Origin of the sequence: Nonomuraea soli (assembly GCF_013761175.1) — a bacterium.
Classification (GTDB): domain Bacteria; phylum Actinomycetota; class Actinomycetes; order Streptosporangiales; family Streptosporangiaceae; genus Nonomuraea; species Nonomuraea soli.
In genome coordinates, this window is record NZ_JACDUR010000011.1 from 1 (window position 1) to 53,768 (window position 53,768).

Below are 53,768 nucleotides of genomic sequence, written 5' to 3' on the forward strand. Positions count from 1 at the left end.
GGAGCCCAGAAACAGCGGCAGCTTCGACTGCACGCTCGCGGCGATCAGGCCGTAGGCCAGCGCCTGGTTGCCGGAGATGTTGCGGTACAGGCCCGCGGCCAGCTTGGCCGGCTTGACCTCGTAGGACACCGAGAACGACTCGGTGGTCTCGCCGTAGTTCCAGCCCGCCTGGAAAGCGGTGATGTTGGCCTTGGCGATCTCGGGCTTCTTGGCGAACTTGGTCTCGATGAACTTGACCGTGTGCTCGGTCGGCCGGTGGTAGAGCCAGCTCAGCAACCCGAGCGCGAACATGTTCTTCGAGCGTTCGGCGTCCTTCTTGGAGATGTCCAGCTCTTCCAGCGCCTTGACCGTCAGCGAGGTCAGCGGGACGGCGTGCACGCGCCACTCGGCCAGCGACCCGTCGTCGATCGGGTTGGTGTCGTAGCCGACCTTTTGCAGGTTGCGCTTGGTGAACTCGTCGGTGTTGGCGATGATGTCGGCGCCGCGGGGCAGATCGGCCAGGTTGGCCTTGAGCGCGGCGGGGTTCATCGCGACCAGCACGTTCGGCGCGTCGCCTGGGGTGAGGATGTCGTGGTCGGCGAAGTGCAGCTGGAAGCTGGAGACGCCGGGCAGGGTTCCTGCGGGGGCGCGGATCTCGGCGGGGAAGTTGGGGAAGGTGCTCAGGTCGTTGCCGAACTCGGCGGTGCCGGCGGTGAAGCGGTCGCCGGTGAGCTGCATGCCGTCGCCGGAGTCGCCGGCGAAACGGATGATCACGCGATCGAGTTGCTGGACTTGCTTGGACACAGCTCAGTCCTCCTCGACGCGCCGGGGCGCTGTCGGTCGCTGTGGCGCGTTCTCTATAACCATGCTAGATCCTCGGGAGGTCACACGTTTCCCCACTGCCCAAAGTGGGTAATCGCAGTCGATTTCAGGATGCTTCAGGAATCGCCGAGAGCGTGACACAGCCCAGAGGCTAGCCTGCACAGGTCCACGTGCAGCCGGGCGAAGAGGACGGTAGGGGTCACGAGCGCCAACTATACGTCCCCCTATCTCGTGGCTCGGTCGAGGGGTCCCGCCGTGTAAAGGCGTCCCGCACGCATCTCACTACTGCCGTACAACTCAGGAACGGTCACGAGGGCGTAACCCTTCCCTTGCAGTGCTTTGAGGATGGCCGGAACCGCGTCGACGGTGGACCGATGGATGTCGTGCATCAATATGATCGCCCCTGGACGGGCTCCACCGACAGCTTTCTGTGCGACCTCTGTCGGGTCCCTGTACTGCCCATCCTGCGTGTCGACGCTCCAGTTCACCAAGGCCAGTCCCATTCTCTGAGACACGGTCTGCACCTCCTTGCCGATCGCCCCGTACGGCGGGCGGACCAGCGTCGGGCGCTCGCCGGTCGCGGCGGCGAGCGTGTCCTGGGTGCGGGTCAGGGAATCGGCGACGCGACTGGACGACAGCTTCGACAGGTCGCGGTGCGACCAGCTGTGATTGGCGACCACATGGCCCTCGCGCACCATGCGCCGCACCACCTGGGGGTCGGCGGCGACGTTGAGGCCGACGGTGAAGAAGGTGGCCCTGGCGTGGGCGCGGGCGAGCTGGTCGAGCAGTTCGGGGGTGTAGGGGCCGGGGCCGTCGTCGAAGGTCAGCGCCACGCACTTGGCGATTGAGCAGTCGGTGGTGCTGGTGCCGGTGCCGGTCGCCGCTGTGGCCCCCATGAGTTCCGTCGTCCCGGTGGGCTCCGTGGTCCCCGTCGTCTCCGTGGGCTTCGTGGGGGGCTCCGTGTGCTCCGTGGTCCCCGTCGTCTCCGCGGGCTCCGTCGTCTCCGTGGGCTCGGGCGACAGTGGCGGGCTCTGCCGTACCGGCTGGGCCGCTGCGTCCTGCGCCCGGCGGCCGGTGGCGGTCAGGAGCGGCCTGGCCTGCTCCTTCGGTACGGCGACCGCCACGCGCCCCTGGGAGCAGTCGGCCACCTCGCACTCGTCGAACTCCACCACCAGATCCCCATCGGGATTGAAGGTCAGCGAATCGAAGCCCACATCGTTGGGCAGCGTCGTGATGCCGCGCTCCGTGAATCGCGCCAGCACCGCTCGCCGGACGCCCTGGTCGTCCTGGACCAGGCCGCGCAGGCGCCGGTCCTTCCTGTCGAACCACAGGGTCTTGGTCGAGTCCCCCCAGTTGGCCCCGTAGAACACGCCCGTGCGCAGCCGTACCGCGATGACCGAGTCGGACACGACGGGCAGCTGCCAGTCCATGTTGATCTCGGGCTTGGCGGGGGCGGTGGTCCCCCTGGTTTCCCTTTGGAACTCCCCGACCTGCCTGCGCGCCTCCTTTTCGAGCTCTTGGTTGAACTCGGGGGTATCGGCGAAGGCGGGGTAGGAGGCGTGGATGTATCTGCCGCCGCTCTCTCCCTCGGACAGACTCCGTGTCGTCAGTCCCGGCACCGTGGCGGGGTCGACGAAGCTGATCTTCGTGGGGTCGGCCGGGACGGGGGCATCCTGGTCCGGGGAGGCGGTGGCGACGCCGCATCCTGCGAGGCAGGAGGCGGCCAGCGCGATTCCTCCGAAGAATCGGCTTTTATGCATGGATGTCACCTTAAGACGGGTTATTTGCGATTTACCCGTTCTTGGGACGACCGGGGCGGAGGCTTGATGATGCTCGCCTGCCGGGCCTTTCGCGGCTAGCATCGCGTCATGGACGGCTACTTCGGCTCCTACCTGCTGGTCGCCGTGCTGCTGGCCCTCGGGGTCGGCATCGTGGCCGTCGCCCTCACCGCCAACCGCCTGCTCCGGCCCTCCCGGCCCACGGCCGAGAAGCTGATCGCCTACGAGTGCGGCGTGGACCCGGTGGGCGAGGGGTGGGCGCAGTCGCAGATCCGGTATTACGTGTTCATCTACCTGTACGTCGTGTTCGCGGTGGACGCGGTCTTCCTGTTCCCCTGGGCGACCGTGTTCGCGGCGCCGGGGTTCGGGATGACGACGCTGGTGGAGATGTTCGTGTTCCTCGGGTTCATCGCACTGGGGATCGTCTACTCGTGGCGCAAACGTGTCCTCACGTGGACGTGAGGGTTGATATAACTCCGGCTCGTGTCCTTCGGATTCGCCCGTTTCGCCAGTTATGCGGCTGCCCTCGTCGTCCACCTCGTGACGCTCGCGCTCCTCGGCCTGGGCGGGTGGCTGCTGTCCCTTCTCAACGTCGTGAGCGTCCTGCTGGCCGTGGTGCCCCTGGGACTGGCCTGGGTCATGCTGCCCAGGCCCGCGCGGCTGCCCGAAGGCGTGGTGCTGGCGCGGCCGAAGGCGCCCGAGCTGTACCGGCTGGTGGACGAGGTCGCCGACGCACTCGGTGCGCCGAGGCCGCACGTCATCGTCATCGGTGAGGCCGTGAACGCGTCCTTCGGCTCGTACGGCTGGCGCAGGCGCCGCGTGCTGATGATCGGCTACCCGCACTGGCTGCTGCTGTCCCCGCAGGAACGGGTGGCGGTGCTCGGACACGAGCTCGGGCACTCGGTCAACGGCGACACCCGCCACGGACTGGTCGTCGGCGCCGCACTCAACGCCCTCGGCGAGGTGCGCGCCTCCGCGCGCTCGGGCGGCGACATGGACCTGGACTTCAGCGACGTCCTCGTCCGCGCCGTCACGTGGTTCGTCCGGGGATTCGTCGGCGCCTTCCACCGGATGCTGGAATCGGTGACCAACCGCGCGTCACAGACGGCCGAATACCGCGCCGACGAGCTCGCACTCCGCGTCGCCGGCTCGGCCGCGGCGCTCTCCTCCATGGACAAGGTCATGAGCGCCGGGCCCGCCGCCGTCTCGTTCATGTACGGCCAGGCGCACGTGGTCAGCGGAGATCTCTGGACGGTCTACCGCCAATACCTCGACACGCTCCCGGAGGACGAGCTCGAACGCCGCCGCCACCAGGCCAGGCAGGAAGTCGCCCGAGTGGACTCCACCCACCCGCCCACCCATCAGCGCCACCTCCGCATGGCCGCCCTGCCGTACGCCGAACCCCTGGTCCTGGCGCCGCCCATGGCGCAGATCGACCGGGAACTGGAGCCGGCCGCCGGCGTCATCGCGCGCACCATCGCCGACAACGCCCGCGCGGCCCTCTACTCCTAGTCGCCATCCCGCGCGACAATGGGCCGCATGGCCGATCTTCCGATGCCCACCGTGGGGCCGGTCTCGCGGCTGGCGCCCTCACCCATGCGCTTCGTCCTCAACTGGGGGCGGCGGTACTCCCTGTGGGTGTTCAACTTCGGGCTGGCCTGCTGCGCGATCGAGTTCATCGCGACCTCGATGTCGCGGCACGACTTCATCCGGTTCGGGGTGATCCCGTTCGCCAACGGGCCCCGGCAGGCGGATCTGATGATCGTGTCGGGGACGGTGACCGACAAGATGGCGCCGGCGGTCAAGCGGCTGTACGAGCAGATGCCGGATCCGAAGTACGTGATCTCGTTCGGGGCCTGCTCCAACTCCGGCGGGCCTTACTGGGACTCGTACTGCGTCACCAACGGGGTGGATCAGATCATTCCGGTGGACGTGTACGTGCCGGGCTGCCCGCCTCGGCCCGAGGCGCTGCTGCACGGGATCATGAAGCTGCAGGAGAAGATCGCGGCGGAGCGGCTGTCCGAGCGGTACGTGTGGTCGCGGTCGCACGGGGAGGAGGCATGAGCTCAGCCCCTCCCAGCGGCGGCCCCTCCGACCCCACCCCTCCGCCCCCTGACCCGCCTACCTCGGGCACCGGCACTTCTGAATCCGGCCCGCCTGCCCCCGCCGCAGACGCTCTAGGCCCGTCCACCACGGAGGGTCCAGGCGCGCCCACCGCAGACGCTCTAGGCCCGTCCACCACGGAGGGTTCGGGCGCCCCCACCGCGGACGCCTCGCGGGGCCTCCCCTCCATCCCCTTCGGCGAGCTCTCGGAGACCTTCGGCGAGCGCACCATCGACGTCGAACGCGGCGACTGGCTCCCCCTCCTCCAATCCTGCCGCGACGGCGGCTACGAGTTCTTCGACTGGCTGACCGGCGTAGACGACCCACCCGACGGCTTCTTCGTCGTCGCCCACGTCTACAACCCCAGCACCCAGGAGCGCCTCCTCCTCAGAACCTGGGTCCCCGCCTCCGACCCCCGCCTCCCCACCGCGATCGGCATCTACCGAGGCGCCAACTGGCACGAGCGCGAGACCTTCGAGATGTTCGGCGTCACGTTCGACGACCACCCGTACCTGGTCCCGCTCCTCCTCCCGGACGGCTTCGAAGGCCACCCGCTGCGCAAGGACTTCATCCTGGCCGCCCGCGTCGCCAAGCCATGGCCGGGAGCCAAGGAGCCGGGGGAGTCGGCGCCGTCCCGGCGCAAGGTGCTCCCACCGGGCGTGCCCGCCGACTGGGAGGCGCCCAGTGCTTGACATCCTGCTGCACTTCGCCGCGATCCTGCTGCTCTTCCTGCTGCTGCCGTTGATCGTCGGCCAGACCGAGCACAAGGTGATGGCGCACATGCAGTCGCGCCTGGGCCCCATGTACGCCGGCGGCTTCCACGGATGGGCCCAGCTGATCGCCGACGGCGTGAAGTTCGCCCAGAAGGAAGACATCATCCCCGCCGGAGCCGACCGGCGCGTCTTCATGATCGCCCCAGGCGTGGCGCTGGTGCCGTACCTGGTCGTCCTGATCGTCATCCCGCTCGACGACGGCTTCGTCGGCGTCGACCTCGACGTCGGCCTCTTCTTCGCCCTGGCGGTCATGGGCGTCGGCGTCCTCGGATCGATCATGGCCGGCTGGGCCTCCGCCAACAAATTCTCCGTGCTCGGCGGCATGCGCTCGGCCGCCCAGCTGATGTCCTACGAGCTGCCCCTGGTGCTCGCGGCCTCATCCGTCGCCATGGCAGCGGGCACGCTGTCGATCCCGGGCATCGTCGAGGCGTGGCAGTGGTGGTGGCTGCCGTGGCAGGCCATCGGCGCTGTCGTCTTCTTCGTCGCCGGACTCGCGGAGCTGCGGCGCCCGCCCTTCGACATGCCGATCGCCGAGTCCGAGATCATCATGGGGCCGATGACCGAGTACACCGGCATGCGGTTCGCCCTCTTCATGCTGGCGGAGTACGTCGGCATCGTGGTGCTTTCCCTGCTCACGACGGTGCTCTTCCTGGGCGGGTGGCAGGGGCCGCTGCTCCCGGGGTGGCTGTGGACGTTGGTCAAGGTGGGTGCCCTGTCGTTCGTCGTGATCTGGCTGAGGGTCAGCTATCCGCGACTGCGTGAGGACCAGTTGCAGCGGTTGGCTTGGGTGGGGTTGGTGCCGTTGGCGCTGGTCCAGCTGGCGCTGACGGGCGTGGTGAAGGTGCTGTCGCTGTAGCCCCACCGCCCTCCGCCTCATCCGGGCACCATTCGCGCCGCACCCGCTTCGACGTCGCCGCCTTTCCGCCCGCGCCCCGCGCCCCTCGCGCCCGCGTCCACCGCCCCTCGCGCCCGCGTCCACCGCCCTCGTGCGCCCGCGTCCACCGCCCTCGTGCGCCCGCGTCCACCGCCCTCGTGCGCCCGCGTCCACCGCCCTCGTGCGCCCGCGTCCACCGCCCTCTACTCCTGCCCGCCTGCCATCCCCGGCGCGCCCTCCGCCACTGCCTCCGCCACTGCGCCGCGCCACTGCGCCGCGCCGCGTCTCTCCCGCCGCGCCGCGCATCCTCGTTAGACCGACTGACCCGACCGACCCGACCGGCCCGAGCCCCAGAGGCCCCGCCTCCACTCTCCGCAGCGCCACGCGAAGGGGCCTCGATCGCCAGGAACTTTATCCCCGCTTTATCCGTCCACCAGAACAAAGGGGGCCTCTGCCGCAGAGGGGTGACTTTCCATCATTTCCATGGACGTAAAGCCGGTCGCCGGACCAACCAAGGGCTCCAAATGCCCCAAAACAGTCCTCCAGTGGGACGGCAGCGCGCTGGTCGTCACCGTCCCGGGCGATTCCGTACGGCTCCGCCCAGCCGGCCTGTGCCTCTACTCCCACACTCAGGAGTCAGGCGTGCTCAAAGGCCTGGCCCTCCTGGACGCCGACGGCATGATCATGCTCGACCTCCCCGGCGAATGGCACTACCGCCCCCTCCGGCAGCTCGCCTGGACAGCCGGAGCCACCTTCGACTCCTCCATGCCCGCCCCGATCCCCGTACGCCTGTCCGCCCGAGCCCCAGGCTGGCGTCGTTTGACGGGCCGCAAGGTGGCCCGCATCGGCCGATGGACCCGCACGCTCATCCTCGGCGCCTCGATAGCCGGGCTCTTCCTGATGGCCTACATCGTCACCGTCGGCGGCTTCCTCGCCTGGCGCGGCCTGTCCTCCTTGGGCCGTTTCCTGCTCGACCTGCTCGACTCCAAATGGGCGCTGGCACTCTTCAGCCCCGTGCTCGGCGTACTCCGCCCTGTCCGCGGCTGGTTCCACCGCCGCAAGGTGGAACGCGGCGACGTCCTGGGCTCTTACGGTGGCGTCAACCTGACGGTGGACACGGAAATGCTCCGCGTCTCGCGCGGCAAGGAGAACCTCCCGCCCCTCCGCCTGAGCCGGGGCCTGTGGTTCGTCCTCTACCGCTACGAGGACCTGACCGGCCTCTTTGTCATCGACAGCGCCAACGAAACCCGCCGCCACCTCCCGGGCTTCTGGGCCCCCGAGGACGTCAACCGCTTCGCCTTACGGCACGACCTCCCGCTCCAGGTGGTGCGGCTGACGCGGGAGGAGTATCTGGAGCGCGTGCGCTCGGCCAAGCACGCCACTTTCTAGCGGAGTGCCTCACCGATCGCCTCGCCTGGCGGAGGATCGTCTCACCGATCGCGTCCCGGTGCGCCCTTCGACTCCGCCGCGGCTATTCGTCACCGCCACTGGTCACCGCCACTCGTCACCTTCAGCTGTCGCCCGCCGCCGTCACCTGTCGTCGCCCGCCGTCGCCGGCATCCTCTGCGGCCGCCGCCTCCCCGTCACCCCGCGTCACTCCCGTGGCCACCTCCACAGCCAACCTCATGCCACTCCCACGGTCACACCCACAGCCACCATGGCCGCCGCCCGCGACGTCGCCTGACCCCCAGGCTGGCGTCGCCCGCTCCGCTGGCAGTCGCGCTCGCGACCCCTCAAACCCCGAGCCGGCGAGCGCCGCACTCACAGCCACCCCCGCTGCTCGGCCACCCGCACAGCCTCCGCCCGATTACGTGCCCCCGTCTTGGTGATCGCCGACGACAGGTAGTTCCGCACCGTCCCCTCCGTGAGAAACAACCGCGCAGCGATGTCATGCACCGTCGACCCATCCACCGCCGCCCGCAACACCTCCCCCTCCCTCTGCGTCAACGGACTCGGCCCCAGCGTCAGCGCACTCACCGCCAGCTTGGAGTCGATCACCCGCTCGCCGCCCATCACCCGCCGCACGGCCCCCGCCAGCTCGGCCACCGGCGCGTCCTTTACTACGAACCCCGCAACCCCGGCGTCCAGGGCGCGGTTGAGGTAGCCCGGCCTCCCGAAGGTCGTCACGATGATCACCCGCTCGCCCCGCAACCGTTCGGCCACCTCCAGGCCGGACAACCCCGGCATCTCGATGTCGAGCAGCACCACATCCGGCCGGTGCAGTCTCACCGCTTCGGCCACTTGATCGCCCCTGCCGACCTCGGCGACCACCTCGATGTCGTCCTCCAAGCCCAGCAACGCCGCCAAGCCGCCTCGCACCAGGACTTGATCGTCGGCGATCAGCACTCTGATCGGCGGCGCCGTGTCCCTGGCGCTTGTCTCCTCCTGGCTCATGGCGCCTCCGTTCCGGGGATCCACACTCTCAGCCGGTACCCACCCTCGGGCGGCGCGCCGACCTCGAGCCGCCCACCGGCGCTCGCCACCCGTTCCGCCAGCCCCTGCAACCCGGTTCCGGGTCCTCGCCCAGCCGGCCCTGGCCCGGTTCTCAACGGGTGTCCTGCGCCCGCGTCGTGTCCTGCGCCCAGCTTGTGCCCAGTGCCGAGTCCCTGCGTGAGCCCCAACTCGTGTCCAGTCTCCAGCCCCTGCCCGACCTCCGCTCTATCCCCCTGGCTCCCAGCCGGCCTGCGCCCGCTTCCCGCTGGGTCACCCGCCTTCCCGTTGCCATCGTCACGAATCTCGATGCCGTCCACCCACAACCGCACCCAGCACCTGCGAGCTCCCGCCCCGTGTCGCAGCACGTTGGTGGCCCCCTCCCGGACCACCCAAGCCAGCACCACCTCGGTCTCCGCCGGAATCGGCTTTTCGGCAGGCGTGACCTCCAACCGGATCCCCGCCAGCCCCAGACTCCTCGACGCCTTCTCCAGCTCCTCCGACAACGACGGCGCCCGATAGCCCGCCACCGCCTGCCGTACCTCGTCGAGCGCCTGCCGCGCCGCCCGCTCCACGTCGCCCATCTCGCAGGCGGCACGCTCGGGGTCGCTGCGGACGAGGCGGGCGGCCAGCTGGCTGCGAATGGTGATCGAGCTCAGCGTGTGGCCGAGCGTGTCGTGCAGGTCGCGGGCGAAACGTAGACGCTCGTTGTCGATGGCGAGCTGGGCCACCTCCTCGCGGGCGATGTTGAGCCGGTGGAGCAGTCCGCCCATGTGCTTCATGCTCTGCACCGCCACCGCCTGGACCACGATGATGAGCGGCACCCACCAGATCTGCCCGATCGGCTCGCCGAACGCCAGCAGCGCTCCGACCTCGACGGCGATGGTGGCCGCGAGACCGACGCCGAAGGCGAGCCCGTCGGCGGCGGTGGCGAGGGCGGTGACGACGAAGACGAACGAGACGTACGCCCAGGGCGCGCCGAGCACCGGGAGCAGGGCGAGAACGCTGCCGAGCAGGCCGATCAGCGCCCATGGGCGTGGCGTCATGCTCCCTGGGCCGAACATGCGTCGCACCATCGAGATCCAGCACGTGGCGAAGATCCCGATGCCGGCGACGACCCAGAGCACCGGGCCGAGCTCGGGTCCGGCCGAGAAGAACGACCACAGCGGCCAGGTGAGGATCAGCAGCCAGGCGCTGGACCCCGCCCGGGCGACGGAGCCGCCCCGGGAGAAGTCCAGCTCCATGACGTTGCTCATAGCGCCCGACGGTAACGCCACGCCGCGAGGGCGGCGAAGAGCAGGGTCCAGCCGGCCAGGACCAGCAGGGAGGTGCCCGTCGGCCACTGCCCGGCCAGGGCACGCCAGCCGAGCGAGCCCGCCTGGAAGGCCGGGCTGTATTCGGCCAGGGTCCGCATGCCCGACGGCATCAGTTCGACCGGCAGCCACAGTCCACCCAGCACCGACAGCAGGAAGTAGACGCCCATCATGGCCAGGCTGGCGCTCTGGCCTCTCATCGAATAGCCGAAAGCGATGCCCAGCATCGCGAAGGGGATGACACCCACCCAGATGAGCACGGCCAGCGCCGGCCAGGTGGCCGCCGGGAGCCGTACGCCGCCGAGAGTCGCACCCGCGATCAGCACCACGACGATGCTCGGCAGCACCCCGACCGCGCCGCTGACCAGCTTGGCCGTCAGATAGCCATGCGCCGGTAGCGGTGTGACGGCCAGCTGGCGTAGCCAGCCGTTGGTTCGTTCGAGAGCGATCGCGCCGCCGATGAACAGCGCTCCGCCCATCGCCCCGTAGGTCGCCATCGACACCATGTGGGAGGCCTCGAAGTCGAACGTGAGCCCCTTGGGTTGCAGCACCTTGGTGGACAGCAGGTAGAGCGCCAGAGGGAAGCCGGTGAGGAGGATCAGGTTGGCCGGGCTACGCATGCTGCGAAGCAGTTCGAGCTTGAGATACGACCGCATCAGTCGTTACCTCCCGTCAGGCTCACGAAGGCGCTCTCCAGGTCGGTGGCGGTCGTGCGCACGTCCTTGATCTCGTGGAGGTCGAGGAACAGCGCGCGAAGGGTGGCGTCGGAATCGTTCGTGCGCAGGGTCACGGCCGGGCCGTCGATGTGGACCTGTCGTACGCCAGGCAGTGACTCGAGACGCCCAGGATCGGCGTCCTTCCAGGTGAAACGCACCTCCAACCCTCCCACCAGGGCTTTGATCTGCTCCACAGGGCCATCGGCGACGATCCTGCCTTCTGACAGCAGCACCACGCGGTCGGCGTAGTCGTCGGCCTCGGTCAGGTAGTGCGTGGCGAAAACGACCGTGCTGCCCGCCTCGACTCTTTCGCGCACGTGCTGCCACAGGGACCTGCGGCTGTCGACGTCGAGTCCGACCGTCGGCTCGTCGAGGACCAGCAGTTTCGGATCCCCGGCCAGCGCCAGCGCGAACCGCACCCGCTGCCGCTGCCCGCCCGACAGCTGCCCGATCCGCTTGCCGGCCAGCTGCTCCACCCCTGCGGCCCTCATGGTCTGTACGGCAGGCAGCGGCTTGGCATACATGCCCGCCACGGCCTCGACGAGCTCCGACACCCTGACGTCTTCGAGGAGCCCCGCCTCCTGGAGGAGCACGCCCACGTGTCCTGCCTTCAGTGCCTCCACCGGCGAGCTGCCGAAGACCTTCGTCGTGCCGGTGTCGGCCGCCCGCAGGCCCAGCGCGATGGAGAGCATGGTGCTCTTGCCCGCGCCGTTGGGACCCAGCACTGCCACCGCCTCCCCTTCGCCTATGTCGAGATCGACCTGATCGAGCGCCCTGGTCTGGCCGTACTGCTTGCTGACTGATCGGAGTTCGAGTGCCTTCGTCATGCCATGAGCGTGCTTGACCTGCCCCGATGCCGTGTAGTGCCGTGTGTCAGCCGCGTGGGTGTGACGAATGTCAGGTGTGGCTCGGAAGGGTCAGTGAACGATGGCCAGCATCACGTCGGAGGCGCTCGGACGGTTCTCCGCCGATTTGTCGAGACATGCGCCCACGATCCTGCGGAGCGACGGAGGTAAAGGCGACAGATCAGGATGAACCGTGAGCACTCTGTTGAAAACCGCGGGCACGCTGTCCTCGCCGAACGCCGGTCGTCCTGTCGCCGCGAAAAGCATCGTCACCGCCCAGCTGAACACGTCGGACGCGGGCCCCACCGGCTGCCCGGACAACTGCTCGGGCGACATGTAGGGCGGTGTGCCGACCATCTTCCCCATGGTCACTGTCACCTGGTCGAGCGCTCGGGCGATGCCGAAGTCGATGACGCGCGGGCCGTCTGCGCCGATCAGGATGTTGCTTGGCTTGAAGTCACGATGCACGATCCCGGCCTTGTGGATGGCCGCGAGTGCACCGGCTGTGGATAACGCGAGTCGGGTGAGGCTGTCCGCGTCGCGCGGGCCGTACCTTTTGACCAGTTGTTCGAGCGACGGCCCTTCGATGTACTCGCTGACAATGTAGGCGTGCGGGCCGCTGATGTTGACGTCGAGCACCCGGGCTGTGGAAAACGTCGCCACGCGCTGCGCGGCCTCCACTTCGCGCAGGAACCGCTGGCGCGCCGTCTCGTTGCCGAGCTCGTGGAGCACCTTGACCGCCACGCGGGCGCCGTTGGGCGCGGCAGCTAGATAGACCGAGCCCTGCCCGCCTCGCCCCAGGGTCTGGAGCACCTGGTAGTGGCCGACGAAATGAGGGGTCATGGGCGAGGGCGGCATCGTCGGCGCACGGTGGTGGTGCGCCGGCCGGGTCGGCAGGCTGTGTACGGGCTGGCGTCGTCGCACCATGTGGGGGACGAGGATGCCGGAGTGGATCGCGCCCCCGATCCAGCTGATCATCAGGGCGATCGTGATCACTGTGGACGCGGGCTCGGGAACCAGGTCGAAATCGTCGTAGTTGGCGGTCACTGCGACGAACACGCTGATGCACAGAAGGTAGAGAAAGGCGGCCACGCCCTGGACGACGCTCCGCAGCCAGACGGCGGCGAATCCGATCGAGAACGGCGTGGCGAGGCCGCAGGTGATCACGGGCAGCGCTGCCCACGCCACCGCGGCCACCCAGGCTCCACCGCTCGGCGGACGCATCGCGTGGCTGTTCGACATGCCCGCAGAGTATCTGTCCTTCCCTGGTCAAAACGGACTGTGGAAGCAAGCTGTGGATAACCCGAGATCTCTTGTGGACTGTTGTGGAAATCGTGTGGCGGATTCACGTCGGACGCCTGTTGCGTCATGATGTTCAATCATGGCGCGGATACCGGGAGTAGGGCTGGCAAAGGGGCTGTCCATCACCCTTCGCCACATGCTGCGCAGATCGGTCACCCAGCAGTACCCCGAGGTCCAGCCCGACCTTCCGCCGCGCAGCCGCGGCGTGATCGCCCTGGTCGAGGAGAACTGCACCTCCTGCATGTTGTGCGCCCGCGAGTGCCCCGACTGGTGCATCTACATCGACTCGCACAAGGAGACCCTGCCCGCGCCAGAAGGCGGGCGACCGCGGCAGCGTAACGTGCTCGACCGGTTCGCGATCGACTTCTCGCTCTGTATGTACTGCGGGATCTGCATCGAGGTGTGCCCGTTCGATGCGCTGTTCTGGTCGCCCGAGTTCGAGTATGCCGAGGGGGATATTCGTAACCTTCTCCATGAGAAGGATCGGCTGGCTTCGTGGGTCGAGACCGTGCCGCCGCCTCCCGCGCACGAGGTGGGCGCCGAGCCGCCGAAGGAGTTGAGCGCCACTCCGCGCAGGCCCGCGGGCGGGCCCGCCGGAGGAGCGGCTCGTACGGCGGGGCGGACCGGGCCCCGGGCTGCGGACGCGGCCCGTGGAGGCGCGGAGACGGCGGCTGAAGGAGCGGCCAAGGGCTCGGCTGAGGGATCCGCGGGGACTGCCTCGCCTGAGGCGTCGCCCAGGAGGGCTGCGGCGGAGACGTCGGGCGCGAGTGGCTCCGCTGAGGCTGGCGGTGCTTCTCGCTCTGAGGCTGGCGGTGCCTCTCGCTCTGAGGCTGCGACTGGCGCAGATAGCGCCGCACCGTCCGAAGACAACGGTCAGCCGCATGCCGTACAGGAAGGTACGCCACGCGAGCGGCCGCGACGCGCGCCGACCAACGTGCGCGCGATCCGGCCCCCTGGGGCGCTGCCGAAGACGGGCGACGCGGCGCAGGCAGAGCAAGGCGAGTCATCCACAGGCGAGCAGACCTCAGAAGAGTTGTCCACAGGTTCGGGCGCGCCGCCCTCCGACCCGGCTTCGGAGGAGCAGACTTCTCGCGCGGAGCCACCAAGGCGCAGGATGGCCGACCCCCGGTCCATCCGTCCGCCAGGCGGCCTGAAGCCTGCTGAGACACGGGAGTCCGAGGAGGAATAGTCGTGACCACGCCGGTGCCCCCCTTCTTCCCGCCGACCGGACAAGAGATCGTCCTGATCCTGCTCGGCGTGGTCGCGATCGGGTCGGCGCTGCTCGTCGTCACGACCAGACAGCTCGTCCACGCCGCACTGTGGCTGGTGCTGGCCTTCGGGGCGCTGGCCGGTTGTTATCTGGTGCTGACCGCGGAGTTCGTGGCCTGGGTGCAGGTGCTCATCTATGTGGGCGCGGTGATCGTGCTCCTGCTGTTCGGCATCATGCTCACGCGGGCCCCGATCGGGCGCACAGCCGACCTCGACAGCGGCAACAAGAAGGTGGCGGTGGTCGTGGCGCTGGCCACGGCCGGGGTTCTCGTGACCGTGGTCATCGATGGTTTCCGCCACGCTTACACGCCGCTCGAACCGGGTGGTGGAGCCGCCAAGGCGCTCGGCACCAGTGTGTTCCGCAACTGGGTGCTTCCCTTCGAGGCGTTGTCCGTGTTGCTCCTGGCCGCGCTGATCGGTGCGATCGTGTTGTCGCGCACTGACATCGGGCCCAAGGGGGCCTCCTCCGAGGCGACCGCCACCGATGGCCCGACGCCGAGTGCGGGCGCGATACCGGGAGCCGCTACTCCTGGCGCGCCACCGGGTGCCGCTACTCCCGGCGCGCCGCCGGGATCGCGACCCGAGGCAACGTCCCGCCACGACACACCTCCGAACGGCGAAAGCGGAGGGAAGTAGTGCACATCGTCTACCCGGCCGTCCTGTCCGCGGTGCTCTTCTCCATCGGCGTCTACGGCGTCCTGGCCAGGAGGAACACCATCCTGGTCCTGATGTCCGTGGAGCTGATGCTCAACGCCGTCAACATCAACCTGGTCGCCTTCGACGTATGGCTCGGCGACCGGCTCCACGGTGGGCAGGTGCTCACCCTCTTCGTGATCGTCATCGCCGCCGCGGAGTTGGGCTTGGGCCTGGCCATTGTGCTGGCGCTGTTCAGGAACAGGGCGAACGTCGACATCGACCGGCTGCGCGAGCTGGCCGAGCCTGACGACGGTCCTGAAGAGGTACGGCAGGCAGACGATGGTGTGCCGGGCGGGGCGCAGCAGCCGGCGTCCGGCCATCGTCCGCTGGCAGGAGTGGAAGGCGCCCGGGAGACGGGCAACGGAGCAGCAGCGGACGAGCCGGTCAGGAGGGGTGGTGCGGGATGACGCCGAACGTGATTCTTCCGCTGGTCATCGTCCTGCCGTTCCTCGCGGCGGCCGCTGGGCTGCTCCTGTCGAGGCTCGGCACGCGAGAGACCGCTCCGGGCACAAGCGGGACCTCGGCTAGCGGGAGCGGGGCCGTGCACGGTAAGAAGGCGCCCTCGCTCAGCATGGGAGGGGCCGCGCTCGGCAGGGGCGAGGACGCGCTCGGCAGGGGCGACGACACGCTCACCAGGGGAGAGGACGCGCTCGGCGCGACGCACGGCGGTGCCGTCCACCGTGACACCCCGGCCACCGAGGGAAACCGCCGCGCCAACAACCGCGCCGCCTGGTTCGCGATCATCCCTGCGGCCGCCGCCACCATCCTCGCCCTGTGGCTGGCCTGGGAAGAAGGCCTGACCTTCCTCGGCCAGATCGAGAACGACACCCTCGCCAGAGCCGCCGACCCGATCACCTACGGCACCATCGAGACGGGCGCCATCCCCATCTCCCTCAGCCTGCAGGCCGACGGCCTTTCCGTGATCCTCGGCGTCCTGGTCACCCTGGTCGCGCTTGCCGTACAGGTCTATTCGGTCGGCTATCTCAAGGACGACGCGCGCTACCCGTCGTACAGCGCCTTCGTCAGCCTGTTCACCAGCGCGATGCTGCTCGTGGTCTACGCGGGTGACCTTCTGGTGCTGTACGTCGGCTGGGAGGTCATGGGCCTGTGCTCCTACCTCCTCATCGGCCACTGGTGGGAGGACCTGGGCAACTCCCGGGCCGCGATCAAGGCCTTCCTGGTGACGCGCCTCGGCGACGTGGGCTTCCTGTTCGGCATCTTCGTGCTGGGCGCGGCGGCCGACAGTTTCCGGATCGTCGACGTGCTCGCCAAGGTGCCCGAGATGTCCACCGGCACGCTGGTCGCGGCGACCATGTTGCTGCTGGCGGGGGTGGCGGGCAAGAGCGCGCAGGTCCCGCTGCACACCTGGCTGCCCGACGCCATGGCGGGTCCCACGCCGATCAGCGCCCTGATCCACGCGGCGACGATGGTGGCCGCGGGCATCTTCATCGTGGCCAGGCTCTTCCCGGCCTTCCTCCAGGCGCAGCCGACGCTCGACGTGCTGGCCGTCCTGGCCGCTCTCGGCATGCTGGGCTCCGCGCTCGCGGCTCTGGCGCAGGACGACCTGAAGCGGGTCCTCGCGTACTCCACGATCAGCCAGCTCGCCTTCATGGCGGCCGCGCTCGCCGCCGGATCGTCCACCGCCGCGATCTTCCACCTGATCACTCACGGGGCGTTCAAGGCGCTGCTGTTCCTGGCAGCGGGCGTGGTCATCCATCACGTGGGCGTCAACTACATGAGCCAGATGGGCGGCCTGAGACGCGAGCTTCCCGTCACTTTCGTCACGATGGGCGTGGGCTTCGCCGCACTCATCGGCCTGCCGCCCACCAGCGGATTCTTCAGCAAGGACAGCGTCCTGCTGGCCGTGGAGCAGGCCATGACGGAAGGGCGCCTGACCGATGCGGCCGCGGTGCTGCTGTACGGCTGCGCGCTGGCGACGCTGGTGGTGACCGGCGCCTACTCCACGCGGGCGTGGTTGCGCACGTTCCTCGGCCGGCCGCGAGCGGTCATCGCGTTGCCGGAACCCCCTCCCGGCACGGCTCACGTCATTGATGTGCGTGAGGCTCCTCTGTCGATGTTGCTGCCGGTCATCCTGCTGGCCGTACCAGCCATGTTGCTGGGACTGCCGGGCCTCGGGCACCTCGACGTGACCGTGGCGGTGATCAGCGTCGCGCTCGCGCTCCTGGGTGTCGGGATCGTCTACGCGGTCTGGCGCAGCGACCCGGCCGCGGATCCCGCGCGCATGCTCGGGCCCTTCCGCGTGCCATGTGAGCAGGCCTTCTACCTGGATCGGGCGTACGCCGTGCTGTTCGTGCGGCCCGTGCTGGCGATGGCGCGCCTGGTGGCCCGGACGGACTCCCGGGTGGTCGACGGCGCCGTGCGCGAGTCGGGCCGGTCCGTCGTCGGCGCGTCCGGGCTGTTGCGGCTGGCGCAGAACGGCAACGTCCAGCTGTACGTGAGCGGTGTGCTCGCCGGGGTGCTGCTGATCGCGGTGGGGGCGGTGATGTTCACATGATCGTCGTTGGCGCGTCGGCTCGGGTGGCTTCTCGAAAGGATGGGGTGATGGGCCGATGAGCTGGCTGCCTGTCGCACTGGTGGCGGTGCCGCTGCTGGGCGCGCTGGCGCTCCTGTCGCCCGCCACCTCCAGGCGCGGCCTGCTGCGCGTCTACGGCCTCGTGGTCACAGGGGCGACGCTCGTCCTGGCCGTGATCCTTGCCGTGAGCTTCGACTACGCCAACGCCGCCACACCGCAGTTCGTGATCGACCGGGAATGGGCGCCCGGCCTGGCGCTCCACTTCCACCTGGGCGTCGACGGCATCTCGCTCCCGCTGGTGGTCCTGACCGCGCTCCTGACCTTCCTGTGCTTCCTCTACCTGTGCTGGGGCGACGCCAGGCAACCAGGCCAGCTCCTGCGCCCCGAACCCGGCCGCCCCAGGGCACTGATCTTCACGCTGCTCGTCCTCGAAGTGGGGATGATCGGCACCTTCCTCGCCCTCGACCTCCTGCTCTTCTTCGTCTTCTTCGAGATCGTGCTGATCCCGATGTACTTCGTGATCGCCGTCTGGGGAGGCGCCGACCGGCGGGCGGCGGCGCTCAAGTTCATCCTCTACACCTTGCTCGGCTCCGTCGTGCTCCTGCTCGGACTGCTGCTGATCTGGGCGCAGGCCGGCACGCTCGACATGGTCGCCCTGGCCCAAGCCCAAGGCGGCGGCATGGCCAGAGGCATCCAGGTGCTGGCGTTCGTCGCGGTGGGCGTGGGATTCGCCGTGAAGACCCCGATGTGGCCGCTGCACACCTGGCTCCCCGACGCCCACACCGAGGCACCGACGGTCGGTTCCGTGCTGCTCGCGGGCGTGCTCCTCAAAATGGGCACGTACGGCATAGCGCGCATCGCCATCCCGATCCTCCCCGAGGGCGCGGCGGCCGTCGCACCCTGGCTCGGCGCGCTCGGCGTCGTCGGCATCATCTACGGAGCACTGGCCTGCCTGGCGCAACGCGACCTGAAACGCCTCATCGCCTACTCCTCGATCGGGCACATGGGCTTCGTCCTGCTCGGCCTGGCCACGCTCACACCCGCGGGCATGAACGCCGCCCTGTTCGCCAACATCGCCCACGGACTCATCACCGGCCTGCTGTTCTTCGTCGCCGGTGGCATCAAGTCCAGGTACGGCACAGCCGACATGACACAACTGGGCGGCGGCATGCTGGCCGTGCTTCCGCACCTGGGCGCCGTGCTGTCGTTCGCCTGCTTCGCTTCACTGGGGTTGCCGGGGCTGGCCGGGTTCTGGGGGGAGATGCTTGCCCTCTTCAGCGCCTTCGAACCGGCCGCCGGGCTGCCCCGGCCGCTGTTCGTGGCGTTCATGGTGATCGGAGGGCTCGGGGCGCTGCTGACGGCTGCGTACTTCCTGGTCATGCTCTCCCGAGTCACCCACGGGCTGCCGGGCCGACGGTCGGAGGCTGCGCTCGTCGGAGGAGGAGCGGGGCATGGCCCGGTCGCGGTGGCGGCCGGTGGGGCAGTCGGGACGGGGGAGGTGACGGCTTCGGCGGATCCCTCCGGGGCGGTCGCGGGTTCGGTGGACTACTCGGGGGAGGTCGCGGGTTCGGCGGATTACTCCGGAGTGGTCGCGGGTCCCGCCGGGACGCCGCTTCCCGTGGCGCCGGCGGTGCGGCACGAGGAGTTCCCTGATGAGCGGCCCATCGACTCGGTGGAGCATTCCTGGGAGGAGGACAGGTCGGAATGGGGGTACTCAGACGACTGGCTGGAGGGGGAGTCGGCCGAGGAGGCTCCTGAACCTGACGAGCCTGCCGTACCTGCCATGCCGGATCTGCGGCCTTATGAGCTGGTTGCCTGGACGCCGTTGATCGTGCTGACGATCCTGTTCGGACTGTGGCCGAAGCTGCTGTTCTCGGTGACGACGCCTGCCGTACAGGCGCTGCTGGGGGTGGGGTCATGAGAGCAGCGGAGCCAAGAGGCGGCCTCCGCGTCGCAGAAGGTCGGCGGCCGGCGAACGGGACACGGGTGACACCATGATCCAATCGATCGACTACTTCGCCATCGCGCCCCCACTGGTGCTGGCACTGGTCGCCGGGCTGGTGCTGCTCCTCGACGCCTTCCTGAAGCCAGGCCCCAAGGTCACCACGGCGCTCGGCCTCATCACGCTGGCGGGGGTGCTCGTCGCCGGTGCGTTCCTGATCGCGCAGGCTCTTCGGGGTGAGACGCTCGCGACGTTCTGCGTGCCGGGCGACCTCGCGGCTTCCGGGCCCGCGGGCAGACCGTGCTCTTTCGTGGTCGACCCGTTCACCCTGATCTTCGCCGGCCTGGTCCTGGCCGCCGCGGTGGTGGTCGTCCTGCTGTCGATGACGGAACTGTCCGGCGGGCGCATCCCGGTGGGCGAGTGGTACTTCCTGCTGCTGTGCACGCTGGTCGGAGCGGTGACCCTTCCCGCCTCGCGTGACCTGATCATGCTGGTGGTGGCGCTGGAGCTCGTCTCCCTGCCGGTCTTCGCGCTCACCGCCCTGCGCCGTTACGACGGGCGCTCCTCGGAGGCCGCGGTCAAGCTCTTCCTCGTCTCGATCGTCTCGACTGCGGTGATGCTCTTCGGCGTCTCGTTGCTGTACGGCATGAGCGGCACGGTCTACCTCACGCAGCTGGCGGTGGCGCTGGGCGGCGGTGAAGGCCAGGCGGCCATGGCCGGTGGGGGTGGAGCAGCCGCGCTGGGCGGCGGGGGCGGATCAGCTGTCCTGGGTGGCGGGGCGCAGGCGATCGCGGTGAGTGGGGGCCAGGCGTTGGCCGCCGGAGGGAGTCAGGCGATCGCAGCCAACGGAGGCCAGGTCCTCGCAGCCAGTGGGAGTCAAGGACTCGCGGCCGGTGGGAGTCAGGCGATCGCGGTCGACGGTGCCGGGTTGCTGGCCGGTGTCCCGGGTGTCGAGGTGTCGCCCTCGGTGGTGGCGGTCGGTGTGGTGCTGGTCGTGGCCGGGTTCGCGTTCAAGATCGCAGCGGTGCCGTTCCATGCCTGGGCCGCCGATGTGTACCAGGGTGCTCCGATCCCGGTCGCCGCGTTGTTGTCGGTGATCTCCAAGGCGTCCGGCTTCGCGGGGCTGATGCTGGTGCTCCTGGTGGCTCTCGGCGGGCAGGTGGGCTTGTGGGCGCCGATGGTGGCGATCATCGCGGCGCTCACGATGACCGTGGGGAACCTCCTGGCGATGCGCCAGAGGTCAGCGGTCAGGTTGCTGGCCTGGTCGTCGGTGGCGCAGTCGGGGTACATCCTGGCGCCGCTCGCCGTACAGCGGCCCGAAGCCGTTCAAGCGGCCATCGCCTATCTGGTGATTTATGCGGCTATGAACCTCGGGGCCTTCGCCGTGGTCATGATGGTGTCGCGGCATGTCGAGCGGAACGAGCTCGACGACTACCGCGGGCTGGCGTATCGGAGTCCGGCGGCGGCGTTGACGCTCGCGTTCAGTTTGATCTGCTTGGCTGGGTTGCCGCCGGGGTTGGCCGGCTTGTTCGCCAAGATCGTGGTGTTCCGGGAGATCGTGCAGGGTGGCTTGGGCTGGCTGGCGCTGGTGATGGCAGTCAACACGGTCATCGGGCTGTATTACTACGTGGTGTGGACGGCTCGGCTGTTCACGCCGGCGGCTGAGGCCGTACCTGGGCGTGGGGCGAGGGCCGGTGCGGGAGCAGACCCGGGCGGGACGCTTCCGGGGGGCGACCGTGGCTCGGCCAAGAGTGAGAGCGAGCCCGGGCGAGTAGGGACAGCTGGCAATGAGGGCGAGCCCGGGCGAGGGGGTACAGCCGGCAGCGAGGGGGAGCCAGGACGAGCGAGGGCATCCGGGAGGCTGCCTGGCGAGGATGGAGCCGTCGAGGTGAGGGTGGCCGGGGGACTGCCTCGTGACGGTGGGACCGTCGCGGTGTGGGTGGCCGCGGGCCTCGCGTTGGTGGTGGCGGTGCTGTTCTCCGTCGCGCCGCAGCTGGTGTTGGACGCCGTGACGCTGGGCGCCTTCCGCTAGAACGGCGTTCCGTACTGCGGTATGTATGCGTTCGAGTACGCGCCGGGAACGTCGGCCATGGCGTCGTCGTTGGAGAGGGAGAAGGCAGGACTCCGCCTGGGTGGCGGTAGCCGCCCCTGAGGCCATGTCACCGGAGGAACACTTGCACCACAACGGTCTGCGCACGGCGGTCCTGCTGGGGGCCATGTCTGCGTTGATCCTTGTGGCGGGTGGCTGGCTCGGCGGGAGCACCGGGTTGCAGATCGCGCTGGTTCTGGCGCTGGTGGGCAACGGGGTGGCGTACTTCTTCTCCGATCGGATCGCGCTGTCGGCGCTGCGCGCACGGCCGGTGGGGGAGGTGGAGCAGCCGACGCTGTACCGGATCGTGCGGGAGCTGTCGACCGAGGCTCGGCAGCCTATGCCGCGCTTGTACGTCTCGCCGACGGCGCAGCCGAACGCCTTCGCCACCGGGCGGGGGCCGCGGACCGCGGTGGTGTGCGTGACTTACGGGCTGACGCAGTTGCTTGATGAGCGGGAACTGCGCGGAGTGGTGGCGCATGAGCTGTCGCATGTCTACAACCGCGACATTCTGATCTCGTCGGTCGCGGGGGCGCTGGCCACGATGATCACGTGGGTGAGCTATCTGGCGGTGTTCTTCGGCGGGTCCGACGACGATGAGGGGCCCGGGTTCTTGGGGGCGCTGCTGATGATGGTGCTCGGGCCGGTGGCGGCGACGATGATTCAGATGGCGATCGCGCGGTCCCGGGAGTTCCAGGCTGACGAGTCGGGGGCCCGGTTGACGGGGGATCCGCTGGGGCTGGCTTCGGCGCTGCGCAAGATCGAGATGGGGGCCCGGCGGTTGCCGTTGCCCGAGAACAGCAGGTTGACGTCGGCTTCGCACATGATGATCGCTAACCCGTTCCGGGGAGCGGGGGTGGGGCGGTTGTTCTCGACCCACCCGTCGACGGCTGAGCGGGTGGCGCGGCTGGAGCGGATGGCGGGATATCGGCGGTAGGTGGGCCGGACGAGGGTGCGCCTGACGGGTGGACGGGGCCGGGCGAGGGTGCGCCTGGCAGGTGAACGAGGCCGAGTGGGATGACCTGGCAAGTGGGCGGCCCGGGCAAGGATGTGCGTGGCGGGTTGGCGGGCCGAGCGTGGGTGCGCGTGGCGGGTTGGCGGGCCGGGCGAGGGTGCGCCTCGCAGGTATGCGAGCCAGGCGAGGGTGCGTGTGAGCGGCATAGGCGTCCGTGAGGGTGCGCCTGGCGGGTACGCAGGCCAGCGAGGGGCGCCTGGCGGGTATGCAGGCCAGCGAGGGGGCGCCTGGCGACCATGCGGGCCAATCGAGGGCGCGCCCGGGAGGCACGCGGGCTAAACGACCGCGCCCATCTTCAGCGCCGCAGTCAACACCCTGTGGCCGCTCCGGTAAGGGGTCACTCCCCGGCGAGATGCACGTCCCACGTGTGAGTGCTGATGCGAAACGAGTCGACGACCTTGATCTTCCCAGTAGCCGGGTCGATCGAGCGGCTGGCATACTCGCCCGGCTGCTTGAGGCTGAGCAAGACGAGCCGGCCCGAAGACGTGTAGTCAAGGCGGCGCGGCTCGTGGCCGCGGGGAAGCGTCATCCGCAGAGGATGGCGGTGCTCCATGGCCGTGGCGGCGGCGTAGAAGCGTACGTAGGTCGTGCGGCCCTCTCGCGACACGCCCGCGAAGTGTGTGCCGCCGTCGCGCATGGTCACCCAGCCGACGACGGCGGCGCCGCCCGAGGGGAGGGTGCCGCCGGGCCGGTAGACGACGCTCTCCTCGAAGTCGAGCTGGACCTGCAGCAGCCGGCCGTCGGGGCTGAAGCCCCTCACTCTGGCGTAGTCGGGCAGCGCCCAGGTCTTGCCGGTGGCCACCTCGATCACGCTGGTCGTGCTGCTGCCGGGTATCGGGTCGACCACGACATAGCGGCCGTGGGGCGAGACGGCCAGGTCGAGTTCGTGCATGAGGAGGCTTCGCGGTGTGGCGCCTGCCGTACCGGGGATGGACACGACCTTGCGGGTGTTGAGGTTCCGTACGACAAGGCGCCGGGTCGATGTCTTGAAATATGCGGCGAAACGGCCATGGGCGTCGACGGCGATGGGAGCCCGCAAGGCCAGCTTCCGCCCATGCTCGTCGAGCGAGCGCACCTGGGCGTCACGCAGCGGCAGCGTCGCACCGCCCTTCAGCCACAACCGCCAAGGCCCGCAGATGTGACGCTTGGGCTTGGCGCACGTGGTCAGCCCGGCGTAGCGCGCCTGGATCGCGGGCGCGGCGGCGGCCGGATTCACCAGCGAGCCGGTGCCCAAGAGCAGCGCGGCGGCCAGAGCGAGTCCCGAAGGCATGCCCGACAGACTAACCGGATCACTCCACGGCGAACCCCGCAGCGCGGATGCGATCGCGAAACGGTCTGCTCTCGAGCGCCCGCACCGCCGCGAGCAGCACCTCGGCGAGCGGTACCGGCAGCTCGGCGTCGAGCTCGTCCGCGGCCCTGACGGTCGCCTGCCACTCGGCCTCGATGACGGGCATGGCCCGCAGGGTCTTGTCCGTCAGGTGGACGATGCGCTGGCGCCCGTCGGATGGCCCGGTCTCCAGCGTGACCAGCCCGGCGCGCCGCATCTGGGAGACGGTCTGCGAGGCGGCCGAGTGGGTGACGCCGACGGCCTCGGCCAGGTCGCGGATGGTCATCGGCCCGCCGGCGACCAGGGCTCTGACGACCGGGGAGTAGCGCGGCCGGTATTCAGGCATGCCCACGTCGACGTAGAGCTGGGCGATGGCGCCGTCGGTCAGCTCGTAGAGGGTGCGCATCAGGGTGCCCTGACTGGGTGACATAGGAGATATATTAGCGCTTATGTATCCGCCGATCGAAGCCCACGACCAGGGCATGCTGGATGTAGGAGACGGAAACCAGATCTACTGGGAGGTCAGCGGCAATCCGGACGGCAAGCCGGCGCTGATCGTCCACGGCGGCCCCGGTGGGGCAGCATCGCCCAACTGGCGGCGGCACCACGACCCGGAGAAGTACCGCATCGTCGTCTTCCACCAGCGGGGCTGCGGCAAGAGCACGCCGAGCGCCGCCGACATCGACACCGACCTGTCGGTCAACACCACCGACCACCTGATCGCCGACATGGAACTTCTCAGGGAGCGCCTCGGCATCGACCGGTGGCAACTGGTCGGCGCGAGCTGGGGTTCCACCCTGAGTCTGGCGTACGGCCAGCGCCACCCCGAGCGCGTCAGCGAGATCATCCTGTTCGCGGTGACGGCAGGACGTCCCCGGGAGCTCGAGTGGATCACCCGGGACGTCGGCAGGCTCTTCCCCGAGGCGTGGGAGCGGTTCCGCGACGCCGTACCGGAGGAGGACCGCGACGGAAACCTGGCCGCGGCCTACGCCAAAATGCTGAAAAATCCGGAAAAGAGGGAGCAGGCCGCCCGCGACTGGATGGACTGGGAAGACACCCACATCAGCCTGGACCCCCACTTCAAGCCCAGCCCCCGCCACCAGGATCCCGCCTTCATGATGCCGATGGTCGCCCTGGTGACGCACTACTGGGGCAACGACTGCTTCCTGAAGGAGGACCTAGTGGAGAACGTGGGCAGGCTCCACGGCATCCCCGCGGTCCTCATCCATGGCAAGTACGACGTCAGCGGCCCCCTGGAGACCGCCTGGCAGCTCCACAAGAACTGGCCGGGCAGCGAGCTGCACGTGGTCGACGAGGGTCACGGCGGCCTGGCGATGATCGAGCTGCTCGCCCAGGCGACCGACCGGTTCAGTCGCCGGGAAGCCACCAGGTCCACAGACCCTGCTTGATCTTGAACGAGTCGGCCTTCTTCGCCGCGCCGGTGTCGGGGTTGACCCGCCGCTTCACCGCGGAGACCGGGTTGCCCTCGGCGTCGCTGCGGAAGGTCCACAGGGTCAGCCCGTCGCCCGACTCCCAGGTGATGCGGGTGGGCGCCTCCTGCTCGGGCGGGTAGCTCAGCTTGACGGCGTCGGAGACCGTGTCGGAGGCCAGGTCGTAGGTGCGGAGCCGGGCCTTGCTGGTCGTCTCGGGCCCGGTGATCACCACGGCCACGGTCGTGCCGTCGTCGTTCAGCGCGATGGGCGCGTTGTTGCTGACGACCTGGGGCACGACCTGGCTCTGCACCTCGTTGCCCGCGGCGTCGTAGACCGCGAACTCGGTGGTGTTGTCGGAGGTGATCCGGGAGGTCAGCACGTAGGAGCCGTCGGGGCTGAAGCTCTGCATCATCTCGGCGCCGTTGATGCGGGTCAGGCCGCCGGAGCCGAGGTCGACGACGACCGACTTGGCCGTGCCGGCCTCGTCGAAGTAGTCGATGAACAGTTTGGTGCCGTTGGCGGAGAAGGCCAGGTCGATGTCGAGCATGCCCAGGCCTCTGGGCAGCTTGGCGGCCGAGCCGGGCAGCGGCGTGACCGTGCCCGCGGCCAGGTCGCGCACGACGAGCTTGCCGTCGCTCTTGCGGAAATAGGCGGCACGCGCGCCGTTGCCGCTGACGGCGATCGGGGCGCTGGCCTGCTTGTCGACCTTGCCGTCGGCGGTCTTGGGAAAGACCACCGCGTCCTTGAGCGCCAGGTCCTTGCCGTTGCGCAGGGTGAGGTTCCACGCCCCGCACGGCACGACGGAGTCCTTGACAGCGCAGCTCTTGAGCCAGGCGTACCGTGCCTCGTTGGTCGCCGTAGCCTCCGCGGGCCCGGCGATCAGCATCGAACTGGCCGCTGCCGCGAGGGCGAGCGCGGCGAACCCGCGTGATTTGATCATTGCTTTTTCCCTTTCGTTCCACTGGATAGATGCATGATCGTCGTATTTGGTTGCGTCAAGGAATGGCCGGGGGCGGACAATCGGATCATGAGGCGGCTGACGAAAGCGGAACGGCAGTTGTGGCGCGCGTTCCCCTCGGGCGGGACGGTGCAGTTGGGGCCGATCCTCCCGCGGATGGACGGGGCGGGGACCAGCGCACCGGACGACGGGCATCTGTGGGGTCCGGAGCGCACCGTGCGCGCCGAGGTCGTCGCCGCCCTGCTCCTGGGCGCGGTGGAGGCGGACCCCGGCAGGGTGCCCGCGCTGCGGCTGCGCGGCGCACGGGTCGTCGGCGTGCTCGACCTTCGGGGCGGCGAGGTGAAGCACGAGGTCGAGCTCAAGGGCTGCCACCTGGACGAGGTCGTGCAGATGAGCGGCTGCACCTCACGCACGATCCGGCTGGTCGACTGCCACTTACCCGGCGTGATGGCCAGCGGCCTGCGCGTCTCAGGGCACTTGAGCCTGTCGGGCTCGCACGTCACGGGGGCCGTGCGGATGGCGCGCGCCACCTTCGAGAGCGGCCTCTGGCTGGCCGGCACCCGGATCGACGGCGACGGCACCTGGGCGTTGTACGCCCACTCGATGGTCGTCGACTCCGGCCTGCTCATGCGCAACGCCCACTTCACCGGCGCGACGAGCCTGGTCGGGGCCCGTGCGAACAACGGCATCGAGCTCGACGGAACGACGCTGGTCAACCCCGGCAAGGACGCCTTCACCGGCGACAACATGATCGTCGAGGACATCATGCGCTTCGGCGTGGGGTTCACCGCCCACGGATGTGTACGGCTGCGCGGGTCCCGGTTCAACGGCACGCTGATGATGGCCGGAAAGGTGACAAGTCCGGATACGGAGTACGCCCTGCACCTCGGAGGCATCGAGGCCAGGGAACTCTGGCTCGGCCCAGAGGAACCCATCGACGGGGTGATCACCCTGGGCCACTCCAGAGTCGGCACCTTCTTCGACGACCATCGCGTCTGGTCGTCGAAGATCCGGCTCAACGGCCTCACCTACGAGCGCCTGCGCGGCGGCAACATGCGCGGGCGCATCGGGTGGGTCGGCCGCGACCCCGAGGGCTTTCGCCCGCAGCCGTACGAGCAACTGGCCGCGTGGTACATCCGCGACGGCAACGAGGTGCTCGCCAGGCGAGCCCAGCTGGCCAAGGCTCGCGCGTGGCGCCGTCACCGCAGCGGCCCCGGCGGCCGGTTCTTCGGGGCGCTGCTCGACATGACGGTCGGCTACGGCTACCGCCCCTGGCTGGCCACGATCTGGTTCGGCTCCCTGCTGGCCGTCGGGACGGCGATCTTCTGGACCAACCCGCCCAGAGCGGTCAAACCGGATGAGAGCCCGATCTTCGAACCCTTCGCCTACACCTTCGACCTCCTGCTCCCTGTGTCGCTGTTCGGGCAGCGCGACATGTTCGATCCGGCGGGGTGGACCCAGGGATTTGCCTACGGCTTGATCATCATGGGGTGGGTTCTGGTGACAGCCCTCATCGCCGGTGCCACCCGTGTACTGCGCCCTGGGTGATCGTTTACCTGCTCGCGGGTAGTTGACCAGGCATGTCTCGCTGCCTGAAGGGGGTCCTGGTCGCCGCGGCGCTGTTGCCGGCGGCGTGTTCCTCGGGTGGCGACAGCGGGATCCCGGAGATCAACTTTTACAACTCGCCCCAGCAGAACATCAAGGCCATCGCCGAGCGCTGCACCAAACTGGCCGACGGCCGCTACAAGATCGTCGTCAACATCCTGCCGCGCGACGCCGACGGCCAGCGCGAGCAGCTCGTGCGCCGCCTGGCCGCCGCCGACCCCGGCCTGGACGTTCTCGCGCTGGACGTCACCTGGACCGCGGAGCTCGCCGAGGCGGGCTGGATCCGGGAGTGGACGGGCGAGAACGCCAAGAAGGCGATCGAGGGCACGCTGAAGATGCCTCTCGACACCGCCCTCTGGCAGGGCAAGCTCTACGCCGCGCCGTACACCACGAACGTGCAGCTGCTCTGGTATCGCTCCGACCTCGTGCCGAACCCGCCGGCCACCTGGCAGGGAATCATGGCGGAGGCGGCCAGGCTGGCCAAGGCGGGCAAGCCGCACTACGGCGAGGTGACCGGCGCGCAGTACGAGGGACTGGTCGTCTGGTTCAACAGCATGGTGATGTCGGCGGGCGGGCAGATCCTGCAGGAGGGCGGCACCAAGGTGGCGCTCGGGCCTCCGGCGCTGGAGGCGCTGAAGGTCATGCGGGCCTACGCGACCTCCAAAGCCGCCGACCCGTCGTTGTCGAACACCCACGAGGACGAGGCCCGGCTGGCGGTCGAGGCCGGACGGGCGGCCTTCCAGGTCAACTGGCCCTACGTCTACGCGTCGATGGCCTCGAACAAGCCCGACATGCTGCCGAACTTCAAATGGGCGCCGTATCCGGGCGTGACCGGGCCCGGCAGGTCGCCGCTGGGCGGGGCGAACTTCGCCGTCAGCCGCTACTCCGAGCACCCGGAGCTGGCCTACGACGCCGCGCTCTGCCTGCGTGACGCGGAGAGCCAGAAGACCGCCGCGATCAAGGACGGGCTGCCGCCGACGCTGGAGGCGGTCTACGCCGACCCGGCCATGGCCGAGCCTTACCCGATGCGGCAGGCCATCCTCGACGCGCTGAAGACGGCGGCGCCCAGGCCGAAGACGCCGACCTACCAGAACGTCTCCACCATGATCTCCGCGATCCTCTCGCCGCCGGCGGCGATCCAGCCGGCCTCGACCCTGGTGCAGCTGCGCCAGCAGATCTCGGACGCGCTGCAGAGCAAGGGGGTGCTGCCGTGAGCGCCCGCACCGAAGGCGCACGCGCCGAACGCAAGCTCGGGCTCTGGCTGGCCGCACCCGCCGCCGTGATCATGGTGGCGGTCACCGGATGGCCCATCGTCTACTCCTTCTTGTTGTCGCTGCAACGCGCCGACCTGCGCTTTCCTGAGCAGCAGGCGTGGATCGGCTTCGAGAACTATGGCACCGTCCTGTCCAGCCCGTACTGGTGGAACGCGTTCTGGGTAACACTGCTCATCACCGTGGTGAGCGTGGCGTTCGAGCTGGTCCTGGGCATGCTGCTGGCGATCGCGATGTATCGCACGCTCGTCGGCCGCGGGCTCGTCAGGACCGTGGTGCTCATCCCGTACGGCATCGTGACGGTGGCCGCCGCCTACGGCTGGAAGTACGCGTGGACGCCGGGCACCGGCTGGCTGGCCAACCTGCTGCCCGACGGTACGGCGCCGCTGACCGAGCAGTGGCCGGCCATCGGGATCATCATCGTGGCCGAGATCTGGAAGACCACGCCCTTCATGGCGCTGCTGCTCATGGCCGGTCTCGCCGTCGTGCCCGAGGAACTGCTGCGCGCCGCCTCGATGGACGGCGCCACCGGCTGGCAGCGCTTCACGAAGGTCACGCTGCCGCTGATGAAGCCCGCGATCCTGGTCGCGCTGCTGTTCAGGACCCTCGACGCGTTCCGGATCTTCGACAACATCTACGTGCTGACGAACGGCGCCCAGAACACCAGCTCGGTGTCGATCATCGCGTATCACAACCTGATCGGCGGGCTGAACCTCGGCATCGGCTCGACCATGTCGGTGCTGATCCTGATCACCGTGGCGATCATCGCGTTCGTCTTCATCAAGATCTTCGGGGCGTCGGCGCCGGGAAGCGAGCGCCGATGAAGCTCAAGTGGGGTCTCGTCGACATCGCGATCGTGATCTACGCGCTGATCCCGGTGTTGTGGATCGTCTCGCTGTCCTTCAAGGACCCGTCGACGATCACCGACGGCTCGTTCATCCCGACGAAGTGGACGTTCGACAACTACACCGGCATCTTCCAGAACGACGACTTCACCCGCGGCCTGGTCAACTCGATCGGCATCGGGCTCATCTCGACCTTCATCGCCATCGTCTTCGGCACCATGGCCGCCTACGCCATCGCCAGGCTCGCCTTCCCCGGCAAGAAGCTGCTGGTCGGCTTCTCGCTGCTGATCGCGATGTTCCCGCAGATCTCGCTGGTGACGCCGCTCTTCCAGATCGAGCGCTCCCTGGGATTGTTCAACACCTGGCTCGGCCTGATCCTGCCGTACATCACGTTCGCGCTGCCGCTGACGATCTACACGCTGGCCGCGTTCTTCAAGGAGATCCCCTGGGAGCTGGAGAAGGCCGCGAAGATGGACGGCGCCACGCCGTACCAGGCCTTCTGGCACGTGATCGTGCCGCTGGCCGCGCCCGGCATGGTCACCACGGCGATCCTGACGTTCATCATGTGCTGGAACGACTTCCTGTTCGCCATCTCGCTGACCTCGTCGAACGCCGCGCGCACCGCCCCGGCGACCATCTCCTTCTTCACCGGCAGCTCCCAGTTCGAGGACCCCACCGGCTCGATCGCCGCCGCCGCCGTCGTGATCACCATCCCCATCGTGATCTTCGTTCTGTTCTTCCAGCGCCGGATCGTCGCCGGGCTGACCTCTGGAGCCGTGAAGGGATGACGCGTGGCTGAGATCGTGCTGAACGGGGTGACCAAGCGGTACGCCGACGGCACCCTCGCGGTCGACCACTTCGACCTCGACATCGCCGACCACGAGTTCATCATCCTGGTCGGGCCCTCGGGCTGCGGGAAGTCGACGACACTCAACATGATCGCCGGGCTGGAGGACATCTCCTCCGGCGACCTGCTCATCGACGGCGAGCGGGTCAACGACAAGGCGCCACGCGACCGCGACATCGCCATGGTCTTCCAGTCGTACGCGCTCTACCCGCACATGACGGTCGGCGAGAACATCGCCTTCCCGCTCAAACTGGCCAAGGTCCCCGCCGCCGACATCACCAAGCGGGTCCAGGAAGCCGCGTCCATGCTCGACCTGACGCCCTACCTGGACCGCAAGCCCGCCAACCTCTCCGGCGGCCAGCGCCAGCGCGTCGCCATGGGACGCGCGATCGTGCGCAGCCCCAAGGCCTTCCTCATGGACGAGCCGCTGTCGAACCTCGACGCCAAGCTACGCGTGCAGATGCGCACCACCATCTCGCGCCTGCAGAAGAACCTCGGCACGACGACCATCTACGTCACCCACGACCAGACCGAGGCCATGACGCTCGGCGACCGCATCGTGCTCATGCGCTCCGGGCTCGTCCAGCAGATCGGCCCTCCGCAAGAGCTCTATGACCACCCGCGCAACCTGTTCGTCGCCGGCTTCATCGGCTCCCCGGCCATGAACTTCCTGCCCGCGACCGTGACCCCCGAGGCGCTGCGCACCGACGCGGGCGACATTCCGTACGGCACGCGCCTGCGCCGCGCGCTCGCCGACCACGACGTGCCGCCGGAGGTCATCGTCGGCATCAGGCCCGAGGCCTTCCAGACCGAGGAAGTGCCCGGCGGCGCCTCGTTCACCGACACCGTCGACATCGTCGAGTCACTGGGGGCCGAGAAGCTGGCCTACTTCTCGCTGTCGGTCGGCGCGATCACCTCGGACCACCTCGCCGACACCGCCGCCTTCGACGCCGACGGCCAGCCCCAGATCGTGGCGCGCCTCGACCCCGCGTGCGACCCACGCGAAGGCCGGGAGCTGACGATCTGGTTCTCGCCCGACGACGTGCACCTGTTCGACCCGTCGAGCGGCGCCAACCTCACCGAGCAGAACGCCTGACCGCCTCGTCGATCAGCTCGGCCAGGTCGTCGGGGTGGTAGACCTCCTGGCACGCCCTGATCTCGTCCGCGCTCCACCAGCGGAACGTGGTCGTGGTCTGCTGCTCGATCGCCTCCATGTGATCGAAGGTGACCCCGGCGTCGCCGACGTACACGGACAGGAAGGTCTGGTCCTGGGTGATGTCGTAGTCGCCCCACGCGAAGCGGATCGTGCTCGTGCCGTACGGCTCGCTGAACTCCTCCGGGGCGGCCTTGATGCCGGTCTCCTCCAGGAGCTCCCTGGAGGCCGCTTCCGCCATCGACTCCTCGCCCTCCAGCGCCCCGCCGATCGTGAACCAGCGCAGGGTGTCGGGGGATTTGGGCTCGAAGCCCTGGAGGAGCAGCACTCTGCCCTCGTGGTTGACGGGCAGGGCACGAGCGGTGTGGCGACGCCAGGGGATCATGGGTCGACTTTATCCGCGTTTTGACACCCTCATGGCTAACCGCTATCTATTAGCCAACCGTTAGGGGGCCGGAGTGCAGGACGCAGTGCTGGCGATGCTCGCCAAGGAACCGTCGCACGGCTACCACCTGCACGCGCGCCTCCGGCACAGCCTCGGACCGCTCGGTGAGTCGATGAACCGGGGCCAGATCTACGTCACCCTCACCCGCCTGGAGCGCGCCGGCCTCGTCGTCTGCGAACGCGAGGACGGCCTGCCCGAGCGTCCAGAGCGCAAGGTCTACGCGCTGACGCCCGCCGGGCAGGAGCGGGTCACCGCCTGGCTGGCCGAGGTCGGCTGGCCCAAGCCCGACCTGGCGGAGTTCCACCTCAAGCTCGCCGCCGCGGCTGCGGCGAGGCTGGCCGACCCGCTGGCCCTGATCGCGGCACAGCGCCGCGAGCTGCTGCGCCGCCTGCGCGAGGCGCAGCAGGCGGCGCTGGCCGAGCCGGCGGGATCGAGCGCCGGGCTGCTGCTCGAAGGGGTCACCCTGCGGTTGGAAGCTGACCTGCGCTGGCTGGACGCGTGCGAGCGTGCGTGGTGAACGTGGTGGGCTCTGTCGTCCTCATCGCCCGCTTGGTCGTCGCCGACCTGCGACGGCATCGCGCCCAGGCCGTGATGCTCCTGCTCGCGGTGACCGTGGCCACCGCCACGATGGCTCTGGGCCTGTCCCTGCGCGACGCGAGCGGCTCCCTGTACGAGCAGACCCGCGCCGCCACCGCAGGACCTGACGTCGTGGCGCTCTCGGGTGACACGGGCCCCGACGTCGCCCCGGCCCTGAAGGCGCTCGCGCGAACCCCCGAGGTGGTCGCCCACCACGGCCCCTACCGCATCGTCTACGCCGACCTCACGGCCCGCGGCGCCATGTCGTCCCCCGTCGTCGTGCACGGCTTCGCCGAGAAGCCGGGCGCGGTCAACCGCCCCCTGGTGACCTCAGGCCGCTGGGTACGGCCCGGCGGCGCCGTACTGGAGCAGGGATTCGCGACCGCCCTGGGCGTCGCCGTGGGCGACCATGTGACCATCGCCGGCCGGCCGTACCCCGTCGTCGGCATCGCCGTCACCGCGGCCACCTCCATCTACCCCTGGGCCGCCCAGATCGGCCCCGGCGGCGGGCCGACCGACTACAGCGGCCTGGCCTGGATGACCCGATCGGACGCGCGCACCCTGGCAACGTCCCAGGACCTGCCGGTGACCACCGCCCTCGACCTCAAGCTGCGCGACCCCGCCACCGCCGGCTCCTTCCGCGACAGCCATCGCAGCGCGAGCGTCATGATCGACTTTCATTCCTGGCAGTTCACCGCCAAGCAGGACACGGTCATCCTCAAGAACAGCCAGCCGATCCTCGTCGTCGGCAGCTGGCTGCTCGCCCTCCTGGCCGTCACCGGCGTGGCCGCGCTCGCGGCAGGCCGCGCCGCCGAGCAGACGCGCCGCGCCGGACTCCTCAAGGCCATCGGCGCCACCCCAGGACTGATCGCCGCCGTGCTGCTCGCTGAGTACCTGGCGCTCGCGCTGGCCGGCGACGCGCTGGGCCTGACCATCGCCCGCCTGGCCGCCCCCGCCATCGCGGGCCCGACCGCCAGCCGCATCGGCGACGCCGCAGCGCTGACCGGCGGGGTCGTGATCGCGGCGACCATCCTCGCGGTGGCGGTCGCGCTCCTGTCGACCCTGCGGCCGACCCTCCGGGCCATGCGTACGGCGACCGCCACGGCCCTGTCGGCCTCAGCGTCACAGCCCCGGCACCGCCCGTGGCTCACCGCCCTGTCGGCCCTGCTGCCCACACCGCTCCTGCTCGGCCTCCGCCTCACCGCCCGCCGGCCCGGCCGCGCCGTACTCCAGGCATGCACCACCGCGGCCACCATGATCGCGATTGTCGCCCTGCTCATCCTCCACGCCCAGCCCGAGCGGGGCTACGGCCTCAACGGCTCCTCGGCGCTGCCCAACCTGCGCGGGGAGTACGACAGGCGGCTGTTGCTGGCGGTGACCGTGCTGCTGATCGTCCTCGCCGTCGTGAACACCATCACGTTCACCTGGACCACGGCCATGGAGGCCAGAGCCAGCATGGCCATCGCCCGCACCCTCGGCGCCACCCCGGGACAGATCTCCGGCGGGCTGTCGGCGGCGCAGCTGCTGCCCACGCTGCCGGGGGTGGTGGCGGGCGTGCTGCTGGGGCTCGGCCTGTACTCGCTGTTCTCCCTGGGGACGTGGAGCGTGCCGCCGGTGTGGCTGGCGGGGGTCGCACTCGCGACGCTCGCCGCCACGGCGGCCCTCACGGCGGTGCCGTCACGGCTCGCGGCCAGACGGTCGGTGGCGCAGACCCTCAGTGCGGAAGGTACGTGATCGTCGGGGCGGCTTCGGGCCTGACCAGGGCACACGAAAGGCCGACGCTCCGCAGGTCGGAGCTGCCGGCCATGTGCCCTGGACATGCCCTCCAGGCGGGGCGGCCCTGGTGTGGGCTCGGATGCGCTCAGCGGTAGTTCGTGAACTGCAGCGCGAGATCCAGATCCTTGCCCTTGAGCAGCGAGATGATCTCCTGAAGGTCGTCCTTCTTCTTGGAGCTGACCCGGAGCTCGTCCCCCTGGATCTGCGCCTTGACGCCCTTGGGCCCCTCATCGCGGATGATCTTGGAGATCTTCTTGGCGTTGTCCTGGTCGATGCCCTCCTTGAGAGGCACCGCGAGGCGGTACTCCTTGCCGGACAACCTCGGCTCGCCCGAGTCGAGCATCTTCAGGGACAGACCCCGCTTGACGATCTTCTCCTTGAAGACGTCCAGCGCGGCGTTGGCCCGCTCCTCGCTGTTGGCCTTGATCTCGATGCTCTCACCGGACCAGCTGATGCTCGCCCCCGTGCCCTTGAAGTCGAAGCGGTGCCCGAGCTCCTTGGCGGTCTGGTTCAGCGCGTTGTCGACCTCCTGGCGGTCGATCTTGCTGACGATGTCGAATGACGAGTCTGCCAAAACACAATCCCCTCTGACCTGCACAAACGCACTATGCGTCATGCGATTTCCGGCTCCCAGGTGCCGCGAACCTCGAAGCGCGGCGGCCGCCGTGGGCCCGTCCTATACACCTTCACGTATCGAATCAGCCTAGCGAGCATCGCACGGCGCTGCTGGACTGGCAGGGTGTCCCACTCCTCCAGTAGGCCGCGGATGACGGGCTCGTGGTCGACGTCGGCCTGGCGCTCCTCCTCCTTCGTCCTGTCGAGCTCCTTCTCCAGGTCACGGCGGCTGGTCAGGAGCTCATCGCGCAGCTCGGCGTAGATGGCCTCCGGCATGCCCTCATCCATCAACTGCTGACGCGCGAGCTTCCTCAGGGACTGGTCGACGCGCACCAGCTCCCGCGTGAGCCGCTCGCGGTCGGCGTAGGCCGCGGCGCGCATCGCCTCCCGCGCCGTGGTCAGGCTCGCGCGGGCGTCGAGGTCGGAGACCTTCTCGCGCAGTTTGGCGAGCACCGCCTCCTCCGCGTCGACGCGCTTGCACCACACCCCTTCGCAGACGTCCGGCCGCTGACGGAAGATCGTGCACCGGTAGCCGAACCCCCGCACGCCCATGGCGTTGGCGGCGCTGAGCGCGAATCCGCAGTGCCCGCACTTGATCAGGCTCGCCAGCGGGTAGAGGGCCTGCTTGGTGCGCGGGCCCATGTCCCTGGTGCGCTCGCGGACCCGAAGGTACTCCTCCCAGAGGCCCATGCCGATGATCGCCTTGTGGGCGCCCTCGACGTAGACCACCTTCGTGCACCGCATCGGCTGGCCGCACTTGCACCGCCGGTCGTGCACGCGCAGCAGGCCGGCCGCGAACCCCGAGTCCAGGAGCTGCAGGACGGTGGTCATGTGCCACTGGCCGCCCCGGACCGTTCGGAAACCGTTGACGTTCAACCACCTCACCAGCTGGTGGCTTCCCTCGCCGGCGACGTATCGCTCGTAGAGGGAGACGTAGGCCCCCGAGAGCTCGGGATCGGGCTCGTACCGCTCGCCGAGAGGGTCGTCGGGATCACGGCGGTATCGCCCAGGTCGGTCTAGATCTGGGATGCGTCCTTTCCGGATGTATCCCCAGCGGGGTGTGCCGGTGCCGGTCATGCCGCGCTCGATGCGGTTGTTGATCGCCGCGGACCAGTTCTCGCCGATGATGTCGCTCTGCATCTCGGCGATGGCGAACGCGTTGGTGCGGCTGTACTTCCCTACGGCGGTCTCGGCGTCGTACGGCTCGGTGGCGCTCTGGACCTGACCGCCGACCGCCTCGACCCGGTGCACGTTGGCGAGGGAGCCAACGGCGTTACGGCCCCAGCGGTCGTACCGGTAGGCGACGATCTCGCGGGCCTCGCCGGCCTCGATGGCCGTGATGCCCTCGATGATGCGGCGCTTGAAGTTCCGGCCGGTCTCGTCGAGATCTTCGATCCATCGCACGATGCGCCGGCCTGTGCGGCGGGCCCAGTCGGTGATCGCGGAGCGTTGGATGTCGGGAGAGATCATCTCCTCGCGTGCCATGCTCACGCGGATGTACCCGATGCAAGGGATGAGCTCATCGGGGTCAGGAAGGGGGTGAAGTGCTGGTCGTCGCGCCATGACGAGTCCTAGAGGGTAGGGGAGTTCTGGCGAGACGAGCCGGATTGCTGGTAGGGACAACAATCCCGCCGTCGAGTTGAGGTTCGAGTCGGGTTACTGTCTTCGCTCGCGCATCACCAGACGCTCCGTGATCCGCCCCTGTAGCCAGGTGGCCTGAGACCATCGCAGGCAGCGGTCGGTATGTCGGTGCTCATGGGCGCGGATCGAGAGGCAGACGGCCAGGATGAGGAGTCCGCTGATCGCCATGTCCACCCAGCCAGCGCCAGCCGCTGAGGGAATCAGCCGCGTGATCTGGGTCGCGATATGGATGATCAGCCACACCCCCCAACCGACCAGTACGGCACGGCCAAGGCTCATGATGAAGCCCCCTTTTGGTGCGCAGGTAATTTGCGGTTACAGACGCGCCCTGAGAGCCACTTGTTTGCGGAGGGTTGAAGCTTTTACCAAACAACTTCGCTGCGTGCCTACGACTGTGCGTAGTGTAGCGATCACCGGGAGTATATATCCGGACTAGTCGGACTTGGGGGAATCACCACCCATAAGGCGCCGCCACCGCTCAAGGCGCTCGATCTCCTCCCGCCGCATCTCGCGCTCCCAGCGTCGCCGATCACGCTTGGACATGCTGGAGAGCACCGCCTCCAATTGCGATTGAAGATCGGCCAGGTGCTGATCGTCGTCGAAGGCATCGCTTGGCGCCTCGACCCCGCCGACGTCCGCTGAGGTTGGCCCGTAGCCGGCGGCCTCGAGGAGTTCCGCTCCCAGGGGCGCGAGATCGGGGAAGTCGCGAGCGAGATTATCCGCGAACCTGCGTAGGGCGTCGTATCCCGGCTGGTTCTCGCTCCTGGTCCATCGGTTCACCTGCGAGCGGCTGCGTCCTGCCAGCTCGGCGATCTCCGCAGGTGACAGCTGTGCACGTTCGCCGATCTTCTTCAGGATCTCGCCGAACTTCTCACGGTCCCAAGTAGTGGAGTGCACGCATGCAACATAGCACGCGCTTCCATGCCTGATCCGGTGCAACAAGAGGGCCGTATCCGCGAGGTAAGAGCGTGCATGCATGCGTCATGAGTCCCGGTTCGATATGCCCTACCTGCGACGCATGTCGATCCATCGCAGGTGTACGCATGCGCATGATGTGTTGCACGCATGCGCAGGACGAGTTACGGTGCATGCATGCGTACAACAACCGCACCCCCCGCGAGGCGGCCTATGGTCCGCCTGCGCACCAGCCAGTGGGACCGCATCAAGCGCGCTCACGGCTACACGACCGATGAGGCGTGCGCGCAGAAGCTTCAGGTGGCCCGCACGACGATCACCCGCATCAAGTCGGGGGACGTCGAGCCGAGCCAGAAGTTCATCGCCGCACTCCTCTGGCACTTCCAGGGAGCCCGGTTCGAGGACCTCTTCGAGGTCGTCGTCTCGAGCAACGCGGCGGAGCCCACCCGATGAGCGCCCCCACCTTCGACACGTTGCTGGGGGAAGCGGCGCAGATCTTCGCTGACGCCCGCGCCCGCCGCGACGCCCTGACCCCGGAGGAAGCCGCCGCTGAGGCGTACGTGCCCGGCGGCCTGTCCCTCGAGGACCTCACCGAGAAGATCCGCCGCCAGCGCCAGGAGGCCCGCGCCGCGCGCCTGGCCGCCGAGCGGATGCCCGCCAACGCCTGAGAACGAAGATGCCCGGCCTGTTGGAGCCAGACCGGGCGGGGTCGGAGGACCGACCGACCCTCACCCTACAAGGAGGACCTTTGATCACCCAGACCCTTTCACCGGTCGAGCGCCTCGACCAGGCCCGCCGTCACTGGCCGGTCGGGAGCCGCACCCGGTACACCCTCGCCAACCAGGTCGGCACCGTCGCCGGCCACCGCCAGGATTACGGCCTGGCCGTCGTCGTCGACGTCCGCTTCGACGTCAACAGCGACATCAAGACGGGCGTCCAGCCCAACCGGCTCGTGACGTCGCCGGCCCGCAACGAGTCCCAGGTGCTCCTGGGCGCCGCCGGCATCCTGGCCCGCAACGGCTGGGTCCAACAGGAGCACATCGACTGGTCCCAGGTCGGCACCATGCCCGAGAGCGAGTGCCGAATGGATGTGCTCGGCGCCATCGCCGCGGCCGCCGGCCTCCCGCCCTACGTGTGGGGTGAGGAGTCCAGCAGGCTCACCGAACACCAGGTCGCTCGCTACGTGCTCGCCGACCGCGCCGCGCGCACGTTCGCCTTCCTGCGGAACCTCACCTCCAAGAAGGACGCGCACGCCATCGACGTCGAGCTGGTGCTCGGCGACGGCTGGAACGACTACAGCTACCGCACCGCCGACGACGTCATCGCCGCCCTGGTCGACGCGGGGAACGCGGCGGTCGGCCGATGAACATGACCAACCTGACCCCCGCGCACGCGCACCTGGTCCCGCTGGGGCCGCTGCAGTCGGCGCCCGCCATCCCCGAGCACACGCTGGGGGAGCGCGAGGCCGCCCGCGAGCTCTGGCACGACGCCCTGCGCGGCCTGCCGCTGGGGGAGTACGACCAGCAGATCGTCGGCTGGGCCGCCGAGACGCTCGGGCCCGACCAGCTCGTCACGCTCGCCTCGCTGGTCGAGCGCGCCCGCATCGAGGGCGGTGGCCGATGATCGCCCCCGACTACCTCGGCTGGCGGCCGTACCCGCACGCGGAGGGCTGCGCTCGGCCCGGCTGGGAGGTCCTCGACCAGAACCTCGACCACGTTGGCGGCACCCGCGAGCTCAAGATCCGCATCGTGTGCCCCCAGCCGAAGGGCTGCGGGGTCTACCACGAGTGGCAGGTGACGCTGGCGCCCGACAAGGACGACGACGGCTACCCCCGCTCGGGCTACGGCACCAGAAGCGGGCCCGTCGAGCGCATCGGGTACGGCACCGCCCCCATCAAGGTCGGCGACGCCTGGCTCCACGCGGGCCCGCCGCTCCTGCCCGACTGGGCTGACGAGGAAGGCCCCGAATACCTGGTGGTCACCGCCACGTCCCAGCGGCCGCGCGTCCTGGGCGACGTCCTCGGTGTGATCGGCCAGCCCCGCCGACACGGCCGCCAGGTCAAGAGCCGGTGGTGGGCCGTCACCGACCTCACCGCCACCAAGTACGGCACGACGGTTGGCCAGCGCGACGACCACCTGACCAGCCGTGCGGCCGCCGCGCGCTGGGTCCTTGACCACGCCAAGCACAACGAGGAAGACGCCTGATGCCGCGTATCTGCTACGTACCGAAGGACTTTCGCCCGGCACACGCGGCGATCATCGAACAGGCCAACGCGATCTGTGCCGAGTACGCCCGCCAGGGCTACGACCTCACCCTTCGGCAGGTCTACTACCAGTTCGTCGCCCGCGACTTGCTGCCCAACACCTTGCAGTCCTACAAGCGGCTCGGCTCGATCATCAACGATGCGCGGCTGGCCGGACTGATCGACTGGAACAACATCGTCGACCGCACCCGCAATCTTCGTTCCCTGCCGCACTGGGACAGCCCCGAGTCGATCGTGGACGCCGTCGCTCATCAGTACCGCACCGAGCGTTGGGCCAACCAGGAACACCGTGTCGAGGTGTGGATCGAGAAGGACGCCTTGGTGGGCGTGATCGCTGGGGTGTGCCAGCGGTACGACGTCGACTACTTCTCCTGCCGCGGCTACACCTCGCAGTCCGAGCTTTGGGGCGCTGCCCAGCGGCTCATGCGCTACGAGAAGGCCGGCCAGGACACCGTCATCATCCACCTGGGCGACCACGATCCGTCCGGCGTGGACATGACGCGCGATATCGACGAGCGCCTGGCCCTGTTCGGCGCGAGCACCACGGTGGTGCGCATCGCCCTCAACATGGACCAGGTCGAGCAGTACAACCCACCGCCCAACCCCGCCAAGCTCACCGACTCGCGCGCCACCGGCTACATCCGTGAGCACGGGCGATCCTCCTGGGAGCTCGACGCCCTTGATCCGGCCACGCTCGCGCGGCTGATCGAGGAAGAGATCGCGCTCTGGAGAGACGCCGGTCAGTGGGAGCGCGACACCGCGGTGATGGAGCGTGAGCGCGCGCTCCTGACAGCGGTCTCGGATCGCTGGGGCGAGGTCGCCGAGCTGGTTGGTCGTGGCGGTGAGTGACCTGGCAGCGGCGCTGACCGTCGCGATCCCCGTCGCGGCGATCGGCGCCGCCTTCATCGTCGGCGCCCGCGCGGTCGAGACCTGGCTCGGATGGCTCGAGCGCAGGCGCGCGTGCTGGTGCAAGGGCAAGTCCCTCGAGTTCGGGCCGCTCATCGTTCAGCCCATCGACCCCCGCGAGCTCGGTACGCCGAGCTCGGAGGAGGACCCCAAGAAATGACCTCTACCTCTGGAGATACGCATGGACTCAGGCAACGGCCTGCCGTCGACGGGATTCGCGGGACTGCTGGTCGGGCTGATCGCCCTGGCTGTGACGGGCGTGGTGGTCGCCGTCGCATGGATTCGCCGCCGGCGCTCGAGCGAGAGCTGAGCGTCGCGGTTCTGATCCCCGCCCACAACGAGGCGGGAATCGTCGGCGGGGTGGTGCGCTCTGTGCTGCGGCAGACGCACCGCCCCGCCGCGGTCATCGTCATCGCGGACTCCTGCACGGACACGACCGCGCAGGAGGCCGCGGCCGCCGGCGCCCGGGTCATCGTGACCAGCCACGCGAGCAAGGCCGCCAACCTCAACGAGGGCCTGGCCCTCATCACCACGGACCTGGTCGTCGGGATCGACGGCGACACCGAGCTCGCGGCCGACGCCATCGAGCACATGGTCGCCACGATCGCCGCCGGCTACGACGGCACGTGCGGCGCCGTCCTGCCGCACCCGAGCCAGCCGCGCACCGCCACCGTGCGGGCCCGCTCCATCGAGTACGCCCTCGCGCGGCGGCTCAACCGCCCGGCTCAGTCCGCGCTCGGGCGGCTGCAGGTCCTGTCCGGCGCCGTCTTCTGCTACCGCGTCGACGCCGTGCGCGCGATCGGTGGGTTCCCCGTCGACGTGCCGATCGGCGAGGACGGCGAGCTCACCTGGCGGCTGCAGGGCGCCGGCTACAAGCTCGGCTTCACCCGGGCGGCCGCCGCCTGGACCACCGAGCCCGAGACCTGGGGCGTCTACCTCGCGCAGGTGCGCCGCTGGGCCGCGAGCTCCGCGCAGATCCTCGCGCGGCACCCGCGCCAGCTCCTGCACCCTGCCCGCGCCCTCATCGTCGGCGCCTGGCTCTTCGACCTCCTGGGCGTGAGCGCGTCCTTCGCCCTGGCCCTCATGCTCGGCATCGTCAACGGGCCCGGCGCCCTGGCCGGCATCAGCGTCATCACGCCGATCGTCGCCGCGACGTCCTTCGCCCTGGCCGCCGCCGAGCTCGGCGTACGGCAGGCCCTCACCTGCACGCCCGCGGCGATTCTCGCCGCGCTCCTGGTCCGCTGGGTCTACATCTGGGCCCTGTTCCGCGAGCTGGTGCTCGGCATGCACCTGGTCGCGTGGACCGGCCGCCAGGGGCGCCGAGCTCAGCTCACGCCCATGACCGACCGGCGCCGCTGGACGCTCACGCTCCTGCTGGGCGTCACGGCCGCGGCCGCCGTCCCCTCCCTGCCCTGGCTCGCCGGCGCCCCGCTCGCGGCCGCCGCCCTGGCACTCATCGTCATGGCCGCGTGCGCCTCTCAGCGCACCCGCGGCCGCCACTCCCTGACGGCCGGCCAGGTGCCGGTCGAGGCACTCCTGGAGGCCCGATGACCTTCGAACTGGCCGCCGTGCTCATCGCAGGCGGCGCCGTACTCCTTGTCGTGGTCGGGATGTGGCTCCCGCCCACCCTGCACCACATCGTCTGGCGCGTGCGTGGCAAGGAGGTCCCGCCCGCGCCCGTCAGCGAGGACGTCCTCAACGAGTGGGCTGAGACCTGGGCCCAGGACCAGGACAGCTGGCTCGAGCCGGTCCGCACTGGCGACCGCACCGCCGAGCGCACCCTTCGCAAGTCCTTCACCGAGCGCGGACTCCTCCCCGCCAAGGCCGCGATCCGCAAGGCCCGCCGCGGGAAGCGCGGGAGGGCTGCCTGATGCGTCCCAACCTGGCGGGCCTTGACCCGGCCGACATTCGGCACCACATGAGCGATGCGGAGGCCTGGCTGTCCTTGGGCTCTGTCGAGCTGCGCGCCTGGCGCTTCAACCGGAGCGACCTCCTGGAGTGCATCGCGCTGGCCGACGCGCTGAGTGCGCACGCCGGAATGTGGCGTCGGGACCTCGAGGCGAGTCTTGAGGCGCTCGACGCCGGGATCGAGGACCGGGCGGTGATCAACCCGGAGCCCATCGTCGAGATCGTCGGCGCGCAGGCCACGGCGGTCATGGAAGCTCTCGTCCCCGCCGCGGTGCTCGAGCGCCCTGCCGTCGAGGCCGGCCAGCGCCTGTGCGCGTGCGGTGAGGCGATCGGGCCCGCGACGCCCGAAGAGGTCGAGCACGCCGCGGTGGGCGTTCCCTTGCCCGATGTGAGCAACGAGTGCGCCCGCTGCCGCTCCAAGGCGCCCGCCACCCTCACGACGGTCATGACGGCCTGCCCCGCTCACGGCAAGGTCCTCGACTGGCGTGAGGACGCCTGGCGCCACCTCGACGACCTCGAGCCCTGCGACCCGCCCGCTGAGACACCGCGCAGGAGCCTCGATGTCCTCTAGCGCCCTCGCCATCGTCATCCTGGCCAGCTCCCTCACCTACATGATCCTCGACGGGCTCTTCGACTTCGGACTCGCGCGCAGCCTCCAGCGCCTGGCCGCTGGCGGCACCGGGCGCCTGCGTCGCCGGCGTCGACGCCCGCGTTGTCGGCGGCGCGGGTGCGAGTGTCGGACACGACGGCTACGCCCGCTCACCCGGGTCAAGCTGCAGAGCCTCGTTGACGAGTCACTGCCCGACGACCGCTATGGCCCCCTGATCGACTTCTACGAGGGGGAGCGGTGAGCTGGGGAGCGCGCCGTACGGCGCCCGTCCAGCTCCTGCGCGGCACCGGCTTGCGCCTGGCAGCCAACGCCCGGCACGGCTACGCCGTCCTGGGCCTGGTGGCCTGGCTGGTCGGCGCGGCCGCCGTCACCACCCTGGGCGGTGGCGCATGAGCGTGCTCATCGTCGCCTGGCCCCTGTCCGGCTCCTCCGTCGAGATGGCAGCGTCCATGGCCCGCTCCTGGGCCAGCAGTCGCCCCCACCTCAAGCTGCCGCACCCGCTCCTGGTCGTCACCGCGCCCGAGGTCCCCGTCGAGCTGACGCCGGACTTCGTCCGCGGTGAGCGTCGCACCCTGACGCCCGGCCGGCGCATCCTGCACGGCCATCACGGGTGGCTGGAGGGCTGCGACTGCCGTACCTGCCTCGCGGGCCACGCCGGCTACCTCGCCGGCCTCCAGGGCCGCCAGGAGCTCACGCCGTGACGCCCACGAACCGCCGGTCCCAGGCATCTGGGGGGAGGCCGCGGACCGGCGGCGCGGCCTGGCCGGTGGCCTTACCCGCCACCGGTCAGGCCCGCGCCCTCCTGGACCGGACCGCCGCGGATCGGGACCCGCGGCGGTCCACCAGGACTTGACCAGCCGATCGCCAGCACACAGCCGGCGATCCACCGCGTGGGCCTGCCGCGACCGAGGGGGACGCGGCGGGCCCACTGCTTTGCCACTGACGACCACTTGAGGGGGAGCTGTGAAAGAGCCTGAGGCGCTGCCTGAGGACTGGCCAGACCACGAGGACCCGGACGGCCAGCAGGACGCCGTAGAGACCGGCTACGAGAGCGACAGCGACGGCGACTACTTCGCCCGGGTCATGTACTACGTCCTCGACCATCCGGCGCTCGCGGGACGCGACGGGCGCTTGGCGAAGGACGCCTACATCTGCCTGGTGCGCTTCGCGAACTGGTCGAGCCGCAAGACGAAGGCGACCAGGGAGAAGCTCGCGGCCGTCATGTCGATCTCCACCGACACCTTTGACCGCGGAATTCGGTTGCTCGAGAAGGCCGGAATTGTGGAGGTCGTGAAGGCCCGTGACGCCCAGGGCCGCTGGCGGACGTCGAGGTACGTACTTGTGGACACATCGGGCGCTCGCGCACGGCGCCGGATCATCGAGCTTGAGCGCGAACTGGAGGAGACCCGCGCGGCGGCAAACCGGACATCTGAAGCGTCACCGCAGGTCGAGTCCACTCCGCAAATTGCGGCTCCGACAGTCGAGCACGAAGATCGCGAATCGGGCAGCCATTCCGCAAATTGCGGAACGGTCCAGTCCGCAGATTGCGGAACCGTCCACTCCGCAAATTGCGGACAGTATCTAGAGAAGGTTTTTACTACTAGAGAAGAAGAAACTGATCAAGAAGAAAAACAAGAACCTGTTCTCGCCGTAGGCGCCGATACGGTCCGTACCGCGCGGGCCTCCGCAACGGCGCCTCCGGCGAAGAAGGAAGATCTTCAGCAGGTGGCACGGGCGACCTTCGCCTCGATCTCCCGCCGCTACGCCGACGCCCTGCCATCCATCCGCCGCGCCATGATCGCCCGCATCGAGCGTGAGATCGGCGCCGGACTGGGCCCAGGGGCGATCATCACCTACGCCCGTCGTTTCGCCGACGACGACACCCTCCCGCTCGACAAGCACGCCCACCGCCTGGACCTCACGCTCAGGCGCCTGCACGCCGACATCAAGGCCGGCGACGCCTGCCGCGAGTGCGGCCACGACCCCGCCGACCGCTTCGGCCCCCTCTGCGACGCGTGCAGGCCCGACCGGAGCGAGCTCACCGAGGAAGAGCTCGCCTCCATCGAGTCTGCGATCAAGAGCTTCCTCGAGAGCGAGCCCGCATGAGCGGGCCCCTCCTGAGCATCACCGTCTACGGCACGCCCGTGGGCCAGGGCGCCATCAGCCACAACCGCCGCGGCCGCGGCTACCACAGCAACGGCGCCAAGCTCCTGCCCTGGCGCGCCCGCGTCGCCGCGGCCGCCATGGAAGCCGCCGGCACCCACCGGCACATCCCGCCGATCACCCCCGGCAGCAGGCCCTCGGGTCCGTGTCAGGTCTGCAAGCTCCGCAAGGCCCGACACGGCCGCTTCGACGGCGCGCTGTGGATCGAGATTGAGATCCTGCTTCCCCCGGTGGCCAGCGCTCCCGGCCGCCGCTGGCCGACCACGCGCAGCAGCTACGACTGGGACCACCTGGCCCGCGCGGTCTGCGACGCGCTCGGCGAGGCCAGCATCTGGAACGACGACTCCCAGATCGTCTCGGGACTCCTCAGCAAGCGCTACGCAGGCCTCAACGACCCCCAGGAGCGCCCAGGAGCCCTCGTACGCGTCTGGAGGGCCGATAGCTGATGTCGTGCGGTCACTGGACGGGCACAGGCCGTTGTGGACGCCCTCAGACGCGCCTGTACTCCATCGGGCGGCGCTGCGACGACCACACCCCCGCCGCCATCGCCGGCACCCCCGAGCCCGGCCGTACCGCCACCTGCGCACCCCTGCGCTGCTACTGCGGAGCCTGCCCATGAGACCCAGCCCCCGCGAGATCAAGAGCTGCCAGGACTGCCACCAGTCGATCCTTTGGACCACCACCCGGGCGGGCAAACGGATGGCCGTCGACGTCACGCCCGTCGACGACGGGATCACGGCCTGCTACCGCGACACCGCGAGCGTCTGGCGCTCCCGCGATCTGCGCGCCGCCGGCGCTCTGCCCCCCGCCGCCTGGGAGACCCGGCACACCCCGCACGTGCTCACGTGCGAGGCCCTCAAGCCCGTCCAGGAGTTCATCCCCGGCATCGCCCCCGTCCTGCACCTCAACACGCGTCGACGCCGCCGGCCTCGACGCTGACTACCAGCCAGGAGCCCTCATGAAAGAGATCACCCCTGCCGCCCTCATGCGGAAGGTGTTCGCCGCCTACCAGCGGCTACGCCGCCGGTCGAGGCCACCTACGCCAGCGCCGAGCAACCTCGTCACGATCATCCACTGCCGCCCTGGATGCGGCGCCGCGCACGTCCTCACGAGCGACGACCTGGACGCCGGCGGCGCGCTGTGGCCGTTCGAGTGCTCATGCGGCGCCACGCTCCCGAGGATCGAGGCTGACGCGTGAGGCTTGAGCTCAACACCACGGGCGACGTCGCCCGCCTACGCCTGCCCGCTCACACCGATGACGGCCAGGCCGTCACCGTCAGCGTGCCCTGGCCGGTCTGGCGCGCAGTCACGACCCACGCGGAGAAGACGCTCGGACCGACCCTCGAGAGAGCGCCATGGATCGCCGAGATCGCGCTCGGCATGACCCAGCACGCGGCGCGATGGGGTCTCGGACCCCGGCACCATGACGGCACCTGCGCGGAGGACTGGGCGGAAGACGCTCAGATGACCCGCGATGAGGCCACCAAGGCCGCGCTGGAAGGCGAGCTCACCTGGGCTCACACCGTGATGGCTGGCTTCTACGCCGTCCTGGCCACCGAAGAGCCCGCCGAGCTCCGCGCCGCCCTGGCCGTACTCGCTGGCGGCGCCGCCAACTGGATTACCGCTATGGATGCGAGAGACACAAATGCACCAGCTTGAAGTCACACCAAACCTGGACCTAGAGCCCTGGGACCTCGACCAGGAAGCTGTTGTTGAGGGACTCACGGAGCGCATTGGGCTCCTGCCCGGCGGCATGACCACCGGCCGCCTCGCCGTCCTCGTGTCCATCCGCCTGGCCGACCGTCAGTCCGTCATCGGGTGGACCAGCTGGGAGCTCTGGCAGCAGGCCCAGCACAGGCTCGTCAGCTCGCCGGCAGCTCAGATCGACCGGCTCGAGAGCATGGGCATCGAGGCGCTCATGACCGACCTCGAGGCCACTGCTTACAGCAAGCGAGCCATCGAGGAGTACCAGGCGCGGCTACGGGCGGAGGGCGTCCGCTCCTTCGCCGAGCTGCTTGAGGCCCAACCGATGCCGTATCCAGTGCACACCAGCGTGTGCGCTGCGATGGCCAGAGGGCACGCCGAGATGCTGGAGGCGCAGGCCCATGACTGAGCGCACCCCACCTCGGATCATGGCCAACCCACACCCCATCGCCGCCCAGATCGAGCGGCTGAGGAAGACCAAGGGCTGGACCCAGCAGCAGCTCGCTGACGCGGTCCCGTGCTCGCAGAGCCTGATCGTGCACTGGGAGTCAGGCGTGCGCATGCCCAACCTGCGCACGCTCGAGGCCGCTCTCAAAGCCCTGGGCCACGTACTCGTAGCTGTCCCCGACGCCGAGCTCGGTGGCATCCCCTGCAGAACCTGCTACGGGCAACCACCGCTCGGATTTCTGTGCACCACATGCGCCGCCGAAGGGACGTACTGACATGGGCAGGTACCGCGGTCCATACGGCAAGGGCTACCGGCGAGTCCTCGAGGCCAAGCGCCGCCAGGAGGCTGACGAGCGCAACGGCATCGCACCCATCGAGCGGACCAAGAGCTTCCGCCGCCTGGTCGAGACCGGACGGCTCAAGCCCGTCGAGGTGAACGACGTAAACGACTGGTGGCCCGCCACCCCGACACCGCAGTGGTTCAACAGCATCGTCAGGTGGTTCTCCGCGGCCAAGGTCGAGATCGACGACACATATCGATACGAGGTCTACTGCGTCAACAACCAGCTCATCGCCCGCTTCTTCCAATACGCCCGGGAGGCGGACGGACGGGTTGCCGTAGACCTCCAGCGTGAGGAGATCTGCCGTCGCCAGCCCTTCCTGGTGGCCGTCGACGAACTGCCTCCGCCCGTGGAGACGTACGTGCCCACGAGGGCCGTGTGACCCCAGCGGAGGAGATCGACGATCTGCTCTCCGAGCTCGCGCACCTCATGGAGCGGCTCGGGGAGCTCTTCGCCGAGCCCGTCGCCGACCCCACCCAGGGGTCGGCTCAGCATCACAAGGTGACCGGCAGTCCGGAGCCCTGGCACAAGGAGGCCGCGGCCGCCTACTTCGACGCCCACGCAGGCCTGCGACGCATCGAGGGAGATCTGATCTACGTTGTATCGGGCGCCTCTCGCCCAGGACGTCCCGGCTCGGACGTACACACCCGCGCGGCAAGCGCCGCGATCAGGCGTCTGGTGCGCGGAGTGCCTGACGAGCTCGCGCGCATCGTGCGAGACGAGCTGGCCCGCTGGGTCGAGGCGGCCAAGCAGGTCGGCGACATCGGCGAGGCGGAGCGGTGGGCGCCGATCCACGTACCGCGCGGGCAGCTGCCCCCGGCCTGCCCGCACTGTGGAACCTTCAGCCTGCGCGTGGCCGTGGAGTCCCGCCGCGTCATGTGCTGGCTGACCCGCTGCGTCGACGACGCCGGCCGCCGACCACAGGGTCACCTCGAGCGCTCCCGCTACAACCTCGACACCGCCGTCATCCGCTGGGTCGACGGCAGCCAGACCTACTACCGCGAGGCGACATGACCAAGCACAAGACCGAGACCATCGTGCGCGTCTTCGACGAACGCGATCATCTCGTCACCGAGACGGTCACCGTCACCGTCACCCACCAGCCAGAGACCACGCAGGAGGAGGCCCTCGTTGGCATGTACCTCTGACGGTTGGACCCTGTTCGAGGCAGAGGTCCAGCTCGATCCAAGAATGACACAGACCGAAATTCGGTCCATGATCACCCTTTTCGGGATCAACCCGTGCGGCCAGTACCGACCACCCGGCCGCCGCGGCCGTGCATACGCCACCTACAGCCCCACGCTTCTGATGCATGCGCACGCCATCGTTGTGCGCGCCCGAGTTGACCTCAGCCGAATTGGCGTGAGCTAATTGGCCCTGGCGAGCCATGCCCGAAACCAGGCGGCTCCGACACCCGAACCCCTCCGCGCGGCGGCGCTCTACGCCTACTGTTCGAATCCTCATTCGAACGGGTACGTTCGGCAAATGCCTACCGATCTGCCCCCACTTGTCTGGAATGGCGGCCGTCGCCGCTACCTCCTGGCCTGGGAACGCCGCTCAGATGGCTGGTGGGCACACCTGCACCACCTCGAGATCAGCCCCGAACCAGCCTTCAGCCTCGCCGACGTCTTCGTCACCGTCGACGACTGGCAACCCGCGGCCGCGGTCGAGCAGATCGTCGGCCAGGACTACAGCAAGGTCGGCCGCACCAATGCGGCACCCGAGGACTGCCTTTAGGGAAACGTTCGCAGTGGCCAGCACGTCCCGGCCAAGTGGGGGCGTGCTGGTCGGTCGGGCGTGTGGGTGCTACTTGGTTAGCTCGTTCACCAGCCAGCCGACGACTCCGCCCAGCGGAAGGCTGACCGCGGCAATGCGTATGTCGTCCTGCTTTCGTTTCCAAAAGCTCGGCCTTTGCTTCGCTTCGACATTGATCAGCACGGCTGCGCGGATTCGAGACAATATGAATCCCAGTGGAGCTGCGACGAATAACGCAATGTAGAGAACCGTATGCGTTGTAGGGATGTAGTAGTCCGTAGATCCGATAGGGATGTTCGGGTTGAAGCCCACGGTGGATTCAAAGAAGGCAAGCAGCATCGCGAGGATCAGCATCCCCATAGGCAGGTAGAGCCAGAGCCTACTGCGTTGCGTGGGCATGAAAGAGCCGTCTTTTGAGGCTAATGACGGGCCAGGCAATATGAAGGTAAGGCGTCGCCGTCGCTTACAGATCTCTCGTACTCGAGCTGATACGAGAAACACGGTGGTGTTTGGCTCCGTTAGGGCCATGAAGGTGCGATCAGGCCCTAGGTAGACTTCGATCTTGGCGCTGCTGGCGCGTGCAGTCAGCGAGACGTACTCGAGGCGCTCAGGCATCGTGGCAAAGTCCTCTGGAAGGTCCGCCTCGACGCCATCGTTGCTCTCAATCTGAAGATCGCCGATCTCGGCAACCGCCGTCGCGATTGCCTCCAGATCTTCGCGGAACAATCGAACACATCCCAAAGGGTGCATCTCGACGCGCGTCTTGGTACGCCGAACAGTCATGGTCTGATGCTGCATGAAGTGGGCCCGCGGAGAAACCAACGTGTTCCAACTGCAATACATCAATTGAACGCAATCGGTATGAGCTGAGCCCAGGACAGAGATGCCTACTGCACCACCCACTCGCTGCGCTCGTTGCCGACAGCTTCACACCACCGGCCGGCGACTGTGTTCCGACTGTGCTCGGGTCGCTGACGGCCGACGACCCAGCGCCGCGCGGCGTGGGCTCGGTGCCGACCACCAGCGCGCGGCGGCCGCGGTGCTTGAGAGCGCTGGACACTGCGCGATCTGCGGGCTCCCGCCCACGGCCGACGACCCACTCACCGCCGGCCACATCGTCGACCGCCAGCTCGGCGGCAGCAACGACGTCAGCAACTACCAGCCCGAGCACCTCAGCTGCGGATCAGCCAAGCGCGCGCTCGGCACCCATATCGTGCTGGTCACAGGCCCACCGTGCGCAGGCAAGACCACGTACGCCGAACACCACGCCCGGCCAGGCGACCTGGTGCTCGACCTCGACGCCATCGCTCGGCAGCAGGGCAGCACCAGGTACTGGCACCACGACCGCGCCACCCTGGCAAGGGCAGAGCAGGTCATGCGCCGAGAGATCATGCGCCTCGCAGCTCGACGCAGCGGACGCGCGTGGATCATCCGGTGCGTGCCCGATGGCGGTAGCCGTACCGGGCTGGCCCGCCTGGTGCGTGCCGACCAGGTCGTGGTGCTCCTGCCTCGTGGCTCGACCTTGGTGAGGCGTGCGAGGCAGCGTCCCGACACCGTCACGACGATCCACGCGATCAACGAGTGGCTCGAGCGCTACACCGAGGGCCCGCTCGATGAGGTGATCAAGGCCTGGCGACGCTAAACGATCACAAGCGGCAACGCTCTGACCTGCGGTGATGTAACGATCACCCGCCCACCCCCCGGCCTGTTTTCCCAGGTCAGGGGGGGTGCCCGAGACCGCCGTCCCAACGCCGCATTTTTCGTCTCAGAATTCCAACTTTTTCGGTGAGGAGGGCTCGCGATGGCCGCGAATCGAGGACGGAAGCCCGCACCGGCGGGCCTCAAGCTGGTCGAGGGCCGCGGGAACGGCAAGGACTCCGGCGGCCGCGAGGTCGTGCCCCCGCCGGCCTTCCGCCGGCTCCCGCCCGAGCGTCCCGCGGACCTGTCCGAGACGGCGGCCACGATCTGGGATGAGTTCGTGCTCGAGCTGCAGCGCCTGCAGCTCCTCAAGCCCGTCGACGGGCCCGCGCTGCAGATGGCCTGCGAGGCCTACGCCCGCTGGTGCGAGGGCAGGCAGCTCCTGGCCGCGGAGGGCATGACCTACCTCGCGCCGTCCGGGCTCACGAAGGTGCACCCGATGGTCGGCGTGGTCGAGCGTGCCAGCGCCGAGTTCCGTGCCTGGTGCGCCGAGTTCGGGCTCACCCCGGCCGCGGAGGCCAAGCTCGTGTCACCGGCCGGTGACGACGATGGCGCAGAGAACCCCTTCGCCGGCACGGGCTGACCGTGGCCGGCGGCAAGCCGGCGTCGACGAAGACGCGCGGCCGCGGCTACCTCCCGTCGCCGGCTGAGCTCAAGCGGCTCAAGCTCTCGCCCGAGGTCGCCTGGTACCTGATCGATCGCGGCATCCCGCTCCCGGACTGCCCGCCGCGGTGGAAGACACCGGAGGCCGGCGAGCTCCTGAAGACGGCGCGCTTCGACCCGGAGCGCGTCGACCGGGTCCTCAAGGCTTTCTCGCTCCTGAGGCACACCAAAGGCAAGTGGGCTGGGAAGCCGCTGACCCCGGACCCGTGGCAGATCGCGTACGTGATCGCGCCCGTCTTCGGGTGGATCAAGAAGAACCGCGCCGGCACATGGGTTCGGGTCGTCAGGGACCTGTACGTCGACGTCCCGCGCAAGAACGGCAAGAGCACGCTGTGCGGTGGCCTGGGCATTTACATGACCGCCGCGGACGGCGAGGGCGGCGCCGAAGTCATCGCCGCGGCGACGACGAAGGACCAGGCCGGCTACGTCTTCGGCCCGATCAAGCAGCTGTGCGAGCACTCGCCGGCGCTCAAGCCGTACGTCAAGGCCCTCGCCGGAAAGATCATCCACAAGGCGAGCAAGAGCACCTTCAGCGTGGTTTCCTCCGTCGCGGAGAGCCTGCACGGCGGCAACATCCACGCAGGCATCATCGACGAGCTCCACGTCCACAAGACGGGGGATTTGGTCGAGGCGATCGAGACCGGCACAGGCTCGCGTGAGCAACCGCTGATCGTCATCATCACCACGGCCGACGATGGCCGACCGAACACGATCTACGCCCGGAAGCGTGCGCGCATCGAGGAGCTCGCGCGCCGCGTCATCCGGCACCCGTCGACGTACGGCGTGGTGTGGGCCGCGGACCCGAAGGACGATCCATTCGCGCCGGCCACATGGAAGAAGGCGAACCCCGGGTTCGGGGTGTCGCCCACGTACGAGTACCTCGAGAAGGTGGCCGCGGAGGCGAAGCAGGACCCCGCCGTGCTCGGCAGCTTCCTGCGGTTGCACCTGGGCCTGCGCACCAAGCAGGCGACGCGCTACATCACCCTGGAGGACTGGGACCGTAGCGCCGGCATCGTCGACGAGCGAGCACTCCGCGGCCGCCCCTGCCACGGCGGCCTGGACCTGTCCAACGTCGAGGACATCACCGCGCTCGCCTGGCTCTTCCCAGGCGACGAAGGCAGCTACCAGGCCGTCTGGCGTTTCTGGCTCCCCGAGGATCGACTCCGCGTCCTGTCGAAGCGCACGGCCGGCGCCGCGGAGCTCTGGGTCCGTGAGGGCTGGCTCAAGCTCACCCCCGGCAACGTGATCGACAACGACGCGATCCTGCGCCAGATCGACAAGGACGCCCGCGCCTTCCGCGTCCAGACGATCGGTTACGACCGCTGGGGAGCCACCGACGTCGTACGACGCCTCGACGACGGCGGAATGACGTGCGTGGCGATCGGCCAGGGCGTGGCCTCGCTCAACGATCCCCTCAAGAACAC

66 protein-coding genes (1 of these 66 running past the window's edge) are annotated in these 53,768 nt (G+C 69.1%); 49 read left to right on the forward strand and 17 right to left on the reverse strand.

The window, feature by feature from the left end; translation table 11 throughout:
* From HNR30_RS43195 to HNR30_RS43200, 3 genes are all read right to left on the reverse strand, one after another.
* Window positions 1-783: 2-oxoacid:ferredoxin oxidoreductase family protein (locus tag HNR30_RS43195; protein WP_181616034.1), on the reverse strand; the 783-nt coding region annotated here is incomplete at its 3' end.
* 134 nt (window positions 784-917) lie between these two features.
* Window positions 918-1,004 (reverse strand): putative leader peptide, encoded by an 87-nt coding sequence (locus HNR30_RS50720; protein WP_376771787.1) that lies wholly within the window; start codon window positions 1,002-1,004, stop codon window positions 918-920.
* Window positions 1,005-1,025: 21 nt separating this feature from the next.
* Window positions 1,026-2,561 carry a polysaccharide deacetylase family protein gene (locus tag HNR30_RS43200; protein ID WP_181616035.1) on the reverse strand — a complete coding sequence of 512 codons (1,536 nt, stop codon included), beginning with the start codon at window positions 2,559-2,561 and terminating at the stop codon, window positions 1,026-1,028.
* 108 nt (window positions 2,562-2,669) lie between these two features.
* Here HNR30_RS43200 and HNR30_RS43205 point away from each other — a divergent pair, with 108 nt between their 5' ends.
* The 6 genes from HNR30_RS43205 to HNR30_RS43230 all read left to right on the forward strand — a co-directional run bounded on the left by HNR30_RS43205 (window position 2,670) and on the right by HNR30_RS43230 (window position 7,718).
* A complete protein-coding gene (locus HNR30_RS43205; protein WP_181616036.1) occupies window positions 2,670-3,041 on the forward strand; it encodes an NADH-quinone oxidoreductase subunit A in 372 nt (123 codons plus the stop codon).
* 21 nt (window positions 3,042-3,062) lie between these two features.
* Complete coding sequence (locus tag HNR30_RS43210; protein WP_181616037.1) at window positions 3,063-4,091, forward strand: M48 family metallopeptidase; 1,029 nt, start codon at window positions 3,063-3,065, stop codon at window positions 4,089-4,091.
* A gap of 27 nt (window positions 4,092-4,118) precedes the next feature.
* The gene (locus HNR30_RS43215; protein WP_181616038.1) at window positions 4,119-4,643 is read left to right on the forward strand and encodes an NADH-quinone oxidoreductase subunit B; all 525 of its coding nucleotides are present in this window, start codon (window positions 4,119-4,121) and stop codon (window positions 4,641-4,643) included.
* Window positions 4,640-5,374, forward strand: coding sequence for an NADH-quinone oxidoreductase subunit C (locus HNR30_RS43220; RefSeq protein WP_181616039.1), 735 nt, complete (start codon window positions 4,640-4,642; stop codon window positions 5,372-5,374). The genes HNR30_RS43215 and HNR30_RS43220 overlap by 4 nt, the downstream gene beginning before the upstream one ends.
* Entirely contained in the window at window positions 5,367-6,311 is a 945-nt protein-coding gene (nuoH, locus tag HNR30_RS43225; RefSeq protein ID WP_181616040.1) for an NADH-quinone oxidoreductase subunit NuoH, read from the forward strand. The genes HNR30_RS43220 and nuoH overlap by 8 nt, the downstream gene beginning before the upstream one ends.
* A gap of 501 nt (window positions 6,312-6,812) precedes the next feature.
* Window positions 6,813-7,718: a hypothetical protein gene (locus HNR30_RS43230; RefSeq protein WP_181616041.1), complete on the forward strand. Its 906-nt coding sequence runs from the start codon at window positions 6,813-6,815 to the stop codon at window positions 7,716-7,718.
* Window positions 7,719-8,090: 372 nt separating this feature from the next.
* Here the strand turns inward: HNR30_RS43230 and HNR30_RS43235 are convergent, their stop codons facing one another.
* The 5 genes from HNR30_RS43235 to HNR30_RS43255 form a co-directional block, all read right to left on the reverse strand.
* Window positions 8,091-8,723 (reverse strand): response regulator transcription factor, encoded by a 633-nt coding sequence (locus HNR30_RS43235; protein WP_181616042.1) that lies wholly within the window; start codon window positions 8,721-8,723, stop codon window positions 8,091-8,093.
* A complete protein-coding gene (locus HNR30_RS43240) occupies window positions 8,720-10,015 on the reverse strand; it encodes a sensor histidine kinase (protein ID WP_181616043.1) in 1,296 nt (431 codons plus the stop codon). Before HNR30_RS43240 ends, HNR30_RS43235 begins: the two co-directional genes overlap by 4 nt.
* Window positions 10,012-10,728, reverse strand: coding sequence for an ABC transporter permease (locus tag HNR30_RS43245; protein WP_181616044.1), 717 nt, complete (start codon window positions 10,726-10,728; stop codon window positions 10,012-10,014). Before HNR30_RS43245 ends, HNR30_RS43240 begins: the two co-directional genes overlap by 4 nt.
* A complete protein-coding gene (locus tag HNR30_RS43250; RefSeq protein WP_181616045.1) occupies window positions 10,728-11,615 on the reverse strand; it encodes an ABC transporter ATP-binding protein in 888 nt (295 codons plus the stop codon). Before HNR30_RS43250 ends, HNR30_RS43245 begins: the two co-directional genes overlap by 1 nt.
* 90 nt (window positions 11,616-11,705) lie before the next feature.
* Complete coding sequence (locus HNR30_RS43255; protein WP_181616046.1) at window positions 11,706-12,875, reverse strand: serine/threonine-protein kinase; 1,170 nt, start codon at window positions 12,873-12,875, stop codon at window positions 11,706-11,708.
* A gap of 301 nt (window positions 12,876-13,176) precedes the next feature.
* On the opposite strand from HNR30_RS43255, the gene HNR30_RS48795 reads away from it, so the two are divergent.
* From HNR30_RS48795 to htpX, 7 genes are all read left to right on the forward strand, one after another.
* On the forward strand, window positions 13,177-14,124 hold the full coding sequence (locus tag HNR30_RS48795; protein WP_246380257.1) for a 4Fe-4S binding protein: 948 nt from the start codon (window positions 13,177-13,179) through the stop codon (window positions 14,122-14,124).
* A 2-nt stretch (window positions 14,125-14,126) separates the two neighbouring features.
* The gene (locus HNR30_RS43265) at window positions 14,127-14,840 is read left to right on the forward strand and encodes an NADH-quinone oxidoreductase subunit J family protein (protein ID WP_181616047.1); all 714 of its coding nucleotides are present in this window, start codon (window positions 14,127-14,129) and stop codon (window positions 14,838-14,840) included.
* On the forward strand, window positions 14,840-15,307 hold the full coding sequence (gene nuoK, locus HNR30_RS50785; RefSeq protein ID WP_181616048.1) for an NADH-quinone oxidoreductase subunit NuoK: 468 nt from the start codon (window positions 14,840-14,842) through the stop codon (window positions 15,305-15,307). The genes HNR30_RS43265 and nuoK overlap by 1 nt, the downstream gene beginning before the upstream one ends.
* Window positions 15,304-17,415 (forward strand): NADH-quinone oxidoreductase subunit 5 family protein, encoded by a 2,112-nt coding sequence (locus HNR30_RS43275; RefSeq protein WP_246380243.1) that lies wholly within the window; start codon window positions 15,304-15,306, stop codon window positions 17,413-17,415. Before nuoK ends, HNR30_RS43275 begins: the two co-directional genes overlap by 4 nt.
* 55 nt (window positions 17,416-17,470) lie before the next feature.
* Window positions 17,471-19,354: a complex I subunit 4 family protein gene (locus HNR30_RS43280; protein ID WP_246380244.1), complete on the forward strand. Its 1,884-nt coding sequence runs from the start codon at window positions 17,471-17,473 to the stop codon at window positions 19,352-19,354.
* A gap of 73 nt (window positions 19,355-19,427) precedes the next feature.
* Window positions 19,428-21,407, forward strand: coding sequence for an NADH-quinone oxidoreductase subunit N (locus HNR30_RS43285; RefSeq protein ID WP_181616049.1), 1,980 nt, complete (start codon window positions 19,428-19,430; stop codon window positions 21,405-21,407).
* A 142-nt stretch (window positions 21,408-21,549) separates the two neighbouring features.
* Complete coding sequence (gene htpX, locus HNR30_RS43290; RefSeq protein WP_181616050.1) at window positions 21,550-22,401, forward strand: zinc metalloprotease HtpX; 852 nt, start codon at window positions 21,550-21,552, stop codon at window positions 22,399-22,401.
* Between the two features lie 415 nt (window positions 22,402-22,816).
* Here htpX and HNR30_RS43295 read toward each other — a convergent pair whose 3' ends face one another.
* Window positions 22,817-23,749, reverse strand: a complete 933-nt coding sequence (locus tag HNR30_RS43295) for a hypothetical protein (protein ID WP_181616051.1) — start codon at window positions 23,747-23,749, stop codon at window positions 22,817-22,819.
* A gap of 19 nt (window positions 23,750-23,768) precedes the next feature.
* Window positions 23,769-24,236, reverse strand: coding sequence for a MarR family winged helix-turn-helix transcriptional regulator (locus HNR30_RS43300; RefSeq protein WP_181616052.1), 468 nt, complete (start codon window positions 24,234-24,236; stop codon window positions 23,769-23,771).
* 19 nt (window positions 24,237-24,255) lie between these two features.
* Between HNR30_RS43300 and pip the strand changes: the two genes are divergently transcribed.
* Complete coding sequence (pip, locus tag HNR30_RS43305; RefSeq protein ID WP_181616053.1) at window positions 24,256-25,215, forward strand: prolyl aminopeptidase; 960 nt, start codon at window positions 24,256-24,258, stop codon at window positions 25,213-25,215.
* On the opposite strand, the gene HNR30_RS43310 is transcribed toward pip, so the two are convergent.
* Window positions 25,175-26,179 (reverse strand): hypothetical protein, encoded by a 1,005-nt coding sequence (locus HNR30_RS43310; RefSeq protein ID WP_181616054.1) that lies wholly within the window; start codon window positions 26,177-26,179, stop codon window positions 25,175-25,177. The two genes, pip and HNR30_RS43310, sit on opposite strands and share 41 nt — an antisense overlap.
* A gap of 87 nt (window positions 26,180-26,266) precedes the next feature.
* Between HNR30_RS43310 and HNR30_RS43315 the strand changes: the two genes are divergently transcribed.
* From HNR30_RS43315 to HNR30_RS43335, 5 genes are read left to right on the forward strand one after another with little or no spacing between them, the layout of a single operon-like run.
* Window positions 26,267-27,745 carry a hypothetical protein gene (locus HNR30_RS43315; RefSeq protein ID WP_246380245.1) on the forward strand — a complete coding sequence of 493 codons (1,479 nt, stop codon included), beginning with the start codon at window positions 26,267-26,269 and terminating at the stop codon, window positions 27,743-27,745.
* A gap of 32 nt (window positions 27,746-27,777) precedes the next feature.
* Window positions 27,778-29,016: an ABC transporter substrate-binding protein gene (locus HNR30_RS43320; protein ID WP_181616055.1), complete on the forward strand. Its 1,239-nt coding sequence runs from the start codon at window positions 27,778-27,780 to the stop codon at window positions 29,014-29,016.
* A complete protein-coding gene (locus HNR30_RS43325) occupies window positions 29,013-29,897 on the forward strand; it encodes a carbohydrate ABC transporter permease (protein WP_312895052.1) in 885 nt (294 codons plus the stop codon). Before HNR30_RS43320 ends, HNR30_RS43325 begins: the two co-directional genes overlap by 4 nt.
* Window positions 29,894-30,706, forward strand: coding sequence for a carbohydrate ABC transporter permease (locus tag HNR30_RS43330; protein WP_181616056.1), 813 nt, complete (start codon window positions 29,894-29,896; stop codon window positions 30,704-30,706). The genes HNR30_RS43325 and HNR30_RS43330 overlap by 4 nt, the downstream gene beginning before the upstream one ends.
* 3 nt (window positions 30,707-30,709) lie before the next feature.
* Window positions 30,710-31,861, forward strand: coding sequence for an ABC transporter ATP-binding protein (locus HNR30_RS43335; protein WP_181616057.1), 1,152 nt, complete (start codon window positions 30,710-30,712; stop codon window positions 31,859-31,861).
* Here the strand turns inward: HNR30_RS43335 and HNR30_RS43340 are convergent.
* A complete protein-coding gene (locus tag HNR30_RS43340; protein WP_181616058.1) occupies window positions 31,842-32,303 on the reverse strand; it encodes an NUDIX hydrolase in 462 nt (153 codons plus the stop codon). The genes HNR30_RS43335 and HNR30_RS43340 overlap by 20 nt on opposite strands.
* A 73-nt stretch (window positions 32,304-32,376) precedes the next feature.
* Here HNR30_RS43340 and HNR30_RS43345 point away from each other — a divergent pair, with 73 nt between their 5' ends.
* Both HNR30_RS43345 and HNR30_RS43350 read left to right on the forward strand, forming a co-directional pair.
* The gene (locus tag HNR30_RS43345; protein ID WP_181616059.1) at window positions 32,377-32,880 is read left to right on the forward strand and encodes a PadR family transcriptional regulator; all 504 of its coding nucleotides are present in this window, start codon (window positions 32,377-32,379) and stop codon (window positions 32,878-32,880) included.
* A gap of 5 nt (window positions 32,881-32,885) precedes the next feature.
* The gene (locus HNR30_RS43350) at window positions 32,886-34,673 is read left to right on the forward strand and encodes an FtsX-like permease family protein (RefSeq protein ID WP_181616060.1); all 1,788 of its coding nucleotides are present in this window, start codon (window positions 32,886-32,888) and stop codon (window positions 34,671-34,673) included.
* A gap of 127 nt (window positions 34,674-34,800) precedes the next feature.
* Here HNR30_RS43350 and HNR30_RS43355 read toward each other — a convergent pair whose 3' ends face one another.
* The 4 genes from HNR30_RS43355 to HNR30_RS43370 form a co-directional block, all read right to left on the reverse strand.
* Window positions 34,801-35,289 (reverse strand): YajQ family cyclic di-GMP-binding protein, encoded by a 489-nt coding sequence (locus tag HNR30_RS43355; RefSeq protein WP_181616061.1) that lies wholly within the window; start codon window positions 35,287-35,289, stop codon window positions 34,801-34,803.
* Between the two features lie 38 nt (window positions 35,290-35,327).
* Entirely contained in the window at window positions 35,328-36,893 is a 1,566-nt protein-coding gene (locus tag HNR30_RS43360) for a recombinase family protein (RefSeq protein WP_281389985.1), read from the reverse strand.
* Window positions 36,894-36,986: 93 nt separating this feature from the next.
* The gene (locus tag HNR30_RS43365) at window positions 36,987-37,250 is read right to left on the reverse strand and encodes a hypothetical protein (RefSeq protein ID WP_181616063.1); all 264 of its coding nucleotides are present in this window, start codon (window positions 37,248-37,250) and stop codon (window positions 36,987-36,989) included.
* A gap of 153 nt (window positions 37,251-37,403) precedes the next feature.
* Entirely contained in the window at window positions 37,404-37,868 is a 465-nt protein-coding gene (locus HNR30_RS43370) for a helix-turn-helix domain-containing protein (protein ID WP_181616064.1), read from the reverse strand.
* 231 nt (window positions 37,869-38,099) lie between these two features.
* Between HNR30_RS43370 and HNR30_RS43375 the strand changes: the two genes are divergently transcribed.
* From HNR30_RS43375 to HNR30_RS43490, 25 genes are all read left to right on the forward strand, one after another.
* Window positions 38,100-38,339, forward strand: a complete 240-nt coding sequence (locus tag HNR30_RS43375; RefSeq protein WP_220134690.1) for a helix-turn-helix domain-containing protein — start codon at window positions 38,100-38,102, stop codon at window positions 38,337-38,339.
* A complete protein-coding gene (locus HNR30_RS43380; RefSeq protein WP_181616066.1) occupies window positions 38,336-38,554 on the forward strand; it encodes a hypothetical protein in 219 nt (72 codons plus the stop codon). The genes HNR30_RS43375 and HNR30_RS43380 overlap by 4 nt, the downstream gene beginning before the upstream one ends.
* Window positions 38,555-38,634: 80 nt before the next feature.
* Entirely contained in the window at window positions 38,635-39,252 is a 618-nt protein-coding gene (locus HNR30_RS43385; RefSeq protein ID WP_181616067.1) for a DUF6197 family protein, read from the forward strand.
* Window positions 39,249-39,509 (forward strand): hypothetical protein, encoded by a 261-nt coding sequence (locus HNR30_RS43390; protein WP_181616068.1) that lies wholly within the window; start codon window positions 39,249-39,251, stop codon window positions 39,507-39,509. The genes HNR30_RS43385 and HNR30_RS43390 overlap by 4 nt, the downstream gene beginning before the upstream one ends.
* Window positions 39,506-40,090 (forward strand): hypothetical protein, encoded by a 585-nt coding sequence (locus HNR30_RS43395; RefSeq protein WP_181616069.1) that lies wholly within the window; start codon window positions 39,506-39,508, stop codon window positions 40,088-40,090. The genes HNR30_RS43390 and HNR30_RS43395 overlap by 4 nt, the downstream gene beginning before the upstream one ends.
* Window positions 40,090-40,998 carry a hypothetical protein gene (locus HNR30_RS43400; protein WP_181616070.1) on the forward strand — a complete coding sequence of 303 codons (909 nt, stop codon included), beginning with the start codon at window positions 40,090-40,092 and terminating at the stop codon, window positions 40,996-40,998. Before HNR30_RS43395 ends, HNR30_RS43400 begins: the two co-directional genes overlap by 1 nt.
* Window positions 40,991-41,215, forward strand: a complete 225-nt coding sequence (locus HNR30_RS43405; protein ID WP_181616071.1) for a hypothetical protein — start codon at window positions 40,991-40,993, stop codon at window positions 41,213-41,215. The genes HNR30_RS43400 and HNR30_RS43405 overlap by 8 nt, the downstream gene beginning before the upstream one ends.
* Window positions 41,216-41,236: 21 nt before the next feature.
* Window positions 41,237-41,365 carry a hypothetical protein gene (locus tag HNR30_RS49785; protein ID WP_281389986.1) on the forward strand — a complete coding sequence of 43 codons (129 nt, stop codon included), beginning with the start codon at window positions 41,237-41,239 and terminating at the stop codon, window positions 41,363-41,365.
* On the forward strand, window positions 41,332-42,606 hold the full coding sequence (locus tag HNR30_RS43410) for a glycosyltransferase family 2 protein (RefSeq protein ID WP_181616072.1): 1,275 nt from the start codon (window positions 41,332-41,334) through the stop codon (window positions 42,604-42,606). Before HNR30_RS49785 ends, HNR30_RS43410 begins: the two co-directional genes overlap by 34 nt.
* Window positions 42,603-42,926 carry a hypothetical protein gene (locus HNR30_RS43415; RefSeq protein ID WP_181616073.1) on the forward strand — a complete coding sequence of 108 codons (324 nt, stop codon included), beginning with the start codon at window positions 42,603-42,605 and terminating at the stop codon, window positions 42,924-42,926. Before HNR30_RS43410 ends, HNR30_RS43415 begins: the two co-directional genes overlap by 4 nt.
* Window positions 42,927-42,973: 47 nt before the next feature.
* Window positions 42,974-43,534 carry a hypothetical protein gene (locus tag HNR30_RS43420; RefSeq protein ID WP_181616074.1) on the forward strand — a complete coding sequence of 187 codons (561 nt, stop codon included), beginning with the start codon at window positions 42,974-42,976 and terminating at the stop codon, window positions 43,532-43,534.
* Window positions 43,524-43,814: a hypothetical protein gene (locus tag HNR30_RS43425; RefSeq protein ID WP_181616075.1), complete on the forward strand. Its 291-nt coding sequence runs from the start codon at window positions 43,524-43,526 to the stop codon at window positions 43,812-43,814. The genes HNR30_RS43420 and HNR30_RS43425 overlap by 11 nt, the downstream gene beginning before the upstream one ends.
* Window positions 43,811-43,966: a hypothetical protein gene (locus tag HNR30_RS43430; protein WP_181616076.1), complete on the forward strand. Its 156-nt coding sequence runs from the start codon at window positions 43,811-43,813 to the stop codon at window positions 43,964-43,966. Before HNR30_RS43425 ends, HNR30_RS43430 begins: the two co-directional genes overlap by 4 nt.
* Entirely contained in the window at window positions 43,963-44,274 is a 312-nt protein-coding gene (locus HNR30_RS43435; protein ID WP_181616077.1) for a hypothetical protein, read from the forward strand. The genes HNR30_RS43430 and HNR30_RS43435 overlap by 4 nt, the downstream gene beginning before the upstream one ends.
* A gap of 262 nt (window positions 44,275-44,536) precedes the next feature.
* A complete protein-coding gene (locus HNR30_RS43440) occupies window positions 44,537-45,679 on the forward strand; it encodes a hypothetical protein (RefSeq protein WP_181616078.1) in 1,143 nt (380 codons plus the stop codon).
* Window positions 45,676-46,182 (forward strand): RusA family crossover junction endodeoxyribonuclease, encoded by a 507-nt coding sequence (locus tag HNR30_RS43445; protein WP_181616079.1) that lies wholly within the window; start codon window positions 45,676-45,678, stop codon window positions 46,180-46,182. The genes HNR30_RS43440 and HNR30_RS43445 overlap by 4 nt, the downstream gene beginning before the upstream one ends.
* Before the next feature lie 169 nt (window positions 46,183-46,351).
* Window positions 46,352-46,675, forward strand: a complete 324-nt coding sequence (locus tag HNR30_RS43450) for a hypothetical protein (protein WP_181616080.1) — start codon at window positions 46,352-46,354, stop codon at window positions 46,673-46,675.
* Window positions 46,676-46,694: 19 nt separating this feature from the next.
* Window positions 46,695-46,934 carry a hypothetical protein gene (locus HNR30_RS43455; RefSeq protein WP_181616081.1) on the forward strand — a complete coding sequence of 80 codons (240 nt, stop codon included), beginning with the start codon at window positions 46,695-46,697 and terminating at the stop codon, window positions 46,932-46,934.
* Window positions 46,931-47,395 (forward strand): hypothetical protein, encoded by a 465-nt coding sequence (locus tag HNR30_RS43460; RefSeq protein WP_181616082.1) that lies wholly within the window; start codon window positions 46,931-46,933, stop codon window positions 47,393-47,395. Before HNR30_RS43455 ends, HNR30_RS43460 begins: the two co-directional genes overlap by 4 nt.
* On the forward strand, window positions 47,382-47,849 hold the full coding sequence (locus tag HNR30_RS43465) for a hypothetical protein (protein ID WP_181616083.1): 468 nt from the start codon (window positions 47,382-47,384) through the stop codon (window positions 47,847-47,849). Before HNR30_RS43460 ends, HNR30_RS43465 begins: the two co-directional genes overlap by 14 nt.
* Entirely contained in the window at window positions 47,842-48,162 is a 321-nt protein-coding gene (locus HNR30_RS43470) for a helix-turn-helix domain-containing protein (RefSeq protein WP_181616084.1), read from the forward strand. The genes HNR30_RS43465 and HNR30_RS43470 overlap by 8 nt, the downstream gene beginning before the upstream one ends.
* Window position 48,163: 1 nt before the next feature.
* Complete coding sequence (locus tag HNR30_RS43475; RefSeq protein WP_181616085.1) at window positions 48,164-48,610, forward strand: hypothetical protein; 447 nt, start codon at window positions 48,164-48,166, stop codon at window positions 48,608-48,610.
* Window positions 48,607-49,242, forward strand: a complete 636-nt coding sequence (locus HNR30_RS43480; protein WP_181616086.1) for a hypothetical protein — start codon at window positions 48,607-48,609, stop codon at window positions 49,240-49,242. Before HNR30_RS43475 ends, HNR30_RS43480 begins: the two co-directional genes overlap by 4 nt.
* Window positions 49,239-49,376: a hypothetical protein gene (locus tag HNR30_RS43485; RefSeq protein WP_181616087.1), complete on the forward strand. Its 138-nt coding sequence runs from the start codon at window positions 49,239-49,241 to the stop codon at window positions 49,374-49,376. Before HNR30_RS43480 ends, HNR30_RS43485 begins: the two co-directional genes overlap by 4 nt.
* 337 nt (window positions 49,377-49,713) lie before the next feature.
* Window positions 49,714-49,965, forward strand: coding sequence for a hypothetical protein (locus HNR30_RS43490; RefSeq protein WP_181616088.1), 252 nt, complete (start codon window positions 49,714-49,716; stop codon window positions 49,963-49,965).
* A gap of 69 nt (window positions 49,966-50,034) precedes the next feature.
* Here HNR30_RS43490 and HNR30_RS43495 read toward each other — a convergent pair whose 3' ends face one another.
* Window positions 50,035-50,766: a hypothetical protein gene (locus HNR30_RS43495; RefSeq protein ID WP_181616089.1), complete on the reverse strand. Its 732-nt coding sequence runs from the start codon at window positions 50,764-50,766 to the stop codon at window positions 50,035-50,037.
* Window positions 50,767-51,022: 256 nt separating this feature from the next.
* Here HNR30_RS43495 and HNR30_RS43500 point away from each other — a divergent pair, with 256 nt between their 5' ends.
* The 3 genes from HNR30_RS43500 to HNR30_RS43510 all read left to right on the forward strand — a co-directional run.
* Window positions 51,023-51,625 carry an AAA family ATPase gene (locus HNR30_RS43500; RefSeq protein ID WP_181616090.1) on the forward strand — a complete coding sequence of 201 codons (603 nt, stop codon included), beginning with the start codon at window positions 51,023-51,025 and terminating at the stop codon, window positions 51,623-51,625.
* Window positions 51,626-51,784: 159 nt separating this feature from the next.
* The gene (locus HNR30_RS43505; RefSeq protein ID WP_181616091.1) at window positions 51,785-52,264 is read left to right on the forward strand and encodes a phage terminase small subunit P27 family; all 480 of its coding nucleotides are present in this window, start codon (window positions 51,785-51,787) and stop codon (window positions 52,262-52,264) included.
* Window positions 52,265-52,266: 2 nt separating this feature from the next.
* Window positions 52,267-53,768 carry the 5' portion of a terminase large subunit gene (locus HNR30_RS43510; protein ID WP_181616092.1) on the forward strand. It continues 280 nt past the right edge of the window, so only the first 1,502 of its 1,782 coding nucleotides appear in the window; its start codon is at window positions 52,267-52,269; its stop codon lies off the right edge, out of view.

Excerpts from the sequence above, each read along its gene's own strand:
- HNR30_RS43200 (WP_181616035.1), bottom strand. The coding sequence starts at position 2,561 with ATGCATAAAAGCCGATTCTTCGGAGGAATCGCGCTGGCCGCCTCCTGC.
- HNR30_RS43205 (WP_181616036.1), top strand. The coding sequence starts at position 2,670 with ATGGACGGCTACTTCGGCTCCTACCTGCTGGTCGCCGTGCTGCTGGCC.
- HNR30_RS43215 (WP_181616038.1), top strand. The coding sequence starts at position 4,119 with ATGGCCGATCTTCCGATGCCCACCGTGGGGCCGGTCTCGCGGCTGGCG.
- HNR30_RS43220 (WP_181616039.1), top strand. The coding sequence starts at position 4,640 with ATGAGCTCAGCCCCTCCCAGCGGCGGCCCCTCCGACCCCACCCCTCCG.
- HNR30_RS43230 (WP_181616041.1), top strand. The coding sequence starts at position 6,813 with ATGGACGTAAAGCCGGTCGCCGGACCAACCAAGGGCTCCAAATGCCCC.
- HNR30_RS43235 (WP_181616042.1), bottom strand. The coding sequence starts at position 8,723 with ATGAGCCAGGAGGAGACAAGCGCCAGGGACACGGCGCCGCCGATCAGA.
- HNR30_RS43240 (WP_181616043.1), bottom strand. The coding sequence starts at position 10,015 with ATGAGCAACGTCATGGAGCTGGACTTCTCCCGGGGCGGCTCCGTCGCC.
- HNR30_RS43245 (WP_181616044.1), bottom strand. The coding sequence starts at position 10,728 with ATGCGGTCGTATCTCAAGCTCGAACTGCTTCGCAGCATGCGTAGCCCG.
- HNR30_RS43250 (WP_181616045.1), bottom strand. The coding sequence starts at position 11,615 with ATGACGAAGGCACTCGAACTCCGATCAGTCAGCAAGCAGTACGGCCAG.
- HNR30_RS43255 (WP_181616046.1), bottom strand. The coding sequence starts at position 12,875 with ATGTCGAACAGCCACGCGATGCGTCCGCCGAGCGGTGGAGCCTGGGTG.
- HNR30_RS48795 (WP_246380257.1), top strand. The coding sequence starts at position 13,177 with ATGTTGTGCGCCCGCGAGTGCCCCGACTGGTGCATCTACATCGACTCG.
- HNR30_RS43275 (WP_246380243.1), top strand. The coding sequence starts at position 15,304 with ATGACGCCGAACGTGATTCTTCCGCTGGTCATCGTCCTGCCGTTCCTC.
- HNR30_RS43280 (WP_246380244.1), top strand. The coding sequence starts at position 17,471 with ATGAGCTGGCTGCCTGTCGCACTGGTGGCGGTGCCGCTGCTGGGCGCG.
- HNR30_RS43285 (WP_181616049.1), top strand. The coding sequence starts at position 19,428 with ATGATCCAATCGATCGACTACTTCGCCATCGCGCCCCCACTGGTGCTG.
- HNR30_RS43295 (WP_181616051.1), bottom strand. The coding sequence starts at position 23,749 with ATGCCTTCGGGACTCGCTCTGGCCGCCGCGCTGCTCTTGGGCACCGGC.
- HNR30_RS43300 (WP_181616052.1), bottom strand. The coding sequence starts at position 24,236 with ATGTCACCCAGTCAGGGCACCCTGATGCGCACCCTCTACGAGCTGACC.
- pip (WP_181616053.1), top strand. The coding sequence starts at position 24,256 with ATGTATCCGCCGATCGAAGCCCACGACCAGGGCATGCTGGATGTAGGA.
- HNR30_RS43310 (WP_181616054.1), bottom strand. The coding sequence starts at position 26,179 with ATGATCAAATCACGCGGGTTCGCCGCGCTCGCCCTCGCGGCAGCGGCC.
- HNR30_RS43315 (WP_246380245.1), top strand. The coding sequence starts at position 26,267 with ATGAGGCGGCTGACGAAAGCGGAACGGCAGTTGTGGCGCGCGTTCCCC.
- HNR30_RS43320 (WP_181616055.1), top strand. The coding sequence starts at position 27,778 with ATGTCTCGCTGCCTGAAGGGGGTCCTGGTCGCCGCGGCGCTGTTGCCG.
- HNR30_RS43330 (WP_181616056.1), top strand. The coding sequence starts at position 29,894 with ATGAAGCTCAAGTGGGGTCTCGTCGACATCGCGATCGTGATCTACGCG.
- HNR30_RS43340 (WP_181616058.1), bottom strand. The coding sequence starts at position 32,303 with ATGATCCCCTGGCGTCGCCACACCGCTCGTGCCCTGCCCGTCAACCAC.
- HNR30_RS43360 (WP_281389985.1), bottom strand. The coding sequence starts at position 36,893 with ATGGCGCGACGACCAGCACTTCACCCCCTTCCTGACCCCGATGAGCTC.
- HNR30_RS43365 (WP_181616063.1), bottom strand. The coding sequence starts at position 37,250 with ATGAGCCTTGGCCGTGCCGTACTGGTCGGTTGGGGGGTGTGGCTGATC.
- HNR30_RS43375 (WP_220134690.1), top strand. The coding sequence starts at position 38,100 with ATGGTCCGCCTGCGCACCAGCCAGTGGGACCGCATCAAGCGCGCTCAC.
- HNR30_RS43380 (WP_181616066.1), top strand. The coding sequence starts at position 38,336 with ATGAGCGCCCCCACCTTCGACACGTTGCTGGGGGAAGCGGCGCAGATC.
- HNR30_RS43390 (WP_181616068.1), top strand. The coding sequence starts at position 39,249 with ATGAACATGACCAACCTGACCCCCGCGCACGCGCACCTGGTCCCGCTG.
- HNR30_RS43395 (WP_181616069.1), top strand. The coding sequence starts at position 39,506 with ATGATCGCCCCCGACTACCTCGGCTGGCGGCCGTACCCGCACGCGGAG.
- HNR30_RS43400 (WP_181616070.1), top strand. The coding sequence starts at position 40,090 with ATGCCGCGTATCTGCTACGTACCGAAGGACTTTCGCCCGGCACACGCG.
- HNR30_RS49785 (WP_281389986.1), top strand. The coding sequence starts at position 41,237 with ATGGACTCAGGCAACGGCCTGCCGTCGACGGGATTCGCGGGACTGCTG.
- HNR30_RS43410 (WP_181616072.1), top strand. The coding sequence starts at position 41,332 with ATGGATTCGCCGCCGGCGCTCGAGCGAGAGCTGAGCGTCGCGGTTCTG.
- HNR30_RS43415 (WP_181616073.1), top strand. The coding sequence starts at position 42,603 with ATGACCTTCGAACTGGCCGCCGTGCTCATCGCAGGCGGCGCCGTACTC.
- HNR30_RS43420 (WP_181616074.1), top strand. The coding sequence starts at position 42,974 with ATGAGCGATGCGGAGGCCTGGCTGTCCTTGGGCTCTGTCGAGCTGCGC.
- HNR30_RS43425 (WP_181616075.1), top strand. The coding sequence starts at position 43,524 with ATGTCCTCTAGCGCCCTCGCCATCGTCATCCTGGCCAGCTCCCTCACC.
- HNR30_RS43435 (WP_181616077.1), top strand. The coding sequence starts at position 43,963 with ATGAGCGTGCTCATCGTCGCCTGGCCCCTGTCCGGCTCCTCCGTCGAG.
- HNR30_RS43445 (WP_181616079.1), top strand. The coding sequence starts at position 45,676 with ATGAGCGGGCCCCTCCTGAGCATCACCGTCTACGGCACGCCCGTGGGC.
- HNR30_RS43450 (WP_181616080.1), top strand. The coding sequence starts at position 46,352 with ATGAGACCCAGCCCCCGCGAGATCAAGAGCTGCCAGGACTGCCACCAG.
- HNR30_RS43455 (WP_181616081.1), top strand. The coding sequence starts at position 46,695 with ATGAAAGAGATCACCCCTGCCGCCCTCATGCGGAAGGTGTTCGCCGCC.
- HNR30_RS43465 (WP_181616083.1), top strand. The coding sequence starts at position 47,382 with ATGCACCAGCTTGAAGTCACACCAAACCTGGACCTAGAGCCCTGGGAC.
- HNR30_RS43470 (WP_181616084.1), top strand. The coding sequence starts at position 47,842 with ATGACTGAGCGCACCCCACCTCGGATCATGGCCAACCCACACCCCATC.
- HNR30_RS43475 (WP_181616085.1), top strand. The coding sequence starts at position 48,164 with ATGGGCAGGTACCGCGGTCCATACGGCAAGGGCTACCGGCGAGTCCTC.
- HNR30_RS43485 (WP_181616087.1), top strand. The coding sequence starts at position 49,239 with ATGACCAAGCACAAGACCGAGACCATCGTGCGCGTCTTCGACGAACGC.
- HNR30_RS43490 (WP_181616088.1), top strand. The coding sequence starts at position 49,714 with ATGCCTACCGATCTGCCCCCACTTGTCTGGAATGGCGGCCGTCGCCGC.
- HNR30_RS43495 (WP_181616089.1), bottom strand. The coding sequence starts at position 50,766 with ATGACTGTTCGGCGTACCAAGACGCGCGTCGAGATGCACCCTTTGGGA.
- HNR30_RS43505 (WP_181616091.1), top strand. The coding sequence starts at position 51,785 with ATGGCCGCGAATCGAGGACGGAAGCCCGCACCGGCGGGCCTCAAGCTG.